General features: G+C 65.8%; 54 protein-coding genes (1 of these 54 running past the window's edge). 31 read left to right on the forward strand and 23 right to left on the reverse strand.

Going from position 1 to position 55,178, the window contains the following annotated elements; translation table 11 throughout:
• Positions 1 to 217: 217 nt before the first annotated feature.
• Positions 218 to 721 (reverse strand): GNAT family N-acetyltransferase, encoded by a 504-nt coding sequence (locus M4J39_RS16780; RefSeq protein ID WP_251729567.1) that lies wholly within the window; start codon positions 719 to 721, stop codon positions 218 to 220.
• Positions 722 to 770: 49 nt separating this feature from the next.
• Positions 771 to 1,124 (reverse strand): YbaN family protein, encoded by a 354-nt coding sequence (locus M4J39_RS16785; RefSeq protein WP_251729568.1) that lies wholly within the window; start codon positions 1,122 to 1,124, stop codon positions 771 to 773.
• 360 nt (positions 1,125 to 1,484) lie between these two features.
• On the opposite strand from M4J39_RS16785, the gene M4J39_RS16790 reads away from it, so the two are divergent.
• The gene (locus M4J39_RS16790; protein WP_251729569.1) at positions 1,485 to 2,063 is read left to right on the forward strand and encodes a biotin transporter BioY; all 579 of its coding nucleotides are present in this window, start codon (positions 1,485 to 1,487) and stop codon (positions 2,061 to 2,063) included.
• A 178-nt stretch (positions 2,064 to 2,241) separates the two neighbouring features.
• On the forward strand, positions 2,242 to 4,491 hold the full coding sequence (locus M4J39_RS16795; protein WP_251729570.1) for a bifunctional diguanylate cyclase/phosphodiesterase: 2,250 nt from the start codon (positions 2,242 to 2,244) through the stop codon (positions 4,489 to 4,491).
• 69 nt (positions 4,492 to 4,560) lie between these two features.
• Here the strand turns inward: M4J39_RS16795 and eda are convergent, their stop codons facing one another.
• The 4 genes from eda to M4J39_RS16815 form a co-directional block, all read right to left on the reverse strand.
• Positions 4,561 to 5,193, reverse strand: a complete 633-nt coding sequence (gene eda, locus M4J39_RS16800) for a bifunctional 4-hydroxy-2-oxoglutarate aldolase/2-dehydro-3-deoxy-phosphogluconate aldolase (protein WP_251729571.1) — start codon at positions 5,191 to 5,193, stop codon at positions 4,561 to 4,563.
• A 153-nt stretch (positions 5,194 to 5,346) separates the two neighbouring features.
• On the reverse strand, positions 5,347 to 6,381 hold the full coding sequence (locus tag M4J39_RS16805) for a LacI family DNA-binding transcriptional regulator (protein WP_251729572.1): 1,035 nt from the start codon (positions 6,379 to 6,381) through the stop codon (positions 5,347 to 5,349).
• Positions 6,382 to 6,483: 102 nt separating this feature from the next.
• Positions 6,484 to 7,422, reverse strand: coding sequence for a DMT family transporter (locus M4J39_RS16810; protein WP_251729573.1), 939 nt, complete (start codon positions 7,420 to 7,422; stop codon positions 6,484 to 6,486).
• A gap of 118 nt (positions 7,423 to 7,540) precedes the next feature.
• On the reverse strand, positions 7,541 to 8,077 hold the full coding sequence (locus M4J39_RS16815) for a MarR family winged helix-turn-helix transcriptional regulator (protein WP_251729574.1): 537 nt from the start codon (positions 8,075 to 8,077) through the stop codon (positions 7,541 to 7,543).
• 191 nt (positions 8,078 to 8,268) lie between these two features.
• Here M4J39_RS16815 and M4J39_RS16820 point away from each other — a divergent pair, with 191 nt between their 5' ends.
• From M4J39_RS16820 to M4J39_RS16830, 3 genes are all read left to right on the forward strand, one after another.
• A complete protein-coding gene (locus tag M4J39_RS16820) occupies positions 8,269 to 9,330 on the forward strand; it encodes a GTP-binding protein (protein ID WP_251729575.1) in 1,062 nt (353 codons plus the stop codon).
• A 297-nt stretch (positions 9,331 to 9,627) separates the two neighbouring features.
• Positions 9,628 to 10,599 (forward strand): WD40 repeat domain-containing protein, encoded by a 972-nt coding sequence (locus M4J39_RS16825; protein ID WP_251729576.1) that lies wholly within the window; start codon positions 9,628 to 9,630, stop codon positions 10,597 to 10,599.
• Positions 10,599 to 11,729: a radical SAM protein gene (locus tag M4J39_RS16830; RefSeq protein WP_251729577.1), complete on the forward strand. Its 1,131-nt coding sequence runs from the start codon at positions 10,599 to 10,601 to the stop codon at positions 11,727 to 11,729. Before M4J39_RS16825 ends, M4J39_RS16830 begins: the two co-directional genes overlap by 1 nt.
• On the opposite strand, the gene M4J39_RS16835 is transcribed toward M4J39_RS16830, so the two are convergent.
• Positions 11,730 to 12,110 carry a hypothetical protein gene (locus tag M4J39_RS16835; RefSeq protein ID WP_251729578.1) on the reverse strand — a complete coding sequence of 127 codons (381 nt, stop codon included), beginning with the start codon at positions 12,108 to 12,110 and terminating at the stop codon, positions 11,730 to 11,732.
• Positions 12,111 to 12,336: 226 nt separating this feature from the next.
• Here M4J39_RS16835 and M4J39_RS16840 point away from each other — a divergent pair, with 226 nt between their 5' ends.
• Positions 12,337 to 12,810, forward strand: coding sequence for a TrmO family methyltransferase (locus tag M4J39_RS16840; RefSeq protein ID WP_251729579.1), 474 nt, complete (start codon positions 12,337 to 12,339; stop codon positions 12,808 to 12,810).
• A gap of 173 nt (positions 12,811 to 12,983) precedes the next feature.
• Complete coding sequence (locus tag M4J39_RS16845; protein ID WP_251729580.1) at positions 12,984 to 13,808, forward strand: AraC family transcriptional regulator; 825 nt, start codon at positions 12,984 to 12,986, stop codon at positions 13,806 to 13,808.
• Positions 13,809 to 13,812: 4 nt separating this feature from the next.
• Here the strand turns inward: M4J39_RS16845 and M4J39_RS16850 are convergent, their stop codons facing one another.
• Positions 13,813 to 15,243, reverse strand: coding sequence for a homospermidine synthase (locus tag M4J39_RS16850; RefSeq protein ID WP_251729581.1), 1,431 nt, complete (start codon positions 15,241 to 15,243; stop codon positions 13,813 to 13,815).
• A gap of 282 nt (positions 15,244 to 15,525) precedes the next feature.
• The gene (gene hemH, locus M4J39_RS16855) at positions 15,526 to 16,539 is read right to left on the reverse strand and encodes a ferrochelatase (protein WP_251729582.1); all 1,014 of its coding nucleotides are present in this window, start codon (positions 16,537 to 16,539) and stop codon (positions 15,526 to 15,528) included.
• Between the two features lie 280 nt (positions 16,540 to 16,819).
• Between hemH and M4J39_RS16860 the strand changes: the two genes are divergently transcribed.
• From M4J39_RS16860 to M4J39_RS16870, 3 genes are all read left to right on the forward strand, one after another.
• On the forward strand, positions 16,820 to 17,359 hold the full coding sequence (locus M4J39_RS16860; RefSeq protein ID WP_251729583.1) for a TRAP transporter small permease subunit: 540 nt from the start codon (positions 16,820 to 16,822) through the stop codon (positions 17,357 to 17,359).
• Between the two features lie 20 nt (positions 17,360 to 17,379).
• The gene (locus M4J39_RS16865) at positions 17,380 to 19,029 is read left to right on the forward strand and encodes a TRAP transporter large permease subunit (RefSeq protein WP_251729584.1); all 1,650 of its coding nucleotides are present in this window, start codon (positions 17,380 to 17,382) and stop codon (positions 19,027 to 19,029) included.
• Positions 19,030 to 19,128: 99 nt separating this feature from the next.
• Positions 19,129 to 20,202 (forward strand): D-alanine--D-alanine ligase family protein, encoded by a 1,074-nt coding sequence (locus tag M4J39_RS16870; RefSeq protein WP_251729941.1) that lies wholly within the window; start codon positions 19,129 to 19,131, stop codon positions 20,200 to 20,202.
• A gap of 65 nt (positions 20,203 to 20,267) precedes the next feature.
• Here M4J39_RS16870 and M4J39_RS16875 read toward each other — a convergent pair whose 3' ends face one another.
• A complete protein-coding gene (locus tag M4J39_RS16875) occupies positions 20,268 to 21,374 on the reverse strand; it encodes a TRAP transporter substrate-binding protein (RefSeq protein ID WP_251729585.1) in 1,107 nt (368 codons plus the stop codon).
• Between the two features lie 290 nt (positions 21,375 to 21,664).
• Between M4J39_RS16875 and M4J39_RS16880 the strand changes: the two genes are divergently transcribed.
• Complete coding sequence (locus tag M4J39_RS16880; protein ID WP_251729586.1) at positions 21,665 to 22,411, forward strand: gamma-glutamyl-gamma-aminobutyrate hydrolase family protein; 747 nt, start codon at positions 21,665 to 21,667, stop codon at positions 22,409 to 22,411.
• Between the two features lie 13 nt (positions 22,412 to 22,424).
• On the opposite strand, the gene M4J39_RS16885 is transcribed toward M4J39_RS16880, so the two are convergent.
• From M4J39_RS16885 to M4J39_RS16895, 3 genes are all read right to left on the reverse strand, one after another.
• Complete coding sequence (locus M4J39_RS16885) at positions 22,425 to 23,486, reverse strand: nickel/cobalt transporter (RefSeq protein WP_251729587.1); 1,062 nt, start codon at positions 23,484 to 23,486, stop codon at positions 22,425 to 22,427.
• Positions 23,477 to 24,148, reverse strand: coding sequence for a DUF1007 family protein (locus M4J39_RS16890; RefSeq protein ID WP_254004979.1), 672 nt, complete (start codon positions 24,146 to 24,148; stop codon positions 23,477 to 23,479). Before M4J39_RS16890 ends, M4J39_RS16885 begins: the two co-directional genes overlap by 10 nt.
• A 68-nt stretch (positions 24,149 to 24,216) precedes the next feature.
• Positions 24,217 to 25,161 (reverse strand): LysR family transcriptional regulator, encoded by a 945-nt coding sequence (locus tag M4J39_RS16895; protein WP_251729589.1) that lies wholly within the window; start codon positions 25,159 to 25,161, stop codon positions 24,217 to 24,219.
• An 899-nt stretch (positions 25,162 to 26,060) separates the two neighbouring features.
• On the opposite strand from M4J39_RS16895, the gene M4J39_RS16900 reads away from it, so the two are divergent.
• The 5 genes from M4J39_RS16900 (at position 26,061) to M4J39_RS16920 (ending at position 30,862) form a co-directional block, all read left to right on the forward strand.
• Positions 26,061 to 27,206: a type III PLP-dependent enzyme gene (locus tag M4J39_RS16900; RefSeq protein WP_251729590.1), complete on the forward strand. Its 1,146-nt coding sequence runs from the start codon at positions 26,061 to 26,063 to the stop codon at positions 27,204 to 27,206.
• 85 nt (positions 27,207 to 27,291) lie between these two features.
• The gene (locus M4J39_RS16905; protein ID WP_251729591.1) at positions 27,292 to 27,816 is read left to right on the forward strand and encodes a GNAT family N-acetyltransferase; all 525 of its coding nucleotides are present in this window, start codon (positions 27,292 to 27,294) and stop codon (positions 27,814 to 27,816) included.
• A gap of 79 nt (positions 27,817 to 27,895) precedes the next feature.
• Positions 27,896 to 28,867, forward strand: a complete 972-nt coding sequence (locus M4J39_RS16910) for an SPFH domain-containing protein (RefSeq protein WP_251729942.1) — start codon at positions 27,896 to 27,898, stop codon at positions 28,865 to 28,867.
• Between the two features lie 10 nt (positions 28,868 to 28,877).
• Positions 28,878 to 29,336: an NfeD family protein gene (locus M4J39_RS16915; protein WP_251729592.1), complete on the forward strand. Its 459-nt coding sequence runs from the start codon at positions 28,878 to 28,880 to the stop codon at positions 29,334 to 29,336.
• Between the two features lie 110 nt (positions 29,337 to 29,446).
• Entirely contained in the window at positions 29,447 to 30,862 is a 1,416-nt protein-coding gene (locus M4J39_RS16920) for an outer membrane beta-barrel protein (RefSeq protein ID WP_251729593.1), read from the forward strand.
• A 10-nt stretch (positions 30,863 to 30,872) separates the two neighbouring features.
• Here the strand turns inward: M4J39_RS16920 and M4J39_RS16925 are convergent, their stop codons facing one another.
• Entirely contained in the window at positions 30,873 to 31,790 is a 918-nt protein-coding gene (locus M4J39_RS16925; RefSeq protein WP_251729594.1) for an EamA family transporter, read from the reverse strand.
• Positions 31,791 to 32,048: 258 nt separating this feature from the next.
• Between M4J39_RS16925 and M4J39_RS16930 the strand changes: the two genes are divergently transcribed.
• Both M4J39_RS16930 and M4J39_RS16935 read left to right on the forward strand, forming a co-directional pair.
• Positions 32,049 to 33,344 (forward strand): adenylosuccinate synthase, encoded by a 1,296-nt coding sequence (locus M4J39_RS16930; protein WP_251729595.1) that lies wholly within the window; start codon positions 32,049 to 32,051, stop codon positions 33,342 to 33,344.
• A 131-nt stretch (positions 33,345 to 33,475) separates the two neighbouring features.
• On the forward strand, positions 33,476 to 35,356 hold the full coding sequence (locus M4J39_RS16935; protein ID WP_251729596.1) for a hypothetical protein: 1,881 nt from the start codon (positions 33,476 to 33,478) through the stop codon (positions 35,354 to 35,356).
• Between the two features lie 7 nt (positions 35,357 to 35,363).
• Here the strand turns inward: M4J39_RS16935 and M4J39_RS16940 are convergent, their stop codons facing one another.
• Complete coding sequence (locus M4J39_RS16940) at positions 35,364 to 35,684, reverse strand: multidrug efflux SMR transporter (RefSeq protein WP_251729597.1); 321 nt, start codon at positions 35,682 to 35,684, stop codon at positions 35,364 to 35,366.
• Between the two features lie 125 nt (positions 35,685 to 35,809).
• On the reverse strand, positions 35,810 to 36,163 hold the full coding sequence (locus M4J39_RS16945; protein ID WP_251729598.1) for a hypothetical protein: 354 nt from the start codon (positions 36,161 to 36,163) through the stop codon (positions 35,810 to 35,812).
• A gap of 171 nt (positions 36,164 to 36,334) precedes the next feature.
• On the opposite strand from M4J39_RS16945, the gene M4J39_RS16950 reads away from it, so the two are divergent.
• The 3 genes from M4J39_RS16950 to rpmE all read left to right on the forward strand — a co-directional run bounded on the left by M4J39_RS16950 (position 36,335) and on the right by rpmE (position 38,875).
• Positions 36,335 to 37,366: an RluA family pseudouridine synthase gene (locus tag M4J39_RS16950; RefSeq protein WP_251729599.1), complete on the forward strand. Its 1,032-nt coding sequence runs from the start codon at positions 36,335 to 36,337 to the stop codon at positions 37,364 to 37,366.
• 136 nt (positions 37,367 to 37,502) lie between these two features.
• Positions 37,503 to 38,399 carry an RNA polymerase sigma factor RpoH gene (gene rpoH, locus M4J39_RS16955; RefSeq protein ID WP_251729600.1) on the forward strand — a complete coding sequence of 299 codons (897 nt, stop codon included), beginning with the start codon at positions 37,503 to 37,505 and terminating at the stop codon, positions 38,397 to 38,399.
• Positions 38,400 to 38,647: 248 nt separating this feature from the next.
• Positions 38,648 to 38,875 (forward strand): 50S ribosomal protein L31, encoded by a 228-nt coding sequence (gene rpmE, locus M4J39_RS16960; RefSeq protein ID WP_251729601.1) that lies wholly within the window; start codon positions 38,648 to 38,650, stop codon positions 38,873 to 38,875.
• Positions 38,876 to 39,010: 135 nt separating this feature from the next.
• Here the strand turns inward: rpmE and M4J39_RS16965 are convergent, their stop codons facing one another.
• Positions 39,011 to 39,544, reverse strand: a complete 534-nt coding sequence (locus M4J39_RS16965; protein ID WP_251729602.1) for a DUF1465 family protein — start codon at positions 39,542 to 39,544, stop codon at positions 39,011 to 39,013.
• A gap of 509 nt (positions 39,545 to 40,053) precedes the next feature.
• Entirely contained in the window at positions 40,054 to 40,245 is a 192-nt protein-coding gene (locus M4J39_RS16970; protein ID WP_251729603.1) for a DUF1192 domain-containing protein, read from the reverse strand.
• A 141-nt stretch (positions 40,246 to 40,386) separates the two neighbouring features.
• Here M4J39_RS16970 and M4J39_RS16975 point away from each other — a divergent pair, with 141 nt between their 5' ends.
• The 5 genes from M4J39_RS16975 to M4J39_RS16995 all read left to right on the forward strand — a co-directional run bounded on the left by M4J39_RS16975 (position 40,387) and on the right by M4J39_RS16995 (position 45,977).
• Positions 40,387 to 41,385 (forward strand): NAD(P)H-quinone oxidoreductase, encoded by a 999-nt coding sequence (locus tag M4J39_RS16975; protein ID WP_251729604.1) that lies wholly within the window; start codon positions 40,387 to 40,389, stop codon positions 41,383 to 41,385.
• Between the two features lie 135 nt (positions 41,386 to 41,520).
• A complete protein-coding gene (locus M4J39_RS16980; RefSeq protein WP_251729605.1) occupies positions 41,521 to 42,219 on the forward strand; it encodes a DUF1013 domain-containing protein in 699 nt (232 codons plus the stop codon).
• 286 nt (positions 42,220 to 42,505) lie between these two features.
• The gene (locus tag M4J39_RS16985) at positions 42,506 to 44,224 is read left to right on the forward strand and encodes a S9 family peptidase (protein WP_251729606.1); all 1,719 of its coding nucleotides are present in this window, start codon (positions 42,506 to 42,508) and stop codon (positions 44,222 to 44,224) included.
• A gap of 294 nt (positions 44,225 to 44,518) precedes the next feature.
• The gene (locus M4J39_RS16990; protein ID WP_251729607.1) at positions 44,519 to 45,553 is read left to right on the forward strand and encodes a helix-turn-helix transcriptional regulator; all 1,035 of its coding nucleotides are present in this window, start codon (positions 44,519 to 44,521) and stop codon (positions 45,551 to 45,553) included.
• A 241-nt stretch (positions 45,554 to 45,794) separates the two neighbouring features.
• A complete protein-coding gene (locus M4J39_RS16995; RefSeq protein ID WP_251729608.1) occupies positions 45,795 to 45,977 on the forward strand; it encodes a YdcH family protein in 183 nt (60 codons plus the stop codon).
• 81 nt (positions 45,978 to 46,058) lie between these two features.
• Here M4J39_RS16995 and M4J39_RS17000 read toward each other — a convergent pair whose 3' ends face one another.
• Both M4J39_RS17000 and M4J39_RS17005 read right to left on the reverse strand, forming a co-directional pair.
• The gene (locus M4J39_RS17000) at positions 46,059 to 47,219 is read right to left on the reverse strand and encodes an OpgC family protein (RefSeq protein ID WP_251729609.1); all 1,161 of its coding nucleotides are present in this window, start codon (positions 47,217 to 47,219) and stop codon (positions 46,059 to 46,061) included.
• 116 nt (positions 47,220 to 47,335) lie between these two features.
• Positions 47,336 to 48,133: a sulfite exporter TauE/SafE family protein gene (locus tag M4J39_RS17005; protein WP_251729610.1), complete on the reverse strand. Its 798-nt coding sequence runs from the start codon at positions 48,131 to 48,133 to the stop codon at positions 47,336 to 47,338.
• A 462-nt stretch (positions 48,134 to 48,595) separates the two neighbouring features.
• Between M4J39_RS17005 and M4J39_RS17010 the strand changes: the two genes are divergently transcribed.
• The 3 genes from M4J39_RS17010 to M4J39_RS17020 all read left to right on the forward strand — a co-directional run bounded on the left by M4J39_RS17010 (position 48,596) and on the right by M4J39_RS17020 (position 50,514).
• Entirely contained in the window at positions 48,596 to 48,808 is a 213-nt protein-coding gene (locus M4J39_RS17010; protein ID WP_251729611.1) for a YdcH family protein, read from the forward strand.
• Positions 48,809 to 48,947: 139 nt separating this feature from the next.
• Positions 48,948 to 49,442: a 5-(carboxyamino)imidazole ribonucleotide mutase gene (gene purE, locus M4J39_RS17015; protein ID WP_251729612.1), complete on the forward strand. Its 495-nt coding sequence runs from the start codon at positions 48,948 to 48,950 to the stop codon at positions 49,440 to 49,442.
• On the forward strand, positions 49,432 to 50,514 hold the full coding sequence (locus M4J39_RS17020; protein ID WP_251729613.1) for a 5-(carboxyamino)imidazole ribonucleotide synthase: 1,083 nt from the start codon (positions 49,432 to 49,434) through the stop codon (positions 50,512 to 50,514). The genes purE and M4J39_RS17020 overlap by 11 nt, the downstream gene beginning before the upstream one ends.
• A 6-nt stretch (positions 50,515 to 50,520) precedes the next feature.
• On the opposite strand, the gene M4J39_RS17025 is transcribed toward M4J39_RS17020, so the two are convergent.
• Positions 50,521 to 51,330, reverse strand: a complete 810-nt coding sequence (locus M4J39_RS17025) for a class II glutamine amidotransferase (RefSeq protein ID WP_251729614.1) — start codon at positions 51,328 to 51,330, stop codon at positions 50,521 to 50,523.
• A gap of 397 nt (positions 51,331 to 51,727) precedes the next feature.
• On the opposite strand from M4J39_RS17025, the gene rpsU reads away from it, so the two are divergent.
• Positions 51,728 to 51,955, forward strand: coding sequence for a 30S ribosomal protein S21 (gene rpsU, locus M4J39_RS17030; RefSeq protein WP_251729615.1), 228 nt, complete (start codon positions 51,728 to 51,730; stop codon positions 51,953 to 51,955).
• Between the two features lie 202 nt (positions 51,956 to 52,157).
• Positions 52,158 to 53,000 carry a tetratricopeptide repeat protein gene (locus M4J39_RS17035; protein WP_251729616.1) on the forward strand — a complete coding sequence of 281 codons (843 nt, stop codon included), beginning with the start codon at positions 52,158 to 52,160 and terminating at the stop codon, positions 52,998 to 53,000.
• A 135-nt stretch (positions 53,001 to 53,135) separates the two neighbouring features.
• Here the strand turns inward: M4J39_RS17035 and ftsH are convergent, their stop codons facing one another.
• Both ftsH and tilS read right to left on the reverse strand, forming a co-directional pair.
• Entirely contained in the window at positions 53,136 to 55,058 is a 1,923-nt protein-coding gene (gene ftsH / locus M4J39_RS17040; RefSeq protein ID WP_251729617.1) for an ATP-dependent zinc metalloprotease FtsH, read from the reverse strand.
• Between the two features lie 82 nt (positions 55,059 to 55,140).
• Positions 55,141 to 55,178 carry the final stretch of a tRNA lysidine(34) synthetase TilS gene (tilS, locus tag M4J39_RS17045; protein ID WP_251729618.1) on the reverse strand. 1,270 nt of this gene lie beyond the right edge of the window, so only the last 38 of its 1,308 coding nucleotides appear in the window; its start codon lies off the right edge, out of view; the stop codon is at positions 55,141 to 55,143.

A 55,178-nucleotide genomic window follows, 5' to 3' on the forward strand; every position in this document is an offset into this window, starting at 1 on the left:
TGGTACTCCGTCTCAAGACGCGGGAGAGTAGGTCGCTGCCAGGCCTGCAAAGGGCAAGACAAGACAACAAAACACACGACACAAACCTCTTCACAAAACAAACAAACACACAAAGCCCTCCGAGAGAGAAATCTCCGGAGGGCTTTGTCGTATCACGAACCTCAAACGTAGAAACGCTAACGCGTCTTTACAATCGCAGCTGTCCGGCCGCGGATGGCTACCGCATGTCGCGCTCATAGCGAAGTACGACGATGTTGCCGCGGCGGTTGGGTGTCTCCCTGGCGTGCTCACCGGTCAGGCGAAAGCCGACCCGTTCAAGAAGTTTCATCGAGGGGATGTTCCCCCGATCCACGGTGGCGAAGATCGAGGCGAGAGATGCATCCTGAGCCGCGATCAGGTGCTGGATAGCCTCGCTTGCCAGTCCAAGGCCGCGATGCCTCGGCACGAGCCAGTATCCGAGCTCAGCGGTGGTGCCGCTTCTGACCAGGCCGATGACGCCGATGAGTTCATCCGATCTTCTCGACGCGATGGCGTAGGCCTGAGGCGGGTTCATGCTTGCGTTGTCGGTAATGAAGCTTTCGGCATCCTCACGCCGATAGGGGAAAGGCACCGTAGGCAGCCATTGCGCAGTGTCCCAGTCGTTCAGCGCTTCAACGAGGCGAGAAACGTCCTTCGCTTCAAGAGGGCGCAAGCGAATCCGTTCGGTGTCGACAATGTTCAAGGACATCTGCACCCTGTCTGATTGGTAACTGAGGCCAGCTGCAACGCATTCACTCCGGGCGCGACCAGACGTAGATGCCAATCAACACGAAAGTCGAGGCGACGATCGCCATGAGCATCAGGCCGGGCTGGCTCCCTTTGTAGAAGGCATAGAAGCCGAGCGCCATTCCGACCGTCGACAGAAGTTTGCCCGAGCGCGGAATGGCGCCTCGCTCCCGCCAGGCGGCGAGGAGCGGCCCGAAACGGCGGTGCGACAGCAGCCACGCCTCGAGGCGAGGCGACGAGCGCGCGAAGCAGGCGGCGGCAATCAGGAGAAAGGGCGTCGTCGGCAAAAGCGGAAGCGCCACGCCGATCGCCCCGATGACCACCATCAGGCAGCCGATGATCAAATAGGCCTGACGCATGCACCAAACCGTTTCGTCGCGGTGGGCGAGAGCGCCCATTTCCGAGAACGAGACTATGCGAGGCGTTCGCAACGGGCAACCGGGGACAAGCACGCGGGCTATACGCGTTCCGCTTCCGTCAGGTTCCGCCCGGAAGGTCAAAACCTGACGGAAGCGGTATTGGTTGACGATGGCACGGGCTTGGAGCTTATCCACCGGTGGAGACTTTGCCTTGCATACGTAGTGTCTCGTATGGTTTGGTGCCCGGTCATCTTGACGACGCACCGGCTTGATGTTTTTGTCCGCAGGAAAGCTGTCGCGATCGCGGGCGCCATGTCGTGATCGACGGGGCCGCGACGCCACGCCGGAAAGGACCGAGACTTGATCACTCTGAACCAATCGTCCACCGCCTTCACCCGTTCGCTCGCCAGCTCCAGCCGCGCCGTCAAGGTGACGGCGGTCGTGTTCGGCTCGCTGCTGATCGCCGCCGCGTCCCAGATCGAGGTGCCCTTCTTCCCGGTGCCGATGACGATGCAGACGTTCGCCGTGTTGCTGGTCGGTCTGCTGTTCGGCGCCCGCCTCGGCGCCGCCGCTGTTGTCGCCTATCTGGCCGAAGCGGCCATCGGCCTGCCGGTGCTGTCGGGTGGTGATACGCTGTGGACGCTCCTCGTCAAGCCGACGACCTCCGGTTATCTCGTCGGCTTCGTGGGCGCCGCCTTTGTTGCCGGACTGATTGCCGAGCGCACCGCCGGCCGCATCTGGGGCCTCGTCGTGGCCGCCGTCGCTGGTGAAGCGGTGCTGATGGTGCTCGGCGTCGCTTTCCTCGCTTGGCTCATCGGCGTGGAGAGCGCCGTTACTTACGGTTTCGTTCCGTTCGTTCTCGGCGATGTCTTGAAGATCGTGCTGGCCGTGGCGGTCGCCCGCGGCTTGGGGCGCCTGTCGCTTTCGACGGCGCTCTGAGGCAGGCTCATTTCAGAAAACGTTCAGGCGGCCGCCGGTTTTCCCGGCGGCCGCCGTTTTATGGAGATAAGTCGCTTTTCTGCGCTCCGATTCAGGCTTTGGAAACGATCAGCTCGCAAACTGCTCACCCGCGGGGGCGGCTGCGACCATTCTGTCGAGCCGAGGAGTGACGAGGGCGATGATCAGATCGGGCGCAATCGAGAAGAAGCGGCTGCGCGAGCTCTATCGCTACCGCATTCTGGATACGCCTCCCGAGCCCGAGTTCGACGGTCTTTGCGATCTCGCCCGTAGCCTGCTTGGCGCCGAGGCGGCCGTCATCACCTTTCAGGACACCGACCGTTCGTGGTGCAAGGCCTTCGCTGGCCGGCACGTAGCCACGCTTCCGCGCTCCGTTTCGGTGAGCGAGCAGGTCGTCGTGGCCGGCAAGGCAGTGGTCTACGAGAATCTCGCCAGTGATCCGTTGTTCCGCGATCATCCGCTCGTTCAGGGCGAGAACGGCATGCGCGCCGCCGTCGGCGTACCGATCGAGGTCAAAAGGGGACTTTGCATTGGCGCGGTCGTGGCGATGTTCGACGAGCCGCGGAAGATCTCGGTCGCCGATATCGAGAACCTGCAGCGCCTGACGCGTGCCATTGTCGACCGGCTGCACCTCCGCCGCATTCGTATCGAACGCGAGGTCGACCAGATCACTCGTGCCAAGAAGGATGCCGAGATTGCCGCCCAGAAGTGGGAGATCGGCAAGCAGCGGCGCCTTCTGGAGCAGACCGCCCGTCTCGCCCGCATTGGCGGATGGGAGTATGACGTTGCCGCCGACCGCATGATCTGGTCGGCGGAAATCTATCGCCTGCTGGAACTCGATGAGGCGGGCACGCCACCGGATCTCCTGACGTTGCTGGGCTATTGCCAGGAAGAAGCGGCAGGCGAAGTCAAGCGGCTGATCGTTCGCGTTCTGACGCGCGGCGAGTCCTTCGAAACGGAAATCCCGCTGACCACCGAGTCCGGCCGGCGACGCTGGGCGCGTTGCGTCTGCGAGGCGGAGGTCCAGCGCGGCAAGGTCGTTCGTCTTCTCGGTACGGTGCAGGACACGACCTTGCAGCGGGCGACCGAGGAAGAGGTCAACTTCATCGCCACCCACGACATGGTTACGGGGCTTCTCAACCGCGCCGTATTCCAGGAGAGGCTCGACCGGGCCTTGGCCTTCCGGACGCCGGCTCGGACCGTCGGTCTCTATCTGATCGACGTCGACCATTTCAAATCGGTCAACGACACACTCGGACACCATGCCGGGGACGTGCTGCTCGCCGAGGTAGGGCGGCGATTGCGCGAGGCGGTCGGCGAACTCGGCATCGTCGCCCGGCTCGGCGGCGACGAGTTCGCGCTGATGATGCCGGACTGCGGCGGCGAGAGCGAGCTGATCGCCATCGGCGAACAGATGATGCGCGGCCTGCAGGAGCCCATCGCCTATGATGCGGAGTCGATACCGGTGACCATCTCCGTCGGTATCGCGCGCTCGCCCTCCGGTACGCCGGCCGATCTGCTGTTCAAGGATGCCGACATCGCCCTTTACGAGGCCAAGGGCGAGGGGCGGAACCGCTTCGTGCTGTTCGATCGGGCGATGCGGGAAGCCATCGAGCTGCGCCACTCCATCCTCAGGGCGATCCGCCAGGCCATCGACCGGGGCGACCTGCGCCTCCACTACCAACCCAAGTATTCTCTACGCACGGGCGTGCTGGCCGGCTTCGAAGCCTTGTTGCGCTGGCACCGTCCGGACGGCTTCATCGCCAGTCCCGGCTTTTTCGGCATCGCCCTCGATGATCCGCAACTCGGCCTCGCCATCGGCGACCTTGTCATCCGCGAGGCGGTGCGTCAGGCGGCCGACTGGCGTGCGCGCGGCATCGTCTTCGATCACGTGGCGATCAACGTTGCCACGCCCCAGTTCCGGCGCGGCGACCTATGCGATTGCCTCACCGCCGCGCTCGACGAGTTCGGCGTGCCGCCGGCGGCGCTGATGGTCGAGGTAACGGAGAACGTCCTGTTGTCCAAGGTGGCCGACGAGGTGCAGACGACGCTGTCGCAACTGGCCGACAAGGGCATCAAGATCGCCCTCGACGACTTCGGCACCGGCTATGCCTCACTGAGTCACCTCAAGGATTTCCCGGTCGACCTCCTGAAGATCGATCGTTCCTTCGTGGCGACGCTGACCGAGGAACGCGAAAGCCGCTCCATCGTGCGCGGCATCACCGCGCTTGCCCACGACCTCGGCATCCCGGTGATCGCGGAAGGCGTCGAGACCTCGGCCCAACGCGACATGCTCCGGCATTTCGGTGTCGATTTCGGGCAGGGCTACCTGTTCTCGCGCGCCATGCTGCCGGCGCAGATCGAGGCGTCGGGGCTGGTCAGCATGACCGCCGCCCAAGTTCGTGCCTGAGCGCGAAACGACTTCGCCGACCGGTTTGACCCGATCGGCGATACGGCATTTCCAGATTCGTTGCAGCTGTCAGGCGGCGATCGCCGCCGCTTCTCTCGCCAGCTGCTCGATGCGCGCCCAGTCGCCCGCCTTGACGGCGTCGGTCGGCGCCACCCAGGAGCCGCCGACGCAGACGACGTTCTTCAGCTTGAGATAGTCGGCCGCGTTGTCGAGGCTGACGCCGCCGGTCGGGCAGAACACCATCTCGCCGAGCGGCGAGGCCAGCGCCTGCAGGTACTTCGGGCCGCCGGCCGGACCGGCCGGGAAGAACTTGACGATGCGGTAGCCCTTGTCGCGGGCCACCATCGCTTCCGATGCCGTGGCGACGCCGGGCAGGAGCGGAACGTTGAGCTCGATCGCCGCGTCGAGCAGATCGGGCGTCGCGCCGGGGCTGACCAGGAATTTGGCGCCCGCTTCGACGGCAGCCTTGGCCTGGGCACGGTCGAGCACGGTTCCGGCCCCGACCACGCCGCCTTTGATCCGGCTCATCGCCCGGATGGCGTCGAGCGCCGCCGGCGTCCGCAGCGTCACTTCCAGCGCCGGCAGGCCACCCTTGACCAGCGCGGTGCCGAGCGGCACGGCGTCTTCCAGGCGGTCGATGATCAGCACCGGAACCACCGGCGCGCGGCGGAGAACGGCGAGAAGGGCGGAGGTGTCGAACATGGCGTGTCCTTTGGTATCGTCGATCGTGGCGCGCTGGTCACGCCTGACGGCATGCAGGCGTCGGTTCGCACCAACCGGCAGAGGGCGGCAGGATCGTCGGCAACGCTGCGAGCATCCTACCATTCCACGCTGGTATGGCAGAAAACGACCGGATCAGCCACTCGATTCCCGAATGACCAGATGCGGAGCTATGAGTTTATGCTCGAACGGCGGCTCCTCGCCGACGATCAGCGCGTAGATGGCACGCGCCGCTTCCCGGCCGATCTCCTCGGAACCGTTCTCGACCGTGGTCAGGGCCGGTGCCCAGGTTTCCGAGCCATCGACGTCGTCGTAGCCGGTCACGGCCATATCGACGCCGGGGCGGATGCCGAGGCGGGCGAAGCTGCTCATCAGGCCGAAGGCGAGCACGTCGTTGAAGCAGACGACGGCGGACGGGCGCGGCGAATGGTTGGCGATGATTTCCGCCGCCTTGCGGCCGTCGCCCTGGGTCATCAGCTCGGGGATGTCGAGCACCGGGGTCAGACCGGCTTCGGTCATCGCCTCGCGGAAGCCGGCGTAACGGTCACGACCCGACGAGGTGGAGCGCAGGCCGCCGACGAAGGCGATGTCCTTGTGGCCCTTGCCGATCAGGAGGCGGGTGATTTCGTACATGCCGTGGCGGTCGTCGCCGCGCACGCTCGGGGCGTTGGCGCCGTCGATGTCGCGGCAGACCAGCGTCACCGGCGTGCCGGTGCGCATGATGGCTTCGATGTCGGCGACGGTGGTGCCGACGGACGGGCAGAGCACCAGACCGTCGGCGTTCTGCTGCTGCAGCACCTGGACGAAATTGCGCTGGCGCTCGATGCTGTCGCGGTGATTGCAGATGAGGATGGTGAGGCCGTAGGTCTCGAGCTCGCTCTCGACGGCGCGAAACACCTCGGCGAAATAGGGGTTGAGCACGTCGTGCACCACCACGCCGACGATGTCGGTGCGGGCGGTGCGCAGCGAGGCGGCCTGCCGGTTGTAGATGTAGCCCATCTCGGCGGCCAGCGCCTGAACGCGCTTGCGCGTTTCGGCCGAGACGGCCGGGTTGTCGCGCAGCGCCAGGGAGACCGTCGCAGTCGACACCTCGAGCTGCGCGGCGAGCTGGCTCAGCGTCACGCGGCGGCGTCGGAATCGGCGAAGGTCTTCCCGTTTGTTGGTGGTCATCTAGCGTCCTGTTTTCTGCCGTCTCAATCGATCACATGAAACATAAGGACGGGCGGCGTCAACTGAATTGCCTACGTACGGAACCGGCCGCCGACGCTTCCCTCAGGAACGCGTCGCGGCCGCCATCTCGCGGGCGTGAACGACGCGCTCGCGGTGGAAGAGATAGAGCCCCGAGGCGACGACGACGCCGGCTCCCACGAGCGTCCAGATCGACGGCACGTCGGAGAAGACGAGGTAGCCGGAGACGACCGTCCAGATGAGCTGGACGTAGCCGTAGGGGGCGAGGGTGGCGGCCGTCGCGAAGCGATGAGCGGTCATCACCAGGAAGTGGCCGAAACCACCGGCGGCGCCCATGAAGATCAGGCCGGCCCAGACAAGCGGCGACGACGGCGTCTGCCAGACGAAGAGGAGCGGGGGAATCAACAAGAGGCTCGGCACCGCGGCGAGCGAGATCACCAGCGAGCCCGGATTGACGCGCGTGGCGAGGTGGCGCGTGACGAGGTTGTAGACCGCGCCGGACATCATCGACGTCAGCGCCAGCAGCATGGCCGGGTGGAAGGTGCCGAAGCCCGGCTGGGTGATCAGCAGCACGCCGAGGAAGCCGACGGCGATGGCGCCGACGCGGCGGATGCCGATCTTCTCGTGCAGGAAGATCACCGACAGCAGGGTGATGACCATCGGCGACAGGAAGCCGATGGAGGTCACCTCGGCGACCTGCAGGTAGTGCAGGGCGCTGAAGTTGGCGAGCGTCATGATCGTCAGGAGCAAAGCCCTGAAGATCTGCAATCCGGGGCGTTCGAAGCGCCAGGCGCCGGGCGAGGACAGCGGGTTGAGCACCGCCATCGCCATCAGAAGGTTGATGACGTAGCGGAACCAGGACACCTCGATCACCGGCAGATGATAGCTCATCGCCTTGGCGGTCGTGTCGAGGCACGCAAAGACCATGGTCGAGCCGAATAGCGGGATCAGGGCCTTGAGGGGGGCGCGGGTGGGGGGAACGGGCGGCTGGGGCGAGGGCGCGCTTGGCCCGGGAAAGGACATCGGGGATTTCGCTGGCGAATGACGGGCTGGGCACCGGCGCGGGATCGCCACCGGATCGATTCAAAATCATACTAAAGTATTGTTCTGGCCGATGTAAGCCCGTTCGTCGACGGCGCCGTCAGTCTGTGGCGCCTTCCTCGGCCTCCTCGCGCAGGATCGGCGCGGCCGGCTTGGCGGCAGCTTCAATCATCTCGTCGTCGTCATCGTCCGCATGGGCGGCAACGCCGGTCGGCAGCAGGTTCTTCTCGATCTGGCGCAGGAGCTTCTTGAGGCGCTTGCGGTCCTTCTCGTCGAGGCCGGCCAGCGCTTCCTTCTCGACGCGCTTCCAGACGGCATCCACCGCGCCGGCCCGCTCGCGGCCGGCATCGGTCAGGAACACCCGGGCAAGGCGGCCGTCGGCGCTGGAGGTCTGGCGGGTGAGCAGGCCCTGCGCGCCCAGGCGGGAGATCATCTTGGTGACCGTCGGCGGCTGCACGGCGAGCTCGGCGGCGAGCTCCGACATCGACTGGCCGTCGCGTTCGGCCAGCGCCTTCAGCACGGCCTCCTGGCCGGGATGCAGGCCGATGCGGCCGAGATGGACTGCGGCGCGTGTACGATGGACGCGAGCCGCCTGCACCAGGCGGTGAGTGACGCTCTTGCGATGGTTGAAGCTCATGCCCCTCGTCTCCGTCGTCGGCGCCGGCCGACGGGCCGTCGCTCTACACCTTTGAGTGATCCCCTTTTCACATGGAACTATGACACTTATTTAGGGGCCGAAGATTTTTCCATAAGCCGCCGTCCGCCTTTGTCGTGCGTCCGTCAGGAGGGCGTGCTAGGACAGCGGTCCTCTTATCCGTGGAGATGCGCATGTCCGCTTCGGCCGCCACCCCGTCCATCCCCGTCACCGTCCTCACCGGCTACCTCGGCGCCGGCAAGACGACGTTGCTCAACCGTATCCTCACCGAGGACCATGGCAAGCGCTATGCCGTCATCGTCAACGAGTTCGGCGAGATCGGCATCGACAACGACCTCGTGGTCGATACCGACGAGGAAGTGTTCGAGATGAACAATGGCTGCATCTGCTGCACCGTGCGCGGCGATCTGATCCGCGTCGTCGAGAACCTCGCCAAGCGGCGCGGCAGCTTCGATGCCATTTTGGTGGAGACCACAGGCATTGCCGACCCCGTGCCGGTCGCCCAGACCTTCTTCATGGACGAGGAAGTGAGGAAGTTCGCTCATCTCGACGCCGTCGTCACGCTGGTCGACGCCAAGTTCTTCCTCGATCGCCTCGGAGACGCGCCGGAAGCGGAGGACCAAGTGGCCTTCGCCGACGTCATCGTGCTCAACAAGACCGATCTCGTCACGCCGGAGGAGCTGCGCGAGGTTGAGAAGACGCTGCGTCAGCTCAACCCCTACGCCAGCATTCACAAGGCCACCCGCTCGGGCGTGGCGCTTGATGCCGTCCTCGACCGCGGTTCGTTCGACCTCGATCGCGTGCTGGAACTCGATCCGTCCTTCCTGGAGGTCGACGAGCACGACCATGATCACGTCTGCGGACCGGACTGCGATCACGATCACCACCACCATGATCATGACCACGATCATCACCATCATGGCCACGAGACGCATCATGACACCGAGGTCACATCGGTGTCGCTGAAGACCGGCGAACTCAACCCCGACAAGATCCTGCCGTGGATCTCGGAAATCACCCAGGCGCAAGGTCCCAACATCCTGCGCCTCAAGGGCATCCTGGCCTTCCCCAACGAGCCCAAGCGCTACGTGGTGCAGGGCGTGCACATGATCGTCGAAGGCGATTTGCAGCGCGACTGGAAGCCCGGCGAAGCCCGCGAGAGCCGTCTCGTCTTCATCGGTCGCAAGCTCGATCATGCCGAGCTGGAAGCCGGCTTCAAGGCCGCGGCTGCCTGATCCAGCCTCAGGCGCCGGCGGCGACATCCGTCGCCTTGGCTTCCGCTTCGCTTTGCGCCTGACGGGGCGATGCTCGCCACGTCAGGCTCGCTTGGCGCCGGAAGCCGCTTCGCGGCTTCTGGTCTTTCTGCCTCAGTCGCCGGCAGGCCTCCGGCCCTTGGCTTTCGCGCTTCGCGCGGGCGCCACTTGGCGCCGGAAGCCGCCTCGCGGCTTCTGGTTCACAGCCGCTCTTGCATTTGCCAGCCGGATGACGCACTCCGGTCACGTCATTCCCACCAATGATCCGGAGCCGCCGTCGTGCCCGAGGTTACCCCGCTTCCGCTTTCCGGTTATGTCATCGACATCCATTACGTGGCCGGCGTGCCGACCTTCGTCACCGGCGACGGCGCAATCGCGCTCGGCACGGCCGGTCGTGTGGTGAAGCCGCATGCGGGTGGCATTCTCTCCTCGGCGCTCGCCGCCGACGGCAAGTCGGTGATCACCGGCGGCGACGACGGCAAGGTGATGCGCACCACGGTCGATGGCACCAGCACCCTCGTCGCCGAGCGTGGCCGCAAGTGGATCGACGTGATCGCCGCCGGCCCCGGCGGCGCCGTCGCTTTTGCATCGGGCCGCACGGTTGTGGTGGTCGACGGCAGCGGCAAGGTGCACGAGCTGGAACGGCCGCGCGCCGCGCTCGGCCTTACCTTCTTTCCCAAGGGGCTCCGTGTGGCCATAGCCGGCTATAATGGCGTCGGCCTGTGGTTCCCCGGCACCGCCGCGCCGGTGCAGGAACTCGAATGGAAGGGCTCGCACATCGCGGTGACGCTGTCGCCCGACAGCGCCAATGTCGTCACTTCCATGCAGGAGATGGCGCTGCACGGCTGGCGTTTGCGCGACGGCCAGCACATGCGCATGTCCGGCTATCCGGCCAAGGTCAAGTCGATGTCCTGGTCGGTCAAGGGGCGTTATCTCGCCACCTCCGGCGCCGGCGTTTCGGTACTGTGGCCGTTTTTCCACAAGGATGGACCGATGGGGCAGAGGCCGCTGGAACTCGGCGGCCGCCAGGAACTGGTGACCCGCGTCGCCTGCCACCCGGCCGAGGAGATCGCCGCGCTCGGTTATGACGACGGCATGATCCTGCTGAGCCGCTTCTCGGATCGCGAGGAGGTGCTGCTCGCCCGCCCGAACGGCTCGCCGCTGTCGGCGCTCGCCTGGAGCGGCAACGGCCTGGAGCTGGCTTTTGGCTGCGAAAGCGGTGCCGCCGGCCTAATCGACCTCACACGCTGATGACCGCTCTTCGCTCCTCCGTCTCCTCACGCACCACGCCGGCCAAACAGGGCGAACTCGATACCGCCTATGCGGCGCTCGCCATCCGCGAGCGGCTGCTGCCGATCAAGGTGCCGGCCTTCTACCAGCGCAAGCTCGACGAGGAAGCGGCGGCGCTCGGTCACACGGAGGGGCCGCTTCATCGCATGGTGCGGCCGACGCGCGAGCGCTTCGGCGCCCCGGCCGGCGGCGAGGTGCCGGACTGGGTCGATGACCGCGCCAACATGCCGGTGCCGGGCTCGCGGGCGATCATCCACAAGTATGCCGACCGCGTGCTGTTCATGCCGACATCGGTCTGCGCCGGCCACTGCCAGTATTGCTTCCGGCAGGACGTGCTGACCGATGCCCACGCCGAAGGCGGCGACCTCAAAGGCCTTGGCGCCGAGGTGGAGCGGCTGACGGCCTATCTCGGCTCGCGGCCCGAGGTGTCGGAAGTGGTGCTGTCTGGCGGCGATCCTCTGACGCTGTCCTTGCGTGACCTTGCTTTGGTGCTTCAGGGCATTCGCACGGTTCCGACCATTCGGTCGATCCGCCTGCATACCCGCACGCCAGCCTTCGCCCCGAAGATCTTCGGCGACGACAAGAAGCTCGATCTTCTCGCCGAAGCGGACGTTCGACTCGTCCTGCACTTCGCCCACCCTTACGAGATCTGTGGCGAGGTGGCGGAGGTGCTCGACCGGCTCGATCGGCATCGCATCCGGCTCTACAATCACTTTCCGCTGCTGCGCGGGGTCAACGACCATCGCGACGTGCTGGCGCGCCTCATCGAGACGCTCGACGATCACCGGGTGCGCACGCTGTCCGTCTACGTACCCGAACCGATCCGTCATTCGGCGCCCTTCCGGGTGACGCTCGACCGCTTCTTCGCGCTGCAGGACGAGCTCACCGCCACGACGCCGAGCTGGATCAATGCCGTCCGCTTCACCCTGGACAGCCCGGTCGGCAAGGTCCGGCGCGAGCATGTCGTGGCGCGCGACCGATCGGCTGGCCTCGTCACCTTCGAGAAGGCCGGCCAGCGCTTCGTCTTCCCCGATTTTCCCAACGAGCTCGACGTTCCCGGCGACCGGGACACGCTGCTCTGGAAAGGCTGATCAGGCCGTCGCCTTCGGCAGGAACAGCACCACCGCGAACAGGATCGCGCCGCCGAGGGCCAGGAAGGATGCCGCGGCGACCAGCGGCTCGAAACTCGGGTTGCCGTTGAGCAGCAGCACGAGCGAAGGAAACATCACCACGGCGGCGATGGTGTTGAGCGCCCAGAGAATCTTCGGCAGGCGGCCGGTGCTCCTGGCCGGATTGAGGCCGAAGAAGATGCCGTAGACGGCCATCACCACGAAGCCGATCAGGTTGAGATGGGCGTGGGCGCCGGCGGCGGCGTGATTGCCGCTCGCCGACATGTAGATGCCGAACAACATGCCGACGATCAGCAGGACGGCGGCGGTGCGGAAGTACAGGAGCGAAATGGGATTGCTCACAATGGTCTCCATGCCGGCAAAAAGTCCGGTCAGAAAGATCATACTGCATAATAAGTAAAAATACAGCGGCAACCTGATGAAGCGACTGGTCCGCTTTCATCAGAGAACGCCGATCTTTGGCGCGGAACCGGCGGAAACCGCCGCGCTCTTTGGCTCGGCATGGCCTAGCTCTCCTCGGGTTCCGTGGTGACCGATTGTTCCGTCACTGCCCAGATGGAGAAACGCCATGACTGCCTGCCGCCTTGTTCCCATCGGCCGCGTCGTCCAAACCGGCGAAGGTTCTTTGATGGAGATCGAATCCAGGTATCGGGAAGGTCTCGTCGGTCTCGACGCCTTTCGTTGGATTGTCGTTTACTGGTTCGCCCACAAGGCTGAACGGGCGAGGGAGACGCCGCTCGTGCTGCCTGCACCTTATCGCGGCGCCCCGGAACGGCTGGGCGTGTTCGCGACGCGGTCGCCGCTTCGCCCCAACCCGCTCTGCATGACCGTGGTGGAACTCGTCGGCATCGACATGGCTGCCGGCATTGTCCGCCCCGGCTGGATCGACTGCGATGACGGTACGCCGATCCTCGACATCAAGCCGTACCAGCCGAGTCTGGACCGGGTCGAGATCCCGGAGCCGCCAGCATGGTGTGCCGCTTGGCCGCGTTCGGTGGAAACGTCGGGCGCCTTCGACTGGTCTTCCGTCTTTACCGACTGATACTGTTTCCGTCGGGTTTCGACCTTTCGGGCGGAATCTGACGGAGGCGGAAGCGCCCGACCGGGCGCCGGCCGGTCAGGCCGAAACCCGCTTGATCCGGACGAGTCCGGATCAAGCGGAACGCGTATGAGGTGGCGCTTTTGTTTGCCGGGCGGCCGTTGCATGCTGACGCCATGCGTGCGAACCGGCAGATCATCGAGGACATCATGCGGTGGGTCGACGAGCGGCTTGCCGACGATCTGAGCGTCGCCGCCATGGCGAAGCGCGCCGGTTACTCGGAGGCCCACTTCTCACGCTTGTTCTTGGCGGTGGCTGGCGAGAGCCCGGCTTCCTGGCTCACCGGCCGCCGGGTGACGCGGGCCGCCGAGCGCCTGCGGTCCGGCCGGGCGCACGTGCTCGACGTCGCTCTGGAGTGCGGCTTTGTCGACGTGACCACCTTTGCACGGGCGTTCCGCCGCCGCACCGGCCTGTCGCCCAGCGCCTACCGTCGGGCACTGAGGGCGGATGGCGGGTGCTCGGTCGGGTTGGTCCGTGAGGCTGGAACCGTTGCGTCGCCGGCCTTTTGCCTCTCGGCGCTGACGGTCGATGTCCTGGACGATACCGCGGCGCCTGGCGGTCTCTGGCGGGCCGTGTTGCTGCACCTGGAAGAGGCTGGCTTGCGAGTCGACAGAAGGGACATGCGGCAGGTGGCGTTCTGGCGCGGCGATCCGCAGACACGCTACACCTGCGCCGTCGGCTTCGTGTGCGGCACGGGCGAGGACCTGCCGCTGCCATTCGCCCTGCTGCGCGTTCCAGCCGCTCTTTGCCGAAGGTTCGTGATCGAACGTCCGGACGAGACCCTGGCGGCTGCCTATGAGGCGATCTACGAGGATTTGTTGCCGGCGGCCGGAGATCGGCTGGCCGCCAACTTCGTCATCGAGCGCCCTCGCCCGGATGGGGGCGAGGGCGTCGAAATCCTGGTTCCGATCGTTGGAACGGTGGATGGAGCCGACCGCTGAAGTTTTACCGCACCAGAATGTTGCGGAAGCTCCAGGGATCGCTTTCGTCGATATCCTCGGGGAAGAAGCCGGGACGACCGGCGAGCGGCGTCCAGTCGGTGTAGTAGCCCTTCACCGGTCCGAGATAGGGCATCTGAATCTCAAGGCAACGCTTGTGATCCATTTCGTCGGTCTCGACGATGCCGGCTTCGGGATTCTCCAGCGCCCACACCATGCCGGCGAGCACCGCCGAGGTGACCTGGAGGCCGGTGGCGTTCTGGTAGGGGGCGAGCTTGCGCGCTTCCTCGATGGTCAACTGCGAGCCGTACCAGTAGGCGTTCTTGCCATGGCCGTAGAGCAACACGCCGAGCTCGTCGGCGCCATCGATGATCTTGTCCTCGGACAGCACCTCGGTCGCCTGTTGCACCTGGCCGCCCTGGCCGAACATCTCGTGCAGGGAGAGCACGGCGATGTTGGCGGGATGATAGGCGTAGTGGCAGGTCGGCCGGTACTCTGGGTGAGCGCCTTCGCCGACGGTGTAGTAGTCGGCGATGGAGATCGCCTCGTTGTGCGTGACGAGGAAGCCGAACTGCGGACCCGGCGTCGGGCACCAGGTGCGGACGCGCGTGTTGGCGCCGGGCTGGAGGAGATAGATGGCCGCCTGGCAGCCGCCGTCGTGGTGGCGCGCCGTTTCCGGCTCCCAGGTCTCGCCGGTGCCCCAGCCGAGTTCGGCCGGCTGCAGGCCTTCCGACACGAAGCCGTCCACCGACCAGGTGTTGCGGAAGACGTCCATCGAATGGGGGATGAGCGTGCGCTGGGTGTCGCGCTCGGCGATGTGGATGCCCTTGACCCCGATGGTCTGCATCAGCTTCGCCCAGTCTTCGCGACCCTTGGGCGGTGCGTAGGCGATCCCCATGTCGCGGGCGAGGTTTTCCAGCGCCACCTTGACGAACCACGAGACCATGCCGGGGTTGGCGCCGCAGCAGGAGACGGCCGTGGTGCCGCCCGGATTGGCCCGCTTCTCGGCGCGAACGGCTTCGCGCAGCCAGTAGTTGGTACGATGGGCCGGCTCGATCTCCTTGTCGAAGTAGAAGCCTTCCCAGGGTTCGGCGACGGTGTCGATGTAGAGCGCGCCGATCTCCCGGCAGAGCTTTAGGATGTCGAGCGAGCCGGTGTCGACGGACAGGTTGACGCAGAAGCCCTGGCCGCCGCCCTGGGTGAGCAGCGGCGTCAGAATGTCGCGATAGTTGTCGGGGGTGATCTTCGCCTGGATGTAGCGGATGCCGTGGTAGGCAAGGATGTCCTTGCCGGCGTCGCTGGGATCGATGACGACGAAGCGCGATCGGTCGAATTCAAGGTGCCGTTCGATGAGCGGCAACGTACCGCGTCCAATGGAGCCAAAACCGATCATGACGATGGGACCGGTGATCGTGCCATGCACGGGCGATGAATTCATTCAAACCTCTCCTGTCGCGGCACCCCTGGTGCCGGAAGATCTCCGCGTCTTGCAGGTCAACGGGAATAGCTAATCATGGGTGAAACGGCGGCGCCTGTGCCTTCCATGCCGTACCCGGCAGACATTAGAGCATGCCGTCGCAAAGTTTTCCAGTCGCGCCCTCGGAAGAAATTCCGAGGTTCGACATTCGGCTCGGCCGAGAAAACCGATGGTAGTCGGCGACGGCGCGGAGGCGTGGCGCGGTGAACTTCGCAGGCGCTCGAAAGACCGCAATGCGACCGACTAAATCCAGCCCTGGAGTTCGCGACGCACCACGTTCTCGATGACCGCCATGCCGTCGTCGCCATCGTTGAGGCAGGGGATGCGGGCGAAGTTGACGCCGCCGTTCTCGCGGAAGATGTCGGCGTTCTCGACGCCGATCTCCTCGATCGTCTCCAGGCAATCGGCGACGAAGCCCGGCGTCATGACGGCAAGCGACTTGACGCCCGACCGGGCCAGCGCCTCGACGGTCTTGTCGGTATAGGGCTGGAGCCATTCCTCCGGTCCGAAACGCGACTGGAAGGTGACGCGGAGCCGATCCTCGTTCCAGCCGAGGCGCTCGCGCAGGAGGCGCGCCGTCTTCTGGCAGTGGCAGTAGTAGGGATCGCCCTTGCGGAAATAGCTCTGGGGTATGCCGTGGAAGGAGGCGAGCACCACCTCGGGTTCGAAGGCCAGCGTGGCGAGATGGCTTTCGACGGAACGGGCGAGGGCGTCGATGTAGACGGGGTCGTCGTGGTAGGGCGGCACGGTGCGCAGCGCCGGCTGCCAGCGCTTGGTGATGAGGTGCGCGAAGGCCTTGTCGTTGACCGTGGCCGTTGTGGCCGCGGCATACTGAGGATAGAGCGGGTAGAGAAGAATGCGTTCGCATCCAGCGGCCTGCAACGCGTCGAGGCGGCTGGTGATCGAGGGATTGCCGTAGCGCATCGCCCAGTCGACGGTCACGGCGTTGCCGAGGCGGGCGCCCAGCTTCTCCGCCTGCGAACGGGTGTAGGTGCGCAAGGGGCTTTCGTCGCGCTCGCGGTTCCAGATGGTGTCGTAGTCGCGGCCCTTCTTCTGAGGCCGGGTGTTGAGGATGATGCCGTAGAGAACGGGGTACCAGATGAGACGTGACGTCTCGATCACCCGCCGATCGCTCAGGAACTCTTCAAGATAGCGGCGCATCGATCGGCGATCGGTGCCGTCGGGCGTGCCGAGGTTGACGAGAAGAACGCCGACCTTGCCATGGGGAACGACGGGATGATTGGGCGGCAACGACATTTCGGCTCGATCCAGGCTGTGACTTTAGAGAATTTCTAGCCGAAAGCGGCGCGGCGCGCGAGGCCCCAAGCAAGAGGATGGGCCCTTTTGGCGCGGCGCTCCGCGCTCATGACGAAAATCCGCCAAGACCATATGGGTATTGCGTATTCCCTGCGGGTTGCTTGTGCTTCTCGCCGAAAATGAGCTATGGAAGCCCGGCCTCCGCAAGAAAAGCCAGGGAGGTGGCGGGGATGACGCGCGCCGCTCACGGGGAGCGGCGACATCCGGCCAGGGGAATACAATGCGAGGTTTGCTCAAGGTGTGCGCGGCGATCGACGCACTGAACGTCGGCGTCAACTATTTCGCTCGTTGGCTGGTGCTGGCGGCGATCCTGCTGTCGGCGGGCAATGCCATCGTTCGCAAGGTCTTCAACTACTCTGCCAACTCGCTTCTGGAAGGGCAGTGGTACCTCTTCTCCGGGGTCTTCCTGCTCTGCGCCGGCTATACTCTGCTGAAGGGCGAGCACGTGCGGATCGACATTCTCGCCTCTCGCCTCAGCCGGCGGACGCAGGTCGTGATCGACATTTTCGGTACGCTGTTCTTCCTGCTGCCGTTCACGGTGGCGGCCATCTGGCTGAGCTGGCCGCAGGTGGTGTCGAAGGTTCTGTCCGGCGAGGTGTCGTCGAGCGCCGGCGGTCTGCCGCTGTGGCCGGCCTGGATCCTGATTCCCATCGGTTTCTCCCTGCTCGGCCTGCAGGGCATCAGCGAGATCATCAAGCGCCTCGCCTTCCTTTCGGGCAACGGACCGGACCCGTCTCCGGCCCACGCCGCCCATAACTGACCGGACGAGGACCGCCCACCATGACCGCCTTCCTCGTCGCCAACCTCGCGCCGATCATGTTCGGCTCGATGCTGCTGTTCCTTCTGATCGGCTATCCCGTCGCCTTCGCGCTCGCCGCCTGCGGTTTCGGCTTCGGCCTGATCGGCATCGAGCTTGGCCTTTTGTCGCCCAACCTGTTCCAGGCCATTCCCGACCGCGTCTGGTCGATCATGAGCAACGACACGCTGCTCGCCATCCCCTTCTTCACCTTCATGGGGTTGGTGCTGGAGCGTTCGGGCATGGCCGAGGACCTGCTCGACACCATCGGCCAGCTGTTCGGCCCGATCCGCGGCGGCCTCGCCTACGCGGTGATCTTCGTCGGCGCTCTGCTCGCCGCCACCACCGGCGTGGTCGCGGCCTCCGTCATCGCCATGGGCCTCATCTCGCTGCCGATCATGCTGCGCTACGGCTACGACCGGCGCGTCGCCTCCGGCGTCATCGCCGCTTCGGGCACGCTGGCCCAGATCATCCCGCCGAGCCTGGTGCTGATCGTGCTGGCCGACCAGCTCGGCCGCTCGGTGGGCGACATGTACGAGGGCGCGCTCTATCCGAGCCTCATCCTGACGGTCTTCTACGCGCTGTTCGTGTTCGTCGTGTCGATCGTTCGGCCGAAGTGGGTGCCGGCCCTGCCGCCGGAGGCGCGGACGCTGCGCGGCTGGCGGCTCGCCGGCAAGGTGCTGACGTCGCTGGTGCCGCCGCTGGTGCTGGTCTTCCTGGTGCTCGGCACCATCTTCATCGGCGTCGCCACGCCGACGGAGGGCGGCGCCATGGGCGCGGTGGGGGCGCTGCTGCTCGCCATCTCCAATCGTCGCCTGACCTTCCGCATGGTGGTGCAGGCGCTGGAACAGACCGCCAAGCTCTCCGCTTTCTGCATGTTCGTGCTGCTGGGCGCGCGCGTCTTCTCGCTGACCTTCTACGGCATCAACGGCCACCTCTGGGTGGAGAGCCTGCTGGCCGGCCTGCCGGGCGGCGAGGTCGGCTTCCTGATCGTGGTCAACCTCCTCGTCTTCTTCCTTGCCTTCTTCCTCGACTATTTCGAGCTGGCCTTCATCATCATCCCGCTGCTGGCGCCGGTCGCCGAAAAGCTCGGCATTGACCTCGTGTGGTTCGGCGTGCTGCTCGGCATCAACATGCAGACGTCCTTCATGCACCCGCCGTTCGGCTTCGCGCTGTTCTTCCTGCGCTCGGTGGCGCCGAACCATCCTTACGTCGACAAGATATCCGGCGTGAGAACGGCGCCGGTCACCTCGTCGCAGATCTACATGGGCGCCGTCCCCTTCGTGTTGATCCAGGTGGTGATGGTGGCGCTGGTCATCCTGTTCCCCGGCGTGGTGACGCACTACAAGGCCGACCGTCAGGAGATCGACCTCGACAAGGTCAAGATCGACATCATGGCGCCTGCGCCGGCCGCACCGGCCTTCGGCGATCCTGCCGCGGCGGGAGGCAGCCCGTTCGGAGCGCCCGCCGCTCCGTCCTTCGGCGGCCCCGCGCCGGACTTTGGTGCTGCGCCTGCCGCCCCCGGGGCAAGTTCGTTCGGCAGCCCGGCCGCACCTGACTTTGGCGCTGCGCCCGCCGCACCGCCGCCGTCGGGTCTGCCACAGCCCGATTTCGGGGCGACTCCGGCGCCCTGAGTTGGCGGTCGGACAATTTTGCCATAATCGACAGGCACGTCTGCCATTGAAGGTCGGCGGCTTCCACGCTGCCAAGCGTGAGGGTTTCCCGTGACACAGCTGAAGTCGAGCCGTCCCCGCCTCGCCGTCGTATTCGGTGGGCGGTCCACCGAACACGGGGTGTCGGTGATGTCCGCCGTGAACGTGATCGGGGCGATCGATCCCGATCATTTCGAGGCGGTGCCGATCTACGTCGATCGCGAGGGCGTGTGGCGCCTGAGCAGCTTCGAGGACGGCAAGCTCGCCCGTCCGGAGAGCGGACCGGAGCTGGCGCTGCTGCCGGGTGGCGGCGGCCGGCTGGTCGTCATCGACGGTGATGCGGACGTACCGCCCATCGACCTCCTCTATCCGCTCATCCACGGCCAGAACGGCGAGGATGGCTCGCTGCAGGGGCTTGCCCGCGTGGCGCGTCTGCCGCTTGTCGGCTGCGACACGCTCGGTTCGGCGACGACGCTCGACAAGGAGGTGGCCAAGCGTCTCTTGCGCGACGCTGGTCTGCCGGTCGCACGGTCGGCGACGATCCGTCGGGGCGATGTACCGGCCTTCGACACGCTCGCCCATGATCTCGGCCTGCCGCTGTTCGTCAAGCCGGCGTCGCAGGGATCCTCGGTCGGTGTCAGCAAGGTGGCGAGCGCCGGCGATTATACGGCGGCGGTGGCCACCGGATTCAAGTACGATCGCAAGCTGCTCGCCGAGGAGTTCATCCGCGGCCGCGAGATCGAATGCGCCGTGCTGGAGGATGAAGATGGCACGCTTGTCGTGTCGCGACCGGGCGAGATCGCACCGGCGGAGAAGCACGGCTTCTACAGCTATGACGCCAAGTATGTCGACAAGGACGGCGCGGCGCTGATGGTGCCGGCCGACCTGCCGGAAGACATCGAGCGAGAGCTGCGGCGGGCTGCCGCCGCCGCCTTCCGCGCTGCCGGCTGCGACGGATGCGCCCGCGTCGACTTCTTCGTCTGCGCCGATGGCCGCTTCGTCGTGAACGAGATCAACACCATTCCCGGCTGCACCGACATCAGCATGTTTCCGATGGCCATGGCGGCAAGCGGCACGCCGATGCGTCTGGTCATCGACTGCCTCGTGCGACAGGCGTTCGCGCGCCATGCCGAGGCCGATCAGCTCGGCAGCTGATCAAAATGAAAACCGCCCGGCCATGATGGGCGGGCGGCTCTCGATGGCGTTTCGGGCGAGGTCGCTTATTTGCCGGCGGCCTGCTGCGAGTAGACGTAGCTGTCGAAGTTGTACTCGGCGACGCGGAACCACTGGTAGCTCTCGGCGCGGAACTGCTTCCACGGCTCGTAGATCTTCTTGAAGGCCGGGTTCTTCGCCGCTTCGTCCTCGTAGAGCTTGAAGGCGGCGTCGTAGGCGGCGTCGAGGATCTCGCGGCTGAACGGCCGGAGCTGCACGCCCTGGGCGACAAGCCGCTTCAGGGCGGCGAAGTTGCGGGCGTCATAGGCGGCGGTCATGTCGTCGTTGGCGAGCGCGGCGGCGGCCTTCAGCACGGCCTTGTAGGCGTCGGGCAGCTCTTCCCACCTCTTCTTGTTGATCATGTACTGCAGCGCCGACGAGCCTTCCCAGAAGCTCGGGTAATAGTAGTACTTCGCCACCTGGTAGAGGCCGAGCCGCTCGTCGTCGTAGGGGCCGACCCACTCGGTGGCATCGATGGTGCCCTTTTCCAGCGCCGGGTAGATGTCGGGCGCCGGGATCTGCTGCGGCACCACGCCGAGCGACGACAGCACCTTGCCGCCGACGCCGCCGACGCGGAACTTCAGGCCGTTGAGGTCGGCAACGGTGTTGATTTCCTTGCGGAACCAGCCGCCCATCTGCGTGCCGGTGTTGCCGCCGAGCAGCATCACCGCGTTGTAGTTGGCGAGGAAGTCGTTGAAGAGATCGAGGCCGCCGCCCTGGAGGATCCAGGCCTGCTGCTGGCGCGTGTTGAGGCCGAAGGGCAGCGAGGTGGCGATGGCGAAGGTCAGGTCCTTGCCGATGAAGTAGTAGGAGGCGGTGTGGGTGATCTCGACGGTGTCGTTCTGCACGGCGTCGAGCACCTGCAGCGGCGGAACCAGTTCGCCGGCCGGGAAGACCTGGATCTGGAACTTGCCGTCGGTCGCCTCGGACACGGTCTTGGCGAACAGCTCGGACGAACCGAAAATGGCATCGGTGGACTTGGGGAAGCTGGAGGCGAGGCGCCACTTGATCTCCGGCAGCGACTGCGCGATGGCCGGCATGGCGAGCGTTCCCACGCTCGCCGCGGCGCCGGTGGAGACGAGCCCGGCCTTCCTGATGAACTGACGACGATCCATGCGATCCTCCCCTTGCCCCTTATTCACTGGCCCCGCGCGGCGCGGCGGCATCGTTGAAACTCGAAAGCGCCGGCCCGATCCGCGAGCGGGCCGAGCCGGCACGGCGGGCATTAAAAGCGGAAAAACCGGCATTGCGCAATTAGGTGATGCTCCAATCCTGCAAACTTTTCCGAAAGTTGCGCAAAATCGTCGTGGCGGCGCCAAAAGGCTGCCGCGCCCAAAGAATGGTCTTCCTGACGGTCCGTCGGATCGGCTAACAAGAAGGCACCTTCAACGCTTCGGATCCTCCCATGACCACACCCGTCGTCCTCTTCACTTCCGACTCCCGTGATTTCGACGGCTACACTTGGCACTGCGCTCCCACCACCTATCTCGAGGCGGTGCTCGCGGTGTCCGGCGGCATGCCGCTGATCCTCTCGGCCTTCGGACCGCGCCTCGATCTCGACGCCGTGCTCGATCGGGTCGACGGCGTCGTTGCGACCGGGTCGAAGAGCAACGTCCATCCGTCCCATTATGGCGTCGCGGCCACCGAGGCGATGGGGCCCTACGACGAGGTGCGGGATGCCACCAGCCTGCCGTTGATCCGGCGCGCCATCGAGCGCGGCATTCCGCTTCTATGCATCTGTCGCGGCTTGCAGGAGCTCAACGTCGCGCTGGGCGGCACGCTTGCCTCGGACGTCCAGGATCTGCCGGAGCGCATGGATCACCGCCACCCCGACGTTGCCGACATGGACGGCAAGTTCGCCATCCGTCATGGCGTGACGATCGCCGCCGGCGGCTGTCTCGGCCGCATCGTCGACGAGGAGATCCAGGTCAACTCGCTGCACCGGCAGGCGGTAGCGCGTCTGTCCGACCGTCTTTCCGTCGAGGCGACGGCGCCGGACGGAACCATCGAGGCGGTGTCGGTGAAGGGGGCGTCCGGCTTCACGCTGGGCGTCCAGTGGCACCCCGAGTATTGGGCGACCACCGACGGTCCGTCGAAGGCCATTCTTGAAGCCTTCGGGGCGGCGATCGCCGCCGAGGCCGACAAGCGCTGATGCCGATGGCGCCTCAGCCCCAGAGCGAGGCGCCGAACATCAGAAGGCCGAACAGCAACACGGCGATCGCGGCGCCCGCCTCGACGACGGTGTGAAGATGCCGGGCTGCTTCTCCACCTCCGGCGGCGGCGATGCGGACGGCAAGTCCCCGCGTCGTGACGGTGGCGAGCGTCAGAAGCGCGACGGTCAGGCCGGTGCCGAGCGCCATGGTGAAGGCCGAGGCGATGCCGGCGATCAACAGGCCCTGGCTGAGCGCGAAGACCAGAACGATCAGCGCGCCCGTGCAGGGGCGGAGGCCGACGGCCACCACGGCCGACCACGCCTTCTTCCAGTCAAGACGTCCGGAGGCGATCTCCGGCGGCGGCGCATGGACGTGACCGCAGGTCGCGTCGTGGACATGCCGGGCAGGTTTCAGACCAAGCCGATGCTCGTGACCGCAGCCGTCGTGATCCTCCGCCGCAGCGAAGCTGGTGGCGAGAACGACCGGTGCCCCACCCACCGTCACGGCAACGGGCGCGTAGCGTTCGGCAAACCAGCGGGCGAGTGGGCGGGCGATCTTGCGCCAGACCAGCCAGAGGCCGAGGAGGACGATCAGCGCGAAGGAGCCCGTCTCGAGCAGGGCGGCCGCGCGCGTCATGGCAATTGAGGTGGCGCCGAGAAGCACGGTGGCGACCAGCACCATGACCACCGCCGTCACCGCCTGGGCGAGCGCGGAGACGAAGGCGAGGATGGCTCCGTTCCGGGCCGTTTCCCTGTTGGCGAGGACATAGGTGGAGATCACGGCCTTGCCGTGGCCCGGCCCCACCGCATGCAGCACGCCGTAGAGAAACGACAGCGTCATCAGCCAGATGCCGGCGTTGCCATTGGCCTTCATGGCCGCAAGCGTTGCCGTAAGGTCCCGGTAGAAACCCGCCTGCCAGGCGGCGATGGTACGGAAGAGGCCGGGAAGGAAGCCGCCGCCGCTGGCAGCGGGTTCGGGCAAGCCGACGCCGAACGGTCCGGTCGACGCGAGAACCGGTGTTGCGGCGAGGAGCAGGATGGCAACAAGGCCAAGGCGGCGACCGGTCAAGGACATGCGATGTCGGCCCCGTTGGTCTGGCCTTCGGTGAGGAGCTGCAAGGCGGGGGGAAGCTCTCGCTGGTCGAGTGGAATCGCGGCCAGGGCCGCGGCGGTGGCCGGGTCCATGTCGGGTGGGCGGAAGGTCTTGGCGGCGCAGCCCTTGGGCGCGCCATCGAAGACGATTGGTCCGTCCTTGTCGTCGATCATGCGGAAGGCGACGAACAGGGTGGGGTCGTAGATCTCCAGCCGAGTCGAGCCGGCTGCCTTGACTGGAGCCTTGGTCGGCAGGGTGAAGAACAGGATGAGGCGGCCGCCGTCGTCCTGCAGCCAGTATTCGGTCGGCTTGTCGAAGTCGACGTCTTCGCCATCGGCAGCCGTGATGAAGGTGAAGTAGGCGTAATCCTTCAGCGAGTCGACGTTGATGTCGGCCAGCGGCTTGAGTTCGTCGACGCTGAGCTTGCCGTCGCCGTTGGTGTCGAGGCCCTGGCTGGCAAAGGCCGAATAGGCGTCGTCGAAGCGCCAGATGTTGCGGATGGCGGTGATCTCGCCCTTGCCGTCGAACACCACCTCGGCCTTGGCATCGACCCAGACGTGCGGATGGGCAAGCGCCGGCGCGGCGGCGAAGGCCGCGGCGAGCGCGGCGGCGAAGGCAATCGTCCTCTTGATCACGAGCGGCATCCGTGGAGATGGCGGCGACGGGTCGGCGCCTCCGGCGAGACATCGCTGCCAAACAAGGCGGGACGATGTCAACCCGGCTCGTCGGCCACCGTCGCCTGGCTCGTCGGGCCGTCGCTGCATCCCTCGCCGTTTTTCTGGAACCAGTCGGCCATGAAGTCGACGAAGGCGCGGATCTTGGCCGAGAGGTGCCGGCGATGCGGATAGACGACGTAGATGTTGGCTGCGCCCAACTCGAAGTCGGAGAGCACGATCTTGAGCCGGCCGGCCTCGATGTCGTCTTCCACCATCTTGTAGGGCACCGAACCGAAGCCCAGGCCGGCCAGAACCGCGAGGCGCACTGCCGACGGCGAGTTCACCTCGACGCGGCCGGATACCGCCACCGTCTGTCGGGCGCCATCGACGAGAAAACGCCAGTTGAAGCGGTTGCGCAGATTGGAATCGATGATGCAGGGAAGCCGCGTCAGGTCTTCCGGTACGGCGGGCAGGCCGTGGGTCTCGGCGACGTCGGGGTGGACCACCGTCGCGAAACGATAATCGGCAAGCTTGCGGGCGATCAGGCTGGAATCGGAGAGTTCGCTGACGCGGATGGCGCAATCGAAGCCTTCGTCGATCAGGTCGACGAAGCGATCGTCCAGCCGGAGGTCGAGGCGAATGGCGGGGTTGGCCGCCACGAAGTCCATGATCGCCTGGCCCAGCAGCGAATCGCCGAAGGTGCGCGGGGCGGCGACGCGCAAGAGGCCCGTCGGTTCGCCATGCCGCTCCCGCACCATGTCCTGAAGGTCGTCGACGCGCTGGAGGATCTCGCCGGCATCGCGGAAGTAGGCCTGGCCCAGCTCGGTCAGGGAGAGGCGGCGCGTCGTACGGTTCATGAGGCGGGCGCCCAACTCGTCCTCAAGTTCCTTTACGTATTTTGAAATCAAGGCCTTGGACCGGCCGAGCTTCCGGGCCGCCGCGGAGAATCCGCCTGCTTCGACGACCTCCACGAAGGTCCGCATGCGAGTGAATGTATCCATTATCCGCCGCCAGTTTGAGGAGTTCCGCCTTTCGACGACGCCGCACATCGGTTCCGTGGCCTCCGGAACGCCCGCACGCTGACGAAAGCGCTTTAGGGCCGACCATGTGACGGTCCAGCAATCGGCCAACCGGCAGTCACGCCCATTAACTCTAATGACCTGAATTCAATGACTTCCGTCAATATGAAAAATCGGGTCTGCGTCGCAGAATCATGCGATTTTCTGCTTTTATACGTATAGTTTACCGTGAGTGGACAATCGAATTCTTCCTGCTGAACTAATGCCGCTTGAGCAGCGCCCTTTGCACTTGCCGGTGGCGGCTTGGGAGAGGCCGCCGCACCCGCCGGCCGAGGTGTCGCAGCAGGGGCACACCACATGAAATTGACGTCACAAACGGATTTTCGAAGCACAAGGTCTTGCAGAAGAGGGCGACGCAGAGTACATGCGTCCTTGCCCAATTTCGCACGTGCCTGTGGTTGCGTGCCGGTTTCGCTAGGGCCGCTAACCGCGGTTCCGGCGAGGGCAACCGGTGACCGGAGTTAAACCGGGTCTAAGCTGCTTCTCAAGCGGCGGACGCGACTTAAAGCAACGACGTAGAGGGCTTTTTTGGTCTCTGCCGGCGCTCCAAACGTTGGCGTTACTGAAGAGGCACTACATCCTTGCCGGACGTGCGGACAGGAGCAATCCGTCCAATCAAAGGCTGCACGACCAAGAGTCTCGACCGCCCGGTGCATCTTCGCCGGGGCGCTGAGTTTTCAAGGTCGCACTGATATCCGCCGTCTTCCGGAAACGGGAGGCGATGAGGGGTGCATTCGCTCGCGCGTGCCGGGTCCACACCGGTCGCGGAGAGAGGGTTGCTCATCCTCGAAGTAGACTTTGGACGACGGAGTTCCAGGGCCATGACCGCGCGCATTCTCGACTTTCTCGCCAGCCGACGACCCGAAGGCCCCTGCCTGGTGGTCGACCTCGATGTCGTCCGCGACAATTTCAACGCGTTCCGCCACGCGCTGCCCGACACCCGCATCTACTACGCGGTGAAGGCCAACCCGGCGCCGGAAGTGTTGCAGTTGCTCGCCGATCTCGGCTCGTCCTTCGACTGCGCCTCGATCCCGGAGATCGAGATGGTGCTGGCCACCGGCGCCGCGGCCGATCGCATTTCCTTCGGCAACACCATCAAGAAGGAGCGCGACATCGCGCGCGCCCTCGAACTCGGCGTCGACCTGTTCGCCGTCGACTGCGAAGCCGAGGTCGACAAGATCGCCCGCCAGGCGGAGACGACCGGCAAGGCCCACGCCCGGGTGTTCTGCCGCATTCTCTGCGACGGTGCCGGCGCCGAGTGGCCGCTGAGCCGCAAGTTCGGTTGCGATCCGTCGATGGCCTCCGAAGTTCTCGAGCATGCCCATCGCTCCGGCCTCACCGCCTATGGAATCTCCTTCCATGTCGGTTCGCAGCAGGCCAACCTCGACGCCTGGGACGGCGCGCTCTCTTCGGCCGCCGCGATCTTCGGCGAACTGGCCGAGCGCGGCATCCAGCTGAAGATGGTCAATCTCGGCGGTGGTTTCCCGACCCGCTATCTCAAGGACGTTCCGGCGACCGAGGCCTATGGCCGCTCGATCGACGAAGCGGTGCGCCGCCACTTCGGCAACCATGTGCCCGAGACGATCATCGAGCCGGGGCGCGGCATGGTCGGCGGCGCCGGCCTGATCAAGGCTGAAGTGGTGCTGATCTCCAAGAAGAGCCGCGACGACGAGCAGCGCTGGGTCTACCTCGACATCGGCAAGTTCGGCGGTCTCGCCGAGACGATGGAAGAGGCGATCCGCTATCCGATCCGCACCCGTCACGACGGCTCCGCCACAGCGCCCTGCGTGCTGGCCGGCCCGACCTGCGACAGCGCCGACGTGCTCTACGAGAAGACGCCCTACGAGCTGCCGATCAGCCTGGAAATCGGCGACGAAGTGTTGATCGAAGGGACTGGCGCCTACACGACGACCTATTCGGCGGTGGCCTTCAACGGCTTCTCGCCGCTGAAGTCGTACATCATCTGAATTCGCTCCGGGCGGCCAGTTTCCGACCGGTACCCTTTGTGACTTCATCGCCCCGCCGGTTGCGGCGGGGGACGGGGTTGCCTCGATGATCGCCTACACGAATGAACAGGCGGGTGACGTTTTCGCCCGCGAGACGCTGCTCGACCGTGCCTTCGGGCCCGGCCGCTTCCGCAAATCCTCGGAGAAAATTCGCTCGGGGCGTCTGCCCTCCGAGGGACTGGCGCTCGTTGCCCGGGACGAAGATCGTCTCGTCGGCAGCGTGCGCCTGTGGGAGGCGGCGGCCGACCGGGCGCCGCTGTTGCTGCTCGGTCCGCTCGCCGTCGACGACGCGTGCCGTGGCGCCGGCGTCGGGGCCGGGTTGATGCGGCTCGCCATCGACAGGGCGCGGTCGCTCGGTCATGGCGCGGTTGTTCTGGTGGGAGACGAGCCCTATTACCGTCGCTTCGGCTTCTCGACGCGCGGCATGGACGGACTCGCGATGCCCGGGCCTTTCGAGCGCGACCGCTTCCTCGGCCTTGAGCTCGTTCCCGGCGCGCTCGAAGGCGTTTCCGGCGTGCTCCGGCCGACCGGCCGCCTTGCCTCCGACGAGCTCGCGACGGTTGCCGCCTGAGCTGTTTGCCATTTGAAAGTCCTTTCGGAAATGCATAGACTTGCAGGGTCTTTCCGGGAGGCTTTCCATGGACGTGTTTCTGAGCGGTGGCGATATCGCGGTCATCGCGCTGGTCTTGTTCGCGATCATCGTTCTGTTCGCCGGCATCAAGCAGGTGCCCCAGGGCTACAATTGGACGGTTGAGCGCTTCGGCCGTTATACTCGGACGCTTCAGCCCGGCCTCAACCTGATCATTCCGTTCTTCGACCGCATCGGCGCCAAGCTCAATCGCATGGAGCAGGTGCTGGACGTTCCGAGCCAGGAAATCATCACCCGCGACAATGCCACCTGCACGGTCGACGGCGTGGCCTTCTATCAGGTGCTCGACGCGGCGCGCGCCGCCTACGAGGTGTCCAACCTGCAGATGGCGATCCTCAACATCACCATGACCAACATCCGCACGGTGATGGGTTCGATGGACCTCGACAATCTCCTGTCCAACCGCGACGAGATCAACGCCCGCCTGCTGCACGTGGTCGATGCGGCGACGGAGGCCTGGGGTGTCAAGATCACCCGCGTGGAGATCAAGGACATCAATCCGCCGGCCGACCTCGTCGCCTCCATGGCCCGCCAGATGAAGGCCGAGCGCGAGAAGCGCGCCCAGATTCTGGAAGCGGAGGGCCTGCGCCAGTCGGCCATCCTGAAGGCCGAAGGCGAGAAGCAGGCCCAGGTGCTGCAGGCCGAAGGCCGGCGCGAAGCCGCCTTTCGTGACGCCGAGGCGCGCGAACGTCTTGCCGAGGCCGAGGCCAAGGCGACGGCAATGGTGTCGGAAGCGGTGGCGCGCGGCGACGTGCAGGCGCTCAACTACTTCGTCGCCGACAAGTACACCCAGGCGCTCGGCCAGTTCGCCCAGTCGCCCAACCAGAAGATCCTGATGCTGCCGGTCGAGGCTTCGGCGCTGATCGGCTCGCTCGGCGGCATCGCCGAGCTGGCTCGTGCGGCCTTCGGCGGCGATGGGCCGCAGGATGGAACGCCGCGTCGCCGCGGCGCCGTGCCGCCGGTCGGCGGCTGAGGGCGCCATCATGGGGCTCATCGAGGGATCGATCGTCTATCTCGGGCCATGGTCCTGGCTGGTGCTGGCGCTCGTGCTCGCCGGCATCGAGGTGGTGGTGCCCGGCACCTTCTTCATCTGGTTCGGCGCGGCGGCGCTGATCGTCGGCCTCATTGCCTTTGCCGTTGCGATGAGCTGGCAGGTGGAGCTGGTGCTGTTCGTCGTGCTGTCGGCGGTGGCGGTGCTGGTCGGTCGCCGCTTCTACGGCCGGGCATCCAACGAAGGCGACGGCTTCGCCAATGACCGGCTCGGCCGGCAGGTCGGCCGTTTCGCCGTCGTCGAGCGGGCCATCGAGGGCGGTTCCGGTCACATCCGTCTCGATGACACCATCTGGCGGGCCGACGGGCCGGATTTGCCGGTGGGCGCGCGCGTGCGAATCATCGGGCATCGCGACGGTCGTTTCCTGGTTGAGTCAGCGACGGCGGATTGAGGCCCGACATTGCGGCGGGCAGCCGCCTAACGGGTCGTTAACCAATTCCCTTTACCTTTCGTCAACACTGGATACCGCTCGGGGCGGTTGGCGCGGCGACGGAGGCGGGCGTGCATCGGCGGCAGACCTTTCGGGCTCTGGCGATGGCGTCGGTTCTCCTCGCCTTGCCGTCTTTTGCTCAGGAGACCGACGACACGGAGGCCGTGCCGGTTCTCAAGGGCGCGTTGCCGGCAAAGCCGGTCGATCCGATCGCCGATCCGATGTTGAGCGAGACGGAGGAGGGTGCGGCCGCCGGCTCGGGTGTCAGCCAATCCGAAAGCGTCGCCGTCACCGGTTCCGTGCTCAGGGGCAGCCTTCCCTCGTCCGAGCTCAGGGCCGTCGTCCGTCCCGTGCCGCCCAACCAGTCGGCCAAACTGCCGGCGGTGGCACCGAGCCTCCCCGTCGTCGCTCGCGAGGCCGACGCCCGTGCCGAGTACGAGCCGCTTGGGCTTCGCTTCGGCAGTTTCGTTGTGAACGCAACCGCCACGACCGGCATCGGCCTGCGCCATCATTCGATACAGGGCGACGAGACCTTCATGCGTTCGACCGGCGTGCTTGCAGCCCGCTCCGATTGGGAACGCAACAGCGTGGATCTGAGCGTTGGCGGGGCCTTTCGCCGCTCACTCTCCGGCATCGAGGAAAAGCTGCCGGAAGGGGACGCGCGCCTGGCTGGCCGCTTCGACATCACCGACGCGGACCGCCTCACGGCGGTGGCCGGCTGGACATTGCGCGACGAAGCGTCGGGGGACGGCAAGGAAAACATCTTCTCCGGCTCCCTCGGCTACGAACGCTTTGGCGGCCTGATCGGCCTCAAGACGGGGCTCGGCATCGACCGGACGGTCAACGAGACCGATCCGACGCTCGACAATACCACGCTCTCCCTGTCGTTGAGGCTGTCGCACGACAGCGGCGCGGTCTTGCAGCCCTTCGTGGAAGTCGGCGCATTCGGCCGGGACTTCGACAAGCCGGCAGCGGGCGACGGCATCAACCGCAGTGGCGTCGGCGGCGAAGCGAAGGTCGGTGTTGCCGTGGTAAACGACGACCTGACCGGCGAGATCGCCCTGGGCTATGGTTACGAATGGCTCAGGGCGGATGGTCTCGACGACATGTCGGGGTTGATCGGTTCGGCCTCGCTCTCGTGGGACGCCAGCGAGCTTCTTCGCCTGACGACGACCGCCACCACCAGTTTCGAGCCGACGTCCACGGCAGGCGCGTCCGGTGTCGTCAAGCGCATCGGCGAGGCCACCGTCACCTACGCGTTGGCGCCCAATGCCTTCGTGGTGGCCGGCGGCGAGCTGACGCTGGAGGACTACGTCGGTATCGACCGAAACGTGACGACCACGGCGCTGAAGGCGGGTGTCGGCTACAAGCTCAATCGCTCGGTGGAGCTCGGCCTCGACGGCGAGCACAAGATCGTCCGGTCGAGCGAGGCGGGGGGCGACTACACCGACAGCAGCGTGACGGCCACATTGACCCTGCGCCAATAAGAAGCGCGACTTAACCCGCTTCTCCGCGCTTGCTCCATTCCGCCCAGAAGATGCCGCCGAGCACCAGCGCCAGCGCTGCCGCGTGATAGAGGCGGAAGCTCTCGCCGAGCACGAGAACGGCGAGGATCGAGCCGAACACCGGGATCAGGTTGATGAACACGCCGGCCCGGCCGGGACCGACCAGCTCGACGCCGCGCACGAAGAAGACCTGCGACACCACCGAAGGAAAGACGGCGCAATAGGCCACCAGCGCCCAGCCGAAGGCCGTCGGCGCCACATACTGACCCATGGCGATTTCCGCGGCCAGGAAGGGCAGCGAAGTCAGCAGGGCGGCAACGGATAGCCCGGCGAAGAAGGAGAGCCCGGAAATCTTCGGCCGGCGCGGCAGCAGCACCGTGTAGAGGGCGTAGACGACGCAGGCGCCGAGCATCATCAGGTCGCCGGCGTTGAAATCGAGCGAGGCGAGGGTGGAAAGGTCGCCCTTGATGGCGATCACGCCGACGCCGACGAGCGTCGTCGCCATGCCGGCAAGCTGGCCCATGCCGGCGCGTGTGCCGACGATCAGGTAGGCGAAGACGAAGACGAGGCCGGGCAGGGCGCCCTGGATGATGCCGATGTTGACCGCCGAGGTGAAATGGGCGGCGATGTAGTAGAAGGCGTTGAAGATCGTGAAGCCCAGCGCGCCCATCGCCAGCATGTAGGGAAGGCGCGCCCTCATCGCCGGCCAGTCGGCGAGGACGGAGCGACGCGCGAACAGGGTGAGCAGCAGCAACACGCCCGACCACCGGTAGGTGGTCAGCGCCATCGGCGACACCTCACCGACGGCGAGACGGCTTGCCACCGTGTTGCCGGCCCAGAACAGCGGCGACAGCACGAGCAGCAGGTAGGGACGGCCATAGAGACGCGACCAGAGACCGTCATCAGCCACGAAACACCTCTCGCCAAAACACTTTGTCGTCTCCTTCCTAGAGTGTCCGGTCGCCATCCGCACGCCTCTTTGGCGAGATCCGGTACGCCCGAAGCGGGACAAATGGCAGATTTCCGACATCGCGGCTTTCATTGGCGGGCGGGCGCCGTTATAGTCGGTCAAGCCCCGGTGCCCATGGTATCGGGGCTTTCCGTGTGCGTGCTGCCGTCGGCGGCGCGGCGCGGAAAGGTCTGAAACTTGAACGACGGGACCTTTTCAATGGCGAACGTAGTGGTGGTCGGCTCCCAGTGGGGAGACGAGGGCAAGGGCAAGATCGTCGACTGGCTGTCCGAGCGAGCCGATGTGGTCGTCCGCTTCCAGGGCGGTCACAACGCCGGCCACACCCTGGTGATCGACGGCGTTTCCTACAAGCTGTCGCTGCTGCCCTCGGGCGTCGCCCGGCCGGGCAAGCTGTCGGTCATCGGCAACGGCGTCGTCGTCGATCCGCGCGCCTTCGTCAACGAAGTGACGCGCATCCGCGAGCAGGGCGTCAAGATCAGCCCGGACAACCTGCGCATCGCCGAGAACGCCACGCTGATCCTGTCCATCCATCAGGAGCTCGACGAGCTGCGCGAGAACGCCGCTTCGCCCACCACCCGCATCGGCACCACCAAGCGCGGCATCGGCCCCGCCTATGAAGACAAGGTCGGCCGCAGGGCCATCCGCCTCGTCGATCTCGCCCATCCCGAGACTCTGACCAACCGCATCGAGCGGCTGCTGTCCCACCACAATCCGCTGCGCCGGGGCCTTGGCCAGCCTGAGATCGCGCCCGAGACCATCCGCGACGAGCTGATGGCGGTGGCCGACTTCATCCTGCCCTACATGGACGTCACCTGGCGGCTGCTCGACGAGAAGCGCAAGTCCGGCGCCCGCATCCTGTTCGAAGGCGCGCAGGGCGCGCTGCTCGACAACGACCACGGCACCTATCCCTTTGTCACCGGCTCAAACACCACGGCCGGCCAGGCGGCTGCCGGCTCCGGCATGGGGCCGGGTGCGCTCGACTACGTGCTCGGCATCACCAAGGCCTACACGACGCGCGTCGGTTCCGGCCCGTTCCCGACCGAGCTGTTCGACGAGGTCGGCGATTTCCTTGGTGAGCGTGGCCGCGAGTTCGGCACCGTCACGGGGCGCAAGCGTCGCTGCGGCTGGTTCGATGCCGTGCTGGTTCGCCAGACGGTGGTCGCCTCGGGCATCAACGGCATCGCTCTCACCAAGCTCGACGTGCTCGACGGTCTCGACGAGATCAAGGTGTGCATCGGCTACGAGATCGACGGTCGCACGCTCGACTATCTGCCCGCCAACCAGGAGGAGCAGGCGCGTGTGAAGCCGATCTACGAGACCATGGAAGGCTGGAAGGAATCGACGGCCGGAGCCCGCTCCTGGGCCGAGCTGCCGGCGCAGGCCATCAAGTACGTCCGCCATATCGAGGAGCTGATCGGCGCGCCGGTGGCCATGCTGTCGACCAGTCCCGATCGTCTCGATACGATTCTTGTGCGTGATCCGTTTCAGGATTAAGTGATTCACCACGTTTTGCCGGCCTTCCCGCCGCAAAAAAGCCCGGCGGCCGTCGCAAGGCTGGCCGCAGGGTGTCCTATCGAAACAGCGTTCCGCCGTGGGGCGGGGCGCCAAGCCGAGAGATGCGGTACATGGCCGACTACTATCCCGTATTGAAGCGTGCCATTTCCTCGCTGCCGTCGGGGTCCGGCGAGGCGCGGCGCGCGGTCTACGAGAAGGCCCGTGTCGCCCTCCTCCGGCAGTTGAGCTCCTACAATCCGCCGCTGTCGCCGACCGACATCGCAGATCAGCGCGTGGCGCTTGAGGACTGCATTCGCCGGGTCGAGGCCGAGGTCGCCGACGTTCCCGAGGATGCGGCCTCCAGTGCCGACTCCCATACGCCTGCGCCGGCCGCGCCGCCGCCACCCGCCGCGCCCGAGCCCGCCGCCAAGGCGGAACCGGCCCGGGAAGCTTCTCCCCGGCAGGAGCCGGAGCCGCGCCCGGAGACCAAGCGCGAAGAGCCGGCGTCGCCGCGCCGGAGCGGGCTGACGTCGCTTGCCGCGCCGGAAATGAACCCCTTCCGGCACATCGAGCCGCTCGCTCAGCCGGAGATGAACCCCTTCCACCACATCGAGCCGCTGCCGGCTCGCGGCAGCGCATCCAACCGCGCCGCGCCCCAGGATCGGCCTCAGGATCGCGCGCCCGTCAGCCTGCCGACCGAACGCCCGCGCCTGCCGAGCAGCGTCCGGCTGCCCGACGAACGCGGCGAACCGCGCATCGGCGTCGGCGTCAGCGCGCTGACGCGCACCCTGAAGCAGGCCGACTCGCTCGGCGAGGCGTCATCCACCGCCGTGCGCGCCGCGCGTCATGCCATGAACGAGGTGGACGAGGTCGACGAGCCAACCGGGGGCGAACGGGTCGAGCCGGATCTCGGCACTGCCCGGCCGGTCGGCTCGCGCCAGGATGTATCCGTTGGCGTCGCGGGCGACAGGCCCGAGGCCGAACGTTTGCCGGGACAGCGCGAGGCGGCCACTTTGCCATGGCCGGACGACGGAGCCGGCGCAGCCCGCCGGGTTCGCACGGTGTTGATCGGCGTCGCGGTCGTGGCGCTGGTGGTGCTCGTCGCGGCGGTCGCCTACACCTTCCGTGGTCCGCTGGCGGACCTGGTCGCCGGCCAGCCGCAAACCCAGACGAGCGATGCGACGCCCAGCGACGACGGGCTGTCGTCGAAGATCCTCGATCGCCTGCCGGCCGAAGGCGAGACGCCGGCCGAGCCCGTCGCCCCCGACGCCGTGACCGTCCAGACGGAAGCGGTTCCCGCGCCGGCCGCCGTCGACCCGGACCTACCGCCGCCGCCCGGTGGCACCGCGATGGCCGAGGCGCCGACGACACCCTCCGAAGCTGCGCCGTCTTCTGACGCCGGTGCCGCGATTTCGGCTCCAGCCGCCTCGGAGGCTCCGCTGGCGTCCGCCGCGGCGGGCGAGGCGATCGGCGTTGCCCAGAAGGCCATTCTCTACGAGGAGCCCATCCCCGGCTCGCCCGGCACCAAGCTCGACGGCTCGGTGGTCTGGTCCTTCGTCAACGAGCCGGCCTTGCCCGGCGACAAGCCGGTGCCGCAGATCCGCGGTGACATCGAGGTGCCCGAGCTTGGCCTCAAGATGCGCCTGTCGATCCACAAGAACGACGATCAGGCACTGCCGGCCAGCCATATCGTCGAAATGTCCTTCGACGTGCCGCCGTCGTTTGCCGGCAAGTTCATCGACGCGGCGCCCGGCATGATCGCCAAGCAGACCGAGGAAGCGCGGGGCGACACCATCGCCGGCGCCGTCGCCAAGGTATCCGACAGCCTGTTCTGGCTGGCGCTGTCCGGCCTGGAGCAGGACGTCGCCCGCAACATCCAGCTGCTGAAGGACCGGCCGTGGATCGACATCCCGATCCGCTACGGCAACCGCCGCCGTGCCATCCTGACGTTCGAGAAGGGCGCGCCCGGCGACAAGGTGTTCGCGGAGGCCTTTGCCGCCTGGGGGCAGTGAGGCGTCCTTATTGCGGGCTAGATAGCTTCATCAGCACGAGGCCGGCGAGAATCAGCGTCGCGGCGAGGAGCCGCGTCGCCGTGACGGCCTCGCCCAGTACGGCGACGCCGACGGCGAAGCTGCCGACCGCGCCGATGCCGGTCCACACCGTGTAGGCGGTGCCGAGCGGCAGCGACTTCATGGCGACGGCGAGCAGGCCGAAGCTCATGAGCATGGCGATGACGGTGACGATGCTGGCGCCGAGCTGGGTGAAGCCGGCCGACAGCTTCATGCCGTAGGCCCAGACGACTTCCAGAAGTCCGGCGATCAGAAGATAGACCCAGGCCATGGCGGCCCTCCTTTCGGTTGGGCCGGGCCGTCCCGGACTTGGAACTCACCCCTGTGGGTGAGGGAGGGCGTGGCCTCGGGGCGAAAATGGGTCGTCGGCCGGTTGCCGTCAAGCGGCGGTCGCCGTTACTTCGACAGGAGGACGGCCCGGCCGATCAGCTTGCCGGACGGCAGGTGGTGGATCTCGATCACCTTGCCCTCGGGGCCTTCGATGGTCAGCGACAGGCGGTCGCCGTCGACGTCGGTGGCGACGACGGTGCCGGGCGTCGCCACCTCGACCAGGGTCTGGAACGGCGTGCCGGCCGGCGCTGCGCCGTCGCCGCTTTTGGCGACGCGAAAGGCGATGGCGACGAAGACGGCGATCAGGCCGATGCCGAGCGTGCCGGCGGCGATCAGCATCATGGTCTTGAGGCGGGCCTGCACCCGGGCGATGGCCGGATCGAGCGGCGCCTCGCGTTCGTCGTCGGTCGGGTCTGCCATGATGCTTTCCTTCAGCGCGGATTTCTGCGATAGGCGGCATTTAGCGAATCCGGCGCGGTTTGTCGACGCGCCGTCACCATCGGCAACGTTCGGGGCGAATCGACCTTTTGCTCGGGTCCTCCGTCGTCATACGCCCACCGGGACGCAAACGGGCGGGTTTCAGGAGTGGTCATGGCCGACGAGGACGATATCGTCTCGGAAGACGACGCCGGTGGGGCGCGGGCGGCCGTCATCGAGGCGGTGGCGAAGACGCGGTTCGACAAGTTGGTGGCCGAGGCCTTCCCCGACATCAGCCGGTCGCGCCTGAAGGCGCTGATCGAGGCGGGCGCCGTGGCCGTCGATGGCACCGTCGTCACCGACGCCGCCCGTAAGATGTCCGGCAGCCTGGCGCTCACCGTTCTGGTGCCGCCGGCCGAGGATGCCGAGCCGCAGGGCGAGAGCATTCCGCTCGACGTGGTCTATGAGGACGACGAACTGATCGTCATCGACAAGCCGGCCGGTCTCGTGGTGCATCCGGCGGCGGGCAACTGGACGGGCACGCTGGTCAACGCCCTGATCGCCCATTGCGGCGACAGCCTGTCGGGCATCGGCGGCGTCCGGCGGCCGGGCATCGTCCATCGGCTCGACAAGGACACCACGGGTTTGATGGTGGTGGCCAAGACCGATCGGTCGCACGCCGGCCTTGCTGCGCAGTTTGCCGATCATGGCCGCACCGGTCCGCTGGAGCGCGGCTATCTGGCGCTCGTCTGGGGCAGCCCCGAGCCGTTTCGCGGCACCATTGAGGCGCCGCTCGGCCGCTCGTCGTCCGATCGCACCAAGATGGCCATCGTCAAGGGCAGTGGCGGCAAGGAAGCGATCACCCACTACGAGGTGGTCGAGCGCTTTCCGGCCGAATCGGGGCGCGGCGCCATTGCCTCGCTCGTCGAGTGCCATCTCGAAACGGGACGGACTCATCAGATCCGCGTGCACCTGACGGCGGCAGGGCATCCGCTGGTCGGCGATGCGGTGTACGGCTCGCACTTTCTGACCAAGGTCAATCGTCTGCCGGAAGCGACAGCGCCGGCAGTCCGGGCCTTCCAAAGGCAGGCGTTGCACGCATTCTTGATCGCTTTCGAGCATCCCGTGACCGGGGAGCTCCTGAAATTTGAGAGCGGATTGCCGCCGGATATGGCAGACTTGGTGTCGGCGTTTCGGGAACTTTAGGCTTTTTCATAGGTTACCCATGAAATCGCCGGGATCGTTCCTATATTCGTCTCTCAGTGTGCTTGCTCGGCAAGGCGCTGAAGGGGATGCCGTGTCCGTTCGGGAGCGGTCCCAAGAACGTTAAGGGGGGTGCTCGATGGCCCGATCCACATTGCCCATGATCGCCGCGGGGGAAGGCGGCCTCAGCCGTTATCTCGACGAGATTCGTCGCTTTCCGATGCTTGAGCCGCAGGAAGAATACATGCTGGCCAAGCGTTATGCGGACTACGGCGACCGCGACGCCGCCCAGAAGCTCGTCACCTCGCATCTGCGCCTCGTCGCGAAGATCGCCATGGGCTATCGCGGCTACGGGCTGCCGATCGGTGAAGTTATTTCCGAGGGTAACGTCGGCCTGATGCAGGCGGTCAAGCGCTTCGAGCCCGACAAGGGCTTCCGTCTCGCGACCTATGCCATGTGGTGGATCAAGGCAGCGATCCAGGAGTACATCCTGCGCTCGTGGTCGCTGGTCAAGATGGGCACGACGGCCAACCAGAAGCGGTTGTTCTTCAATCTGCGCAAGGCCAAGAGCCAGCTGCAGGCGCTGGGCGACGGCGACCTCAAGCCCGACCAGGTCGAGGCGATCGCCACCAAGCTCGGCGTGACCCAGGACGACGTCGTGTCCATGAACCGGCGTCTGTCGGGCGACGCTTCGCTCAACTCGCCGCTGCGCTCGGACAGCGAGAGCGGCGAATGGCAGGACTGGCTCGTCGACGATAGCGACAACCAGGAAACGGTGATGGCCGAGACCGAAGAGCTCGACCAGCGCCGTGCCATGCTGAAGCGGGCGCTTGGCGTGCTCAACGAGCGTGAGCGCCGCATCTTCGAGGCGCGGCGGCTCGCCGAGGACCCGATGACGCTCGAAGACCTTTCCACCGAGTTCGGCGTCAGCCGCGAGCGAGTCCGGCAGATCGAGGTGCGCGCCTTCGAGAAGGTGCAGGAGGCCGTCAAGGCCCAGGCCCGCGAGCAAGTCCCCGCCGTCGTCGACGCCGGTTGACGGAAAGCGGCGCGAACCGGCGCGAAAAGCGCAGCCGGGCTTGCTCGACCGCTTGTTCGCGCCGAGCCTTTGCGCTATAGAGGCGCCCGACCGGGCCATGCGGTGGACCGGAGACGAGCCGCTCGAGGCATCCTCGGGGCGGCTCGTTCCTCTGATGAGCCGCCGCGCGGCCGATACCCAACACCGGGCGCCCCGACAAGGCCGGCGTCACTGATCGCGTCCTTGCGACGCCCGAAAGGATCGACAAGATGAAGCAGGGCATTCATCCCGACTATCACGACATCAAGGTCGTCATGACCGATGGCACCGAGTTCGTCACCCGTTCGTGCTACGGCGCCAAGGATGCGACGCTCAACCTCGACATCGACCCGAAGGTGCATCCGGCCTGGACCGGTGGTCAGCAGCAGCTGATGGACCGCGGTGGCCGTCTGTCGCGCTTCAACACCAAGTTCGGTGGCCTGTTCACCGCCAAGTAAGGCTGGACGACAGGACGAACACGAAAAACCCCGGCGAGTGCTGCTCGCCGGGGTTTTTCTATGGATCGCTATAGCCGGACCGAAAGGTATCGGACGAGCCGGCGCCTCCCGACGCCGACGCCCTCCGGATGGCGGTCAGTTGTCGACGCGGCGGGCGCCGAAGGCGCTGGCGAGGCGGTCGAGGTCGCGGGCGACGAGGTTGGCGGTCGGCTCGACGGCGACGTCGTAGATGGCCTTGTCCATGTGGACGATGCGGCCATGCAGGCGGTCGGTGCGTTCGATGATCGAACGGAGCGTTTCCGGCAGTTCGTTCCAGAGCGGACCGGACATGACCGGCGGCTGGAAGTCGAGGCGTACCTTGTTCTTCTCGCTGCGGGCCTGCTCGGGCGACATTTCGCCCTCGTTGACGGCGCGCTGCATCAGGAGCCACGAGGCGATCTGCATCAGGCGGGTGGTGAGGCGCATCGACTCGGTGGAATAGGACAGCGTGGCGGCACGGCTGAGCGTGCGGCTCTCGTTCCGGCCGTCGCCGTCGAGATAGGCGGCTGTCTCCTCGACGAGCGCCATGCCCTCGCGGAACAACTCACGGAACAGTTCCGAATTGAGCGCGCGTGCGCCGAAGGCGATCGCTTCCGTTCCGAAATGGGACTTGCCGGTAAAATCACTCATCACGCTACCTCTGCACCAGACACTCGGACGATTGGCCCGGCCGGTTTCACGCCCATGAGTTGGACCGCGAAAGCGCCGTCGCAAAGGAAAAGCTGGCGGACGCCGTCGCTCTTCCCCGCAATCCCCAAAAGGGAGACTTGAATCCCCTTCCGGAACAGTCGTCCGACTTTGCGATGAAGGTCGCAACCGGCATGCCAGGAACGGCAAGGCCCGGCTCGAACGTGAACGAAAGGTTAACGCAAAGCGGGGAGGGAGTCTCGACAAATCCTGAGGCGCCGCCGATTCGGTCAAAAGGTCGAGGCCCAGGACGCGCGACGATCTCGCTGCGAGGAAGGCCGAAAAAAAAAGGCCGCCAAGGGCGGCCCTTCGTAAGTTGAACAGGGAGGCGTCAAAAGAGTGACAGGAGCCACTCGTGATCCAACCATACGGATCGAATTCTTGATAAACGAAACTGGTAAACGGGTCCTTAACAATGAATATTTTTCGATGGCTCCCGTTAGCCATATGTCTCAGAACTTGAACAGGGAGTCGGCGGCGGTGCGAACGTCGTCCTTGAGGCGCAACGTCTCCTCGATGCGAGCGATCTCGGCGTGCAGGAGGCCGACGCGAGCGCGGAGCTCGGCCACCGAAAGGCGCGACAGATCCTGGCCGACGACATGGGCGGGCGGCGGCGTTTCTGGCCGATCGTCATCGATGGTCATCTCAACCCTCCTCGTTGTGGCTGAAGGAAGTGAAGGCTCGCCCGGCCGACGTGTCAAGTCGGCTCAGAGTGGATAGGCTTGCCGGGAGACACTCCGGATCGGCGATTCGCCGCCTGTTCGCACGGGAGAAGGGAGCCCGCAATGACCGTCCTGCCATCCGACATGCTGGCGATCGAGATTTCCCGCCCCGGCGGGCCGGAGGTGTTGAGGCCGACGCGCCGCCCCATACCGGCCCTGCCGGCCGATGGCGTGCTGATCGCCGTCGAGGCGGCCGGCGTCAACCGGCCCGACGCCTTGCAGCGGCAAGGCGTTTATCCGCCGCCGCCCGGCGCGTCCGATATCCCGGGCCTTGAAGTGGCGGGCACCGTCGTGGCGGTCGGCGCCGACGTACTCGGTGCGTCCGTCGGCGCCAAGGTGACGGCGCTGGTGACCGGCGGTGGCTATGCCGAATACTGCGTGGCCCCAGCCGGGAACTGTCTGCCCTGGCCGGATGGCTTCGACGCGGTGCGGTCGGCTGCCTTGCCGGAGACCTTTTTCACCGTCTGGTCCAATGTGTTCGACCGGGGGCGCCTCGGGCCCGGCGAGAGCTTTCTCGTCCATGGCGGCACGTCCGGCATCGGAACGACGGTGATCCAGCTTGCCCGCGCCTTTGGCGCGCGCGTCTTCGCGACGGCCGGCAGCGCCGAGAAATGCGAGGCCTGCCGCCTCCTTGGCGCGGAGGTCGCCGTCAACTATCGCGACGAGGACTTCGTCACCGTGCTGAAGGCGGCGACGGAGGGGCGGGGCGTCGACGTCATTTTGGACATGGTGGGCGGCGATTATGTCGATCGCAACTATGAGCTGGCTGCCATCGACGGCCGCATCGTGCAGATCGCCTTTCTCGGCGGGGCCAAGGCGTCCGCCAACTTCGCCAAGCTGATGCAGAAGAGGCTCGTCCATACCGGCTCGACCCTGCGGCCGCGCGAGCCGGCCTTCAAGGCGGCAATCGCCGCTTCGCTTCACGACAGAGTATGGCCGCTTCTGGCCTCCGGGACCGTCGCGCCGGTGATCGATCGCGTGCTGCCGGCCGAGCAGGCGGCGGAGGCGCATGCCTGTCTCGAAGACGATCATATCGGCAAGATCGTGCTGACCTTTGGCTGAAGTCCGGTTTTTCCGGCTTGTTGCGATTGCAGAACAGGGGAGCGATCTGTATATAGGTAACCATTCCCCAGTCATCGTGATACGAGACGGAGGGCCGCCGGCGAGAGTCGGTGGACCAGCGAAGAGGATTTATCGATGTCGACCCCGTTGATGCCCAAGGCTACCGCCGTTTGGCTGGTCGAGAATACGGCTCTGTCGTTCGACCAGATCGCCGCCTTCTGCAAGCTGCACGCCCTTGAGGTCAAGGCCATCGCCGACGGCGAGGCGGCCCAGGGCATCAAGGGGCTCGATCCGATCCTGACCGGTCAGCTCAGCCGCGACGATATCGAGAGGGCCGAGAAGGACCTCTCTATCCGCCTGAAGCTGCTCGACCCCAAGGTGCGTGTGCCCGAGGCCAAGCGCCGTGGTCCGCGCTACACGCCGGTGTCGCGCCGCCAGGACCGGCCGAACGCCATTCTCTGGCTGGTGCGCAACCATCCCGAACTCAAGGACGCGCAGATCATGCGCCTCGTCGGCACCACCAAGACGACGATCGCCCAGATCCGCGACCGGACCCACTGGAACTCCGCCAACCTGACGCCGGCCGACCCGGTGACCCTTGGCCTCTGCTCGCAGATCGAGCTGGACATGGAAGTCGAGAAGGCGGGCAAGGCGTCGCCGGAAAAGGTGCTGACGCAGACGCTGCTGCCGGTGGAAGAGACGACGTCTCCCGATGCGCTCACCGGTTTCCGCGCCCCGTCGCGCGACGACGAGGAGGAGCTCGACGCCGAGGCGGTGTTCGCCAAGCTCAACGCTCTTTCCAGCCCGAAGTCCGACGAGGACGACGATCTCTGAAGCCGACGAGGAATGCACGGTCGCTTCGGCGACGTTGGCAAGACAAGGCTCCGGGTTTCCGGGGCCTTTTTTGTTTCCGTCGGGGCGAACGGGTGCCGGCGGGTTCTTTTCGCCTTCCGTCACTGTTTTGCGCCGGTCGTCACTAGGCGACCCGGCGGGCCGATCCTATGACTTGGATGAGTCCGTCCGTGCAGGGAGAGGTGCGGATCGGTCGCGCCACCCGGAGGAGGGTGCCGGCGACACCTTCTCTCCTCGCGGAGACCGGGCCGGATCACGGGAGGGGTAAATGAGACGCAGGGCATTGCTGGCGATCATCGGCGCGGTGATCATGCTGGTCGGCGGGGTGCTGGCCTATTTCACTCAGACGTCGGGCGGCATTCGGATCGAGGACGTGCGGTTTGTCGGCGAGAAGGGCAACACCATGAGTGCCCTCGTCTACATTCCGCCGACGGCCACGGAAGAGCATCCGGCGCCGGGCATCCTGGCCGTACACGGCTATTTCAACTCGCGCGAGGCGCAGAGCGGCTTCGCCATCGAATTTGCCCGGCGCGGCTACGTCGTCGTCGCCCTCGACCAGGCCGGCCATGGCTACAGCGATCCGCCGGCGTTCGGCTACAGCTTCGGCGGCCCGGACGGCCTGCGCTATCTGCGCAGCCTGCCTTTCGTCGACAAGGACAACATCGGCCTCGAAGGGCACTCCATGGGAGGGTGGACGGTTCTCGCGGCGGCGGCGGAGATGCCCGATGCCTACAAGGCCGTCGTGCTGGAGGGCTCGTCGACCGGGGCACCGTTCGCCAAGGAGGGCGATCCGAGCTGGCCGCGCAATCTCGCGGTCGTCTTCTCCAAGTACGACGAGTTCTCGGCCCTCATGTGGGGTAGCCCCAAGCCCACGGCACTCGGGGCGACGCCCAAGATCCAGGCGGTGTTCGGCGTGCAGGAGCCCATCGAGGTCGGCAGGATCTATGGCGACATCGCCCAGGGGACGGCGCGTGTCCTCCAGCAGCCGGCCGTTACCCATCCGGGCGATCACATCAGCCACGAGGCGATCGGCTATGCGGTCGACTGGTTCGGCAGGACGCTGACCGGCGGCACGGCGCTGCCCACGGACGATCAGATCTGGTTCCACAAGGAGATCGGAACCGGCATGGCGTTGGTGGGCTTCGTGGTGCTGCTGCTCGGCATGTTCGACATTCTGCTCGGCCTGCCGGTCTTCGCGTCCCTGCGCTCGGGGAATCCGGCTGCCGCGGCCGTCGAGCCCCAGTCGGGCAAGCGGACCCATGCGGCCTTCTGGATGACCGTGCTGATCCCGCCGCTCACCTACTATCCGGCCTTCATGCTTGGCGAGGTCATCCTGCCGGCGTCGGCGGTGTTTCGGCAGACGTTCACCAGCCAGGTCATGACCTGGGCGATCGTCAACCTGATCATCACCCTGGTCCTGTTGCGCTGGGCCCCCAGGTCTTTCGAGCGTCGGGGCGTCATCCTTCCCTCCCTGCTCATCGCCATCGCCGTTGTCGCCATCGGCTATGTGGCCGTCTGGCTGGCGGATGCGGCGTTCAAGATCGACCTGCGGTTCTGGTTCTTTGCCCTGAAACTGCCCAGCGTGGCCCAGTTCAAGGCTTTCCTTCTCTACCTGCTGCCGTTCACGGCCTTCTTTGTCGTGTCCTTGCACATGTTGCATCGCAACTTCAGCTCGCCGGGCATGCCGGCAGCCCGTCACTATGCCGTGACGGTTCTGGCGCTTGTCCTCGGCTTCGCCATCCTCGAAGCCGTTCAGTACGGGCACCTCTGGCTGACGGGCGAGCTGATCAATCCGATCGCCTCCAACCCGCCGCTGATGCCGCTGTCGACGATCATCGGCCTGAACTTCCTGCCCGTCTTCACCGCCGTGGGGTTCATCTCGACCTTCACCTGGCGGCGTACGGGGTCGTCGCTGCCGGGCGCGCTGATCTGTGGCCTGCTGGTGACCTGGTACCTGACGGTGGGGACGGCGACGCACTTCGCCTGAGCCAACGCGCGTCGATCTTCAAGCCGGCGGGGCAACTCGCCGGCTTTTGCGTCTTCACGCGCTTCTGCCTGGAATCGGGCAGCTAGAGCAACTCCAGCAAAAGTGGGCACCGGTTTTGCGTTCGGAGTTGCGCGGAAACAGAGAGATAGAGCATATCGGCGAACCTGGGTTCGCCGATATGCTCTAGACGTTCGTCTGATAAGGGTCAGTTCGCAATCAAGATAGGATGGCGCCGGTGTTCCGATCGGCACGAACGAACGTGGTTCGGAACCATCATTTGGGAGCCGAGGTCAAATGTCATCGCGGATGATCGTGTCGACGACCGATGTTGCTCAGGACGACAGATTCTCCTACTTCCGGGAAAGGGTGGCCGCCTGTTTCGACGGGCTTGAACTGGTGGAGCCCAAGGGCCAGACGCTGGACGCCCGGTTCGATACGATCGACATCGGCGACATCCAGGTCTGTCGGATCACTGGTTCCGAGCATGAAGTGCGGCGCTCCAGTTCGGCCTTGCGCTGTTCGCCCGGCGACAGGGTCAGCGTGAACTACTGCGACGGCGGCGATTATTTCCTGAGCGACGCGCTGGGGAGCGGCGACGTTCGATACGGGGCGCTGCGCATCATCGACAACGCCAACGAGTTCGAGCTGCGCCTGCCGAGGGGAGAGCGGGTTGTTCTCCATTGTTTCCAGATTCCGCGCATGGCCTTCGGCGACGATGTGTCGTTCCTCAAAATCAACTCGAGCTTGTCCGACTCCCGCCTTGGCTCCCTGATCTCCGATCAGTATCGCGTGCTGGTCAAGGCCTTGCGACTCGACAACGTCGTCGCTGCCCACGCGGCGGCCAATGCGACCAAGGCGATGCTTCTGTCGCTGGGCGAGGTAGCCGACCGGGACGGTCGGCGGCGTGGGGCGCCGAATGTCGGCATCGCCTCGCTGAAAAGCTACGTTCTGAGCCGCCTGTCGGAACCGGGGTTGAGCATCGAGGCGGTGGCGGGCGCCTTTCGCTGTTCGGAGCGCACCGTGCAGAACCGCTTTGCCGCCGAGGGCGAGACGTTTTCATCCTGGCTGTTGTCTCAGCGTCTGGCACGCGCGGAAGAGTATCTTCTGGCACCCGCATACGCCCTGCGAAGCATCGAGTGGATCGGCTTTTCGTGCGGGTTCGTCGCCACGGCGCACTTCCATCGTGCGTTCAAGGAACGCTTCGGCACCACGCCCCGCACATTTCGCGAGCGTGGCTGCTCGAACGGAGAAGGCAGAGGTGACTTCGTGCCGGCCGCACCGGCGCAAGACGTTTGGCGTGGGACCAACCCTTGCCATGGAGCCTGTTGAGGCTGTCCGGCTTTTTACTGATCCTGGTCTCTTCCGTCGGGGTGATTGATTGAGACCTTGGTCGATAGCGCAACAATCGGAAACACATGTGGTCAATGTGCGCAATTATACACAATAATTATCTGGATAAGCGCAATTTATAAACGTGGCCGGGCGCCTTGAACTCCGCGGGCATCGACTTCATATCAAAATTGTGACACGATGAGTGTGTTGAGGCTTAGCCCACAGCAAGGAGGCCCGAATGTCTGTTCAGTCGCACATTGCAGAGCTCGAACGCCGTCACGCCGCCCTCGAGCGCGAGCTCGACGAGGCCAACCAGCACCCGAGCATGGACGGTACGACATTGCGCGAGTTGAAGCGGCAAAAGCTGGCCCTGAAGGACGAGATCGTCAAGCTTTCGTCCGATACCAAGGTCCTCCACTAAGGACATTGCGGTTCGGAATCCACTGATCCGGCAAGCGCCACGGCCTCTGGTCCGTGGCGTTTTGTTTTGGGGCGGTGTGGATCAGGCTGCGATCGGCTCCTGGGTTTGTTCGGGCACCGGCTTCGGAGCGGGCTTGGTCTTGCTGGCCTTGCCCAGATAATCCAGGAAATAGGCGAGGGCGGCCTGGGCGAGGATGCCGAAGGCGATGAAGGCGATCTGGCCGACGGCACCCAGCTTGGCCGCGAACATCGTCACCTGGCCCACCACCGACAGCGCCGTGCCGAGCCAGAACACCGGCAGGGAGTTCCTGCCGATGCGCGACAGAACGCCGTCCGGCGACAGCCGGCCGAGCCAGCCCATGATCAGTCGGCTGTGGCCGATGACATAGGCGAGCGACAGGATGTGCAGAAGGCGCGGCAGCGCCACCCAGGGCTTCTCGTTGACCTGGAAATTGTGCGGCAGCCAGCTGACGCTGGGGATGGTGCCGTAGAGATTGTAGCGATGGTAGATGCAGGTGGCGACCAGGTAGGCGAGCGCCAGCCACCAGAGCGGCCGGTAGTAGGGAACCGGCGTTTGGCCGCGCAATACGCGAACGCCGACGAAGAAGCCGACACCGAAGATGAGCTGCCAGGTGATCGGGTTGAAGAACCAGCCGCCGTTGCCCGGGTAGGCCGGCATGTTGAGGCCGAACACATGGGCGGCGGCGTAGATGGCGACCGAGGTGAAGAGCATGGCGCCGAGGCCGAAGAAGCGAGCAACCGCCATCAGGACCGGCAGGAAGATCAGCAGGCAGACATAGAGCGGCAGGATGTTGTGATAGCCGATCTGCTGCGTCATCAGCGGAATGCCGATGAAGGCCTTGGTCGGCTGGGCGAAGATGGTGTCGATGTTGAGGGGAATGTCTAGGATCGGCATGCCCCATTGCTGGAGCCCGATGCAGAAGATGCCGAGGCCGACCATCAGCGAGGCAAGGTGGGCGACGTAGAGCACGACCACGCGCTTGGCGATCTTGGCGAGCGGCAGGGCGATGGCGCCGGCGGCGAAACGCGGGAAATAGGCGAAGGCCGATGCGACGCCCGCCAGCAGGACGAAGGCTTCGGCCGAGTCGGACAGGCCGAAGTTCTTGTGCGTGAAGGGCTCGAGCACATTGCCGGGAATGTGGTTGATGAAAATGGACAGAAGCGCCAGGGCCCGCAGGATGTCGATGCGGTGATCCCGTTTGCCGAGCGGCTTGATATTCATTCCATTCTCCCGTCTCGGTCCGCCTCGTGGGCCTTCCGCGCAATCGTGTCCCGAAAAGCTTAGCCGCCGACCTCGGCAAAGGCGCGGCGGAACTGTGGCCGCAACGCCTAAACGCGTCAGAGGCCGAAGAGATGCATAGCGCCGTCGTAAATCAGCTTCAGACCGACGGCGAACACCGAAATGGTCAGGATTCGGTAGAACAGCCGCTCGTCGATCCGCTTGACGGCCTTCACGCCCACATAGGTGGAAGCGACGGTCACCGGCGCCAGAATGGCCGACATCAAGAGGTTTTCGGCGGTAAACTGGCCGAGCATGGCGTAGGGGATCACCTTCATCATGTTGAGCGCGCCGAAGAAGATGGCCGCCGTGCCGGCGAACAGCGTGGGGCTGAGCCGCATCGGCTGGACATAGGTCTGGAAGGGCGGCCCGCCGGCGTGGGCGACGAAGGAGGTGTAGCCGGTGAGCGTGCCCCAGACGAAGGCGCCGAGCGTCGATTTCTCGGTCGGCGGCGGCAACCCGGCGGCGCCGCCGTTCGCGACCTTCCGTGCGTGTGCCCGCTCAAGGAGAAAGATGCGGGCGACGAAGGCGATGGCGAGGCCGCCGACGACGAGGCGGAGGGCATCGTCCGACACATAGCTGGCGGTTGCCCAGCCGAGGAAGGTGCCGAAAACCGCCGCCGGCATCAGGTGGCGGACCAGGTCGAGGCTGAAATGCCGCCGGTACGACCACATGGCGACGACGTCGGAGATCAGAAGAATCGGCAGCATCAGACCGGCGGCGCGGACCGGCGAGACGACGAGGGCGAGGATGGGTACCGCCGCGAGACCGAAGGCGGCGCCGAGCCCGCCTTTCGACAGACCGGTGAGCACCACGGCCGGAATGGCGGCGAGGTAGAAAAGAGGGTCGTCGATCATCGCGTCGTCACCTGTCCCGGCGCGGCGGCGACGGGCTTGCACGGCGGTCGCCGGCTTGTATCGATTTGGAAACCGCACGTCGTCATTCGCCGCTTGGGACGGTAGCCGGGCTTGCCGGTCGGACACGGACGGTCTCCGGGAGGAACTCGTCACCCGCGCGCCGCTCTCCCTGGCAGTCGCGGGAAACCGTCATTGCTTAGACACATTCGGTGGAAGGCGGCAAGATGGAGAAAGCGCGTGGCTGTCGGATTCCCCGGAAAAGCGGGTGCATCGGCATGAGGCGGCTAAGCTCCGCCTGTCTGGACGGCGGGTGAGCCGGGCTTCTCGCTCCCACCACGAAATCGCTTGGCAAAGACGGGGGGCTTTTCCGCCGAGGACCATGAAAAGGCAATGGCGATCTGCTAAACTGTCGCGAGAGCCGACGCGTGGCGGCCGGCGGGGACAAGGCGAAGGGTTTTCTGGATGACGGGGCAGGAAGAAGCCAATGAACAGGTGCAGCTCGAACTGGCGCAGCTTCGCCAGGAGCACCGGGACCTCGACGCGGCCATCGACGCGATGGTGTCGCTTGGCTCGGCCGATTCCATCCAGATCCAGCGCCTCAAAAAGCGCAAGCTGGTGCTGAAAGACCGCATCAAGCAGCTTGAGGACCAGCAGGTTCCCGACATCATCGCCTGAGCCGAGACGTGGGGTGTGCCTTGCGAGTCGAGGGGCCGGCGCTTTCGCTCGGCCGCACGAGAATCGCGCCGAAGGCTTGCCTTCGCCCGGTATTTACCCTACCGCCTTGGGCGACGCCGCGAGCCGGGGATTTCCAGAGATGACCGATAAGCCGCCTGTCGCCATCATCATGGGCAGCCAGTCCGACTGGGCCACCATGAAACACGCCGCCGATACGCTGGATGGGCTAGGTGTGCCGCACAAGGCGATGATCGTATCCGCCCACCGTACCCCCGATCGCATGGTCGCCTTTGCCAAGGGCGCCCGCGCCGATGGCTTCAAAGTGATCATCGCCGGAGCGGGCGGCGCGGCGCACCTGCCCGGCATGGTGGCGGCGCTGACGCCATTGCCTGTGCTGGGCGTTCCCGTCGAGAGCCATGCACTCAAGGGGCAGGACAGCCTTCTGTCCATCGTCCAGATGCCCGGTGGCGTCCCGGTGGGCACGCTGGCCATCGGCAAGGCCGGCGCCATCAACGCGGCCTTGCTCGCCGCATCCGTGCTGGCACTGTCGGACGCCGCCCTGGCCGACCGGCTCGACGCGTTCCGCGCCCGCCAGACGGCGGCCGTCGCCGAGGAGCCCGTCGATGTCGCCTGAAATGCTTCCGCCCGGTTCGGTGATCGGCATGCTGGGCGGTGGCCAGCTCGGCCGCATGATGGCGCTCGCCGCCGCCCGGCTCGGCCTGTCGGTTCATGTGTATTGCCCGGACCCCGACAGCCCTGCCTTCGAGGTGTCGAAGGCGCAAACCGTCGCCGCCTATGACGACGAGGCGGCGCTGGCCGCCTTCGCCGGCCGTTGCGACGTCGTCACCTACGAGTTCGAGAACGTCCCGGCCCGCGCCGCCGAGGTGATCGCGGGCGAGACCTTGCTCCGACCCGGCGCGCTGGCGCTCGCCACATCGCAGGACCGGCTCGTCGAGAAGATGTTTTTGCGCGGGGCCGGCGCCGAGGTGGCGACCTTCGCCCCCATCGACGGCGTTGACGATGTCGACGCGGCGATTGCCGTGACCGGCCTGCCGGCCATCGTCAAGACCCGTCGCTTCGGTTACGACGGCAAGGGGCAGCGCAAGGTGGACAGCCGCGAGGCGCTTGTCGCGGCGGTGGCCGAGCTCGGTGGCCGCGATCTCATTCTCGAGGCGCTTGTGCCCTTCGCTCTGGAGGTTTCGGCCATCGTGGTGCGTGGCGCCGATGGCAAGTCGGCCGTCTACGATATCGGCGAGAACTCGCACGCCAACCATATCCTGAAGGAAACACGGGTGCCGGCGCGGGTGAGCCCGGAGTCCGCCGACGCGGCCGTGACGCTTGGTCGCCGCATCGCCGATGCGCTCGATTATGTCGGCGTGCTCGGCGTCGAACTGTTCGTGGTGCGCGATGCCGGGGGCGAGCGCCTCGTCGTCAACGAGATCGCGCCGCGCGTTCACAACTCCGGCCATTGGACGGAAGACGGTGCGGTGACCTCGCAGTTCGAGAATCACGTGCGCGCGATCGCCGGCTGGCCGATCGGCTCGGTCGAGAGCGTTGCCCCAACGGTGATGGAAAACCTGATTGGCGCCGAGGCCGACGCCTGGGCCGAGATCACCGCCGATCCCAAGGCGCGGCTCCATCTCTACGGCAAGGCCGAAAGCCGCCCCGGACGCAAGATGGGGCACGTCAACCGGGTGGGCGTCTGACTGTCATCAGGCGATGGCAACGCGGGCGGCGACCCGGCGGACCGTCTCGACTTCGAAGCTGTCGAAGCTGACGCGACCGCCCGGCTCCACCGTCAGCACGGTGTTCGGGGCGACGGCGGTCCACTGGTCGTGGGCGGCGTCGATCGGTTCCGACACCACTGTGATGCCGTCGTCGCCGTGCCGCCAGTAGAGGCTAGGCGGGCGGTCGTCGGAGGAGTAGCGGAACGCGTGGAGCCGCTCGCCATCGGACAGGGCGGCGGTGAGGCGCAACGGTTCGTCCACGCCGGCATCGGTCATGGCCCGACGCGTCTCGGCGAGCACCGAGCGCATGGCGCCGATCGGATCGGCATCGAGGTCGTCGGCGTCGAGCAGCAGGAAAAGCACTTCGGAATCGGTGGATCCGTGGCGCTCGCGATAGCGGGCGTCGGAGAGGCGCGCCTCAAGGCGACGACGAATTCGGTCCCAACCGCCGACCTGCCCGTTGTGCATGAACATCCAGCGGCCGCTGGCGAACGGGTGGCAGTTGACGCGGGTGGTCGGCGTGCCCGTGGACGCACGCACGTGGGCGAAGAACAACGGTGATGAAATCTGATGCGTCAGGCTCTTCAGATTGTCGTCATTCCAGGCAGGCATGGCGTCTCGGAACAGGCCGGGCTCCTTCCAGGCGCCGTACCAGCCAAGGCCGAAGCCGTCGCCGTTGGTGGCGGCGAGACATTCGGTGGCCGACTGGCTCTGGTGAATGAGCGAATGGCAGGGTTTGGAGACCAGGGTATCCAGGAAAATCGGACGACCGGAGTAGGCGAGCCAACGGCACATGACAGGGGCGACCTCGACGCGGACGCATCAGTTGAGCAGGTCAGCCATTCTGACCCGACTTCTCACTCGCAAGACCCATGCCGACCATCTTGGCAAAATTGCGTTAACCATGACCTACCGGCTTCATGAAGAACAGGCGGTGTGGCTTTGCGGTTGCCACAGACCTCCTCGGTCGGGCCGGGATCGCATTTTCCGCTCCATTCGGCCCGATCTCCAGTGGACAGGTCCCCGGCGATTTGCTAGAGAACCACCACTCTTGCGGCGCCCTGGCGTGCCGCGGCGGAAATCTGTCATTTCCGCGAGATTGGTTTCATCATGTCGCCTGAGACGCGAAGCCGCGGGTGTGACCGCCCCGGCAAGATGGGTTTCACGGTGACCGACCACGGGAAGAACAGGCGTGCAGGTACTCGTTCGCGACAACAACGTCGACCAGGCTCTCAAGGCGCTGAAGAAGAAGATGCAGCGCGAAGGCATTTTCCGCGAGATGAAGCTGCGCGGTCACTACGAGAAGCCGTCGGAGAAGAAGGCCCGCGAGAAGGCCGAGGCCGTGCGCCGTTCGCGCAAGCTGGCTCGCAAGCGGGCTCAGCGCGAAGGCCTGATCTCGGTCAAGGGTCGCACCCACTAATACACGGGCTCCGTCGCCCGATGCTGTTTGTCGAAGTCGAGGGACGGTCACGCGAGTCGGCCGTCTCTTTTGTTTTGTCCGGCGCAAACCGCTTGTGTGGCACCTAAAGGCCGCTCTTCGGTTTCATTGTGCGGACGACAGCGCCGAGTAAGGGTGCTCGCCGGTCCGGCTGTGTCCGGTATTGCCTGAAAGGGATGGATTGATGCGGTTCATTGCGACGTCTTCGGCCCTACGCGGTCTTCTGGGGTCCGTTGCCCTCGGCCTTCTGGCTTCCGCCTGCACGACGTCCGGTCCGACGAACGAGCCGATCTGGGTGGTCGACCCCAACGCCGGGTCGACGGCCAATATCGGCTCTCTCTCGACGGCCATCCAGCGTGAGCCGCAGAACCCGGTGAACTACAACGTGCGCGGCTCGGCCTATGGCCAAGCCGGGCAGTTCCAGGAGGCGCTCGCCGATTTCACCACGGCGATCCAGCTCAACCCCGGCTTCTACCAAGCCTACAACAACCGTGCCCTGATCTATCGCCAGCTGAACCAGCCGCAGGCGGCGCTGGCCGACTACAATCAGGCGATCGCGCTCAATGCCGGCTACCAGCCGGCCTATCTCGGTCGCGGCACCCTCTATCGCCAGTCCGGCCAGCTCGATTTCGCCATGGCCGACTTCGACCGGGCGGTGACGCTCAACACGTCCGATGCCAAGGCCTATTACAACAGGGCGCTGGTCTTCCAGAGCCGCGGCAACCACGTTCGCGCCATTGCCGACCTCGACGCCGCCATCGCCCTCGACGCCAATGCCTCCGAGCCCTACAACGCGCGCGGTCTCAGCCGCCTTCAGGTCGGCAAGGACAAGGACGCGCTGCAGGACTTCGCGGCGGCCGTCAACCGCAACAAGCAGTCGGCCGAGTTCTGGACCAATCTCGGCATCGCCCAGATCCGCACCGGCGATGCGCAGCGCGGCCGCGACTCGATCAATCGGGCGCTGGTGCTGAAGCCCGGCTACGGCCCGGCCCGCGATGCGCTCCGGACCACGATGGCGCAGGGCTGATCCAGGCCCCCTCATTCAAAGATCATGATGGCCGCCTGTTCGGGCGGCCGTTTTGCATTCGCGCCAGAGAAAACGAAAGGCGCCGGAACGATGTGTTCCGGCGCCTTCTGTGACTCATCTGGGTGCGCGAAGCGCTCAGGCCGTCGGTTGCGGCGTGGCGCCGTCGGGCTCCTCGCCCTTCGGGCGCGGCTTGGTGGTGGGCACCGCCGAACCGCGCGGCGGCGTCGTGTCGTCGAAGGCGTCGCGGACCGGCGGGCGGCCGTTCATGATGCCGCGCAGCTCCTCGCCGGTCAGCGTTTCGAACTCCAGGAGCGCCTCGGCGATGGCGACGAACTTGTCGTGGTTCTCGCTGATGATGCGGCGGGCGTTCGTCTCGCCTTCCTCGATGTAGCGACGGACTTCCTCGTCGATCAGCTTGGCGGTTTCGTCGGCCATGTTGGTCGACTGGCTGACCGAGTGGCCGAGGAAGACTTCCTGCTCGTTGGGCCGGTAGCGGACGCGGCCGAGCTTCTCGCTCATGCCCCATTCCATCACCATGGACCGGGCAAGGCCGGTGGCCATCTGGATGTCTCCGGCGGCGCCGGTAGTGACCTTTTCCGGGCCGAAGGTGAGGATCTCCGCCTCGCGGCCGCCGAACAGCATGGTCAGGCGGGCCAATGCCTTCTCGTAGGTCCAGTTGTAGCGGTCGCTCTCGGGCAGGGTCATCACCATGCCGAGCGAACGGCCTCGGGGGATGATGGTCGCCTTGTGGATCGGGTCGATGGTCTTGTCGAGCATCAGCGCGATGATGGCGTGACCGGCCTCGTGATAGGCGGTGTTGCGCTTCTCCTCGGGCGTCATGGCCAGCGACTTGCGCTCGGCGCCCATCATCACCTTGTCCTTGGCGTCCTCGAACTCCGTCATGGTGACGATGCGCTTGTTGCGGCGAGCAGCCAGCAGGGCGGCCTCGTTGACGAGGTTCATCAGGTCGGCGCCGGAGAAGCCGGGCGTGCCGCGCGCCAGAACCTTGAGGTCGACGTCGGGCGCCATCGGCACCTTGCGCACATGGACCTTCAGGATCTTCTCGCGGCCGTTGACGTCGGGGTTCGGCACGGTGATCTGGCGATCGAAGCGGCCGGGTCGCAAGAGGGCCGGGTCGAGAACGTCCGGACGGTTGGTGGCGGCGATGATGATGACGCCTTCATTCTGCTCGAAGCCGTCCATCTCGACCAGCAACTGGTTGAGCGTCTGCTCGCGCTCGTCGTTGCCGCCGCCGAGGCCGGCGCCGCGATGGCGGCCGACCGCGTCGATCTCGTCGATGAAGATGATGCAGGGAGCGTTCTTCTTGGCCTGCTCGAACATGTCGCGGACGCGGGAGGCGCCGACGCCGACGAACATCTCGACGAAGTCCGAACCGGAAATGGTGAAGAAGGGCACGTTGGCTTCGCCGGCGACGGCGCGGGCAGTCAGCGTCTTGCCGGTGCCCGGAGGGCCGACCAGCAGCACGCCGCGCGGAATGCGGCCGCCGAGACGCTGGAACTTCTGCGGGTCGCGCAGGAACTCGACGACCTCCTGAAGGTCTTCCTTGGCCTCGTCGATGCCGGCCACGTCCTCGAAGGTGACGCGACCGTGCGCTTCGGTCAGAAGCTTGGCCTTCGACTTGCCGAAGCCCATGGCCTTGCCACCGGCGCCGCCCTGCATCTGCCGCATGAAGAAGATCCAGAGACCGAGCAGAATCAGCATCGGCAGCCAGTTGAGCAGCGTGCCGATCAACGAGATGCTCTCGGTGGGCGGACGGGCGACGATGGTGACGCCGGCCTTGGTCAGCTCGCCGATGTAGTCGGCGTTATACGGGGCATAGGTCTGGAAGGTCGCGCCGTTTTGCATGTGACCGGTGATCGTCTGATTAACGATGGTCACGTCGCGCACGGAGCCCTGGTCGACGTTCTTGAGGAACTCCGAGAAGGCCACGTCATTGCCGGGCTGGCGCGTGTCCGAACCCTGGAACAGCTGGAAGAGCGCCACCAGCAGCAGCAGGATGATGACCCAGAGTGCGAAATTGCGGAAATTTGCGTTCATCGTCGACCTTTGAGGCGCATCGCGCGATGCGGAAGGAGCCGGGAGAGCGGGTTCGGCCCCCATCACCCTAGCCCGTGTCGGGTTAAGATAGGTTGTCGGTGCTGCCTTGCCAAGCCACGG

This window comes from Pleomorphomonas sp. NRK KF1 (assembly GCF_023721755.1).
GTDB lineage: Bacteria > Pseudomonadota > Alphaproteobacteria > Rhizobiales > Pleomorphomonadaceae > Pleomorphomonas.

What these genes read in the sequence shown, in the direction of transcription:
- M4J39_RS16785 (WP_251729568.1), bottom strand. Translation starts at nt 1,124, where the DNA reads ATGCGTCAGGCCTATTTGATCATCGGCTGCCTGATGGTGGTCATCGGG.
- M4J39_RS16795 (WP_251729570.1), top strand. Translation starts at nt 2,242, where the DNA reads ATGATCAGATCGGGCGCAATCGAGAAGAAGCGGCTGCGCGAGCTCTAT.
- eda (WP_251729571.1), bottom strand. Translation starts at nt 5,193, where the DNA reads ATGTTCGACACCTCCGCCCTTCTCGCCGTTCTCCGCCGCGCGCCGGTG.
- M4J39_RS16805 (WP_251729572.1), bottom strand. Translation starts at nt 6,381, where the DNA reads ATGACCACCAACAAACGGGAAGACCTTCGCCGATTCCGACGCCGCCGC.
- M4J39_RS16810 (WP_251729573.1), bottom strand. Translation starts at nt 7,422, where the DNA reads ATGTCCTTTCCCGGGCCAAGCGCGCCCTCGCCCCAGCCGCCCGTTCCC.
- M4J39_RS16815 (WP_251729574.1), bottom strand. Translation starts at nt 8,077, where the DNA reads ATGAGCTTCAACCATCGCAAGAGCGTCACTCACCGCCTGGTGCAGGCG.
- M4J39_RS16820 (WP_251729575.1), top strand. Translation starts at nt 8,269, where the DNA reads ATGTCCGCTTCGGCCGCCACCCCGTCCATCCCCGTCACCGTCCTCACC.
- M4J39_RS16830 (WP_251729577.1), top strand. Translation starts at nt 10,599, where the DNA reads ATGACCGCTCTTCGCTCCTCCGTCTCCTCACGCACCACGCCGGCCAAA.
- M4J39_RS16840 (WP_251729579.1), top strand. Translation starts at nt 12,337, where the DNA reads ATGACTGCCTGCCGCCTTGTTCCCATCGGCCGCGTCGTCCAAACCGGC.
- M4J39_RS16845 (WP_251729580.1), top strand. Translation starts at nt 12,984, where the DNA reads ATGCGTGCGAACCGGCAGATCATCGAGGACATCATGCGGTGGGTCGAC.
- M4J39_RS16850 (WP_251729581.1), bottom strand. Translation starts at nt 15,243, where the DNA reads ATGAATTCATCGCCCGTGCATGGCACGATCACCGGTCCCATCGTCATG.
- hemH (WP_251729582.1), bottom strand. Translation starts at nt 16,539, where the DNA reads ATGTCGTTGCCGCCCAATCATCCCGTCGTTCCCCATGGCAAGGTCGGC.
- M4J39_RS16860 (WP_251729583.1), top strand. Translation starts at nt 16,820, where the DNA reads ATGCGAGGTTTGCTCAAGGTGTGCGCGGCGATCGACGCACTGAACGTC.
- M4J39_RS16865 (WP_251729584.1), top strand. Translation starts at nt 17,380, where the DNA reads ATGACCGCCTTCCTCGTCGCCAACCTCGCGCCGATCATGTTCGGCTCG.
- M4J39_RS16875 (WP_251729585.1), bottom strand. Translation starts at nt 21,374, where the DNA reads ATGGATCGTCGTCAGTTCATCAGGAAGGCCGGGCTCGTCTCCACCGGC.
- M4J39_RS16880 (WP_251729586.1), top strand. Translation starts at nt 21,665, where the DNA reads ATGACCACACCCGTCGTCCTCTTCACTTCCGACTCCCGTGATTTCGAC.
- M4J39_RS16885 (WP_251729587.1), bottom strand. Translation starts at nt 23,486, where the DNA reads ATGTCCTTGACCGGTCGCCGCCTTGGCCTTGTTGCCATCCTGCTCCTC.
- M4J39_RS16890 (WP_254004979.1), bottom strand. Translation starts at nt 24,148, where the DNA reads ATGCCGCTCGTGATCAAGAGGACGATTGCCTTCGCCGCCGCGCTCGCC.
- M4J39_RS16895 (WP_251729589.1), bottom strand. Translation starts at nt 25,161, where the DNA reads ATGGATACATTCACTCGCATGCGGACCTTCGTGGAGGTCGTCGAAGCA.
- M4J39_RS16900 (WP_251729590.1), top strand. Translation starts at nt 26,061, where the DNA reads ATGACCGCGCGCATTCTCGACTTTCTCGCCAGCCGACGACCCGAAGGC.
- M4J39_RS16905 (WP_251729591.1), top strand. Translation starts at nt 27,292, where the DNA reads ATGATCGCCTACACGAATGAACAGGCGGGTGACGTTTTCGCCCGCGAG.
- M4J39_RS16915 (WP_251729592.1), top strand. Translation starts at nt 28,878, where the DNA reads ATGGGGCTCATCGAGGGATCGATCGTCTATCTCGGGCCATGGTCCTGG.
- M4J39_RS16930 (WP_251729595.1), top strand. Translation starts at nt 32,049, where the DNA reads ATGGCGAACGTAGTGGTGGTCGGCTCCCAGTGGGGAGACGAGGGCAAG.
- M4J39_RS16935 (WP_251729596.1), top strand. Translation starts at nt 33,476, where the DNA reads ATGGCCGACTACTATCCCGTATTGAAGCGTGCCATTTCCTCGCTGCCG.
- M4J39_RS16940 (WP_251729597.1), bottom strand. Translation starts at nt 35,684, where the DNA reads ATGGCCTGGGTCTATCTTCTGATCGCCGGACTTCTGGAAGTCGTCTGG.
- M4J39_RS16945 (WP_251729598.1), bottom strand. Translation starts at nt 36,163, where the DNA reads ATGGCAGACCCGACCGACGACGAACGCGAGGCGCCGCTCGATCCGGCC.
- M4J39_RS16950 (WP_251729599.1), top strand. Translation starts at nt 36,335, where the DNA reads ATGGCCGACGAGGACGATATCGTCTCGGAAGACGACGCCGGTGGGGCG.
- rpoH (WP_251729600.1), top strand. Translation starts at nt 37,503, where the DNA reads ATGGCCCGATCCACATTGCCCATGATCGCCGCGGGGGAAGGCGGCCTC.
- rpmE (WP_251729601.1), top strand. Translation starts at nt 38,648, where the DNA reads ATGAAGCAGGGCATTCATCCCGACTATCACGACATCAAGGTCGTCATG.
- M4J39_RS16965 (WP_251729602.1), bottom strand. Translation starts at nt 39,544, where the DNA reads ATGAGTGATTTTACCGGCAAGTCCCATTTCGGAACGGAAGCGATCGCC.
- M4J39_RS16970 (WP_251729603.1), bottom strand. Translation starts at nt 40,245, where the DNA reads ATGACCATCGATGACGATCGGCCAGAAACGCCGCCGCCCGCCCATGTC.
- M4J39_RS16975 (WP_251729604.1), top strand. Translation starts at nt 40,387, where the DNA reads ATGACCGTCCTGCCATCCGACATGCTGGCGATCGAGATTTCCCGCCCC.
- M4J39_RS16980 (WP_251729605.1), top strand. Translation starts at nt 41,521, where the DNA reads ATGTCGACCCCGTTGATGCCCAAGGCTACCGCCGTTTGGCTGGTCGAG.
- M4J39_RS16985 (WP_251729606.1), top strand. Translation starts at nt 42,506, where the DNA reads ATGAGACGCAGGGCATTGCTGGCGATCATCGGCGCGGTGATCATGCTG.
- M4J39_RS16990 (WP_251729607.1), top strand. Translation starts at nt 44,519, where the DNA reads ATGTCATCGCGGATGATCGTGTCGACGACCGATGTTGCTCAGGACGAC.
- M4J39_RS16995 (WP_251729608.1), top strand. Translation starts at nt 45,795, where the DNA reads ATGTCTGTTCAGTCGCACATTGCAGAGCTCGAACGCCGTCACGCCGCC.
- M4J39_RS17000 (WP_251729609.1), bottom strand. Translation starts at nt 47,219, where the DNA reads ATGAATATCAAGCCGCTCGGCAAACGGGATCACCGCATCGACATCCTG.
- M4J39_RS17005 (WP_251729610.1), bottom strand. Translation starts at nt 48,133, where the DNA reads ATGATCGACGACCCTCTTTTCTACCTCGCCGCCATTCCGGCCGTGGTG.
- M4J39_RS17010 (WP_251729611.1), top strand. Translation starts at nt 48,596, where the DNA reads ATGACGGGGCAGGAAGAAGCCAATGAACAGGTGCAGCTCGAACTGGCG.
- purE (WP_251729612.1), top strand. Translation starts at nt 48,948, where the DNA reads ATGACCGATAAGCCGCCTGTCGCCATCATCATGGGCAGCCAGTCCGAC.
- M4J39_RS17020 (WP_251729613.1), top strand. Translation starts at nt 49,432, where the DNA reads ATGTCGCCTGAAATGCTTCCGCCCGGTTCGGTGATCGGCATGCTGGGC.
- M4J39_RS17025 (WP_251729614.1), bottom strand. Translation starts at nt 51,330, where the DNA reads ATGTGCCGTTGGCTCGCCTACTCCGGTCGTCCGATTTTCCTGGATACC.
- M4J39_RS17035 (WP_251729616.1), top strand. Translation starts at nt 52,158, where the DNA reads ATGCGGTTCATTGCGACGTCTTCGGCCCTACGCGGTCTTCTGGGGTCC.
- ftsH (WP_251729617.1), bottom strand. Translation starts at nt 55,058, where the DNA reads ATGAACGCAAATTTCCGCAATTTCGCACTCTGGGTCATCATCCTGCTG.